This is a genomic window from Nocardia sp. NPDC005978, from assembly GCF_040614455.1.
In the GTDB taxonomy this organism is placed as follows: Bacteria; Actinomycetota; Actinomycetes; order Mycobacteriales; family Mycobacteriaceae; genus Nocardia.
Map to the genome: position 1 here is coordinate 1 of NZ_JBEXUS010000072.1, position 42,346 is coordinate 42,346.

Consider the following 42,346-nt stretch of genomic DNA (forward strand, 5'->3'; position numbering starts at 1 on the left):
AGTCCGACGGCGAACTGGCCGACCCCGCCGCCCTGCCCGCGCATCCCCGATGGTCCAACTACACGGCCGTTTTCGATGCCATCCCGCTCGGCCGCCGCCGCGCCCCCTCCCCCGCCGACTTCCCACTTCACGTCGTGCTCGCGCCCGAGTACGGCGCGCACGGCCGAGCGCACCGCGTCCAGGTTCTGCGGCTGCGACAGCCGCTGTGCCAGCGGCGCGTGCTGATGCGCGAAAACGATGGTGGCCCCTTCGAGCCGCGACACCGACGCACCCGACAGCAGCGCCTGCACCGCCGCCCCGAACTCCCGGACCTTGGCCCGGATGTCGGCCCACGCCGCCTCGATCTCCCGCAGCACTTCGTCGGGGTCCGCGCCACCACCGGCGGAACCGTCATGGCCGGAAGCGTCGGCGGATACGGAGGATTCGACGGCGGCGGACGCATCGACAGCGTGCGTGGGAGCCGCCGCACGACCGGACTCCGCAATCGGCTGCGGAGCGGGATCCGTCCCGGATTCGACTGCCGCACCATGCGTTTCAGGGACGAGCCCGAAAGCGGGCGCGGGCTCGCGCACCGGATCGAACGCGGGCTCGGCGGTGAGATCCGCCGCCCCGGAAGCGTCCGGACCCGCCCCGCCGTCCACCCCGTATTCGAGTGACGGTTCGGCCACGAGCGCTGCCGCGGAGCCCGATTCGGCGTCAACGCCCGGCGTCCCGTCGGTGCTCGACGGCGCGCCGGTGTCGATGGCCGACCCGGAACCGGGTGCGAGCTCGCCGTCGAGCGACGGCTCGGAGGCGGCCATCAGCTCATCGATCAGAGCGGACTCGGCGGCGGGGGCGGGTTCCACGTCGAGTTCGAGCGCGGGTTCGGAATCGAGGTCCGGCTCCGCGTCGAGCCCGGGCTCCCGCAGCTCCGGCGCGGCGTCGACGTCCCCGGCATCCGTGTTCAGCGAGGAAATGTCCTGCGCTACAACATCTTCGGGCACAGCGCTCGCCGCCACGGAGACATCTTCCGCGGCGAGCTCTTCCACCCGCCGCGCGGTGGGACTCGGCGCGATCGCGGTGACCCGCGCCGCACTCATCTCGGGCGGGCGCATGGCGATGGGCCTACCCTGCCCCTCCGAATTCGCCTGCGCGGCAGCGATTCCGGCCGCGACCGCCGCGCCACTCGCGATATGCCCGTGCTGCACCGGAGCAGGCGAAACGCCTTCGGGCGCACCGGCCTGCACGGCACCGCCCGCCGAACCCCCGTCCGCGCTCACCACATCCCCGCGCGACTGCGCCGGAATCGCGACATCCTCGCCGTACCGCGCGGGCGACGGCTGATCTCCCTGCGACGCGGGCGCGGAATCCCGCTGCGGCGCAGACGACTGCGCACCCTGTTGGGCGGCGGAATCGGGCCTCGTCGCCGACTCCTGCGGCATGTTCGACTGCCGATCCGTGGCATCCTGCGGCGCGGACGTGGGCTGCTGCCGCGCCGAAGCCTGCTGTGCGGCGGCGGAATCGGGCGTCGCCACCGAGTCCCGCGGCGCGTTCGGCTGCCGGGTCGCGACATCCTGCGGCTCGGGAGCCTGCTGTTGCGCTCCGGCGCCAAGTGGCGCGTTCGCTTGGCGTGGGGCGGCATCCTGTTGCGGGGGGGCCGAATGCTGTTGGGGGGCTTCGGGTTGTTTGTTGCCGCGGATCGCGGCCAGGGCCTCCGCGCCGCGGCGGCGTGGTTCGCCGGTCGGGGGCGGGGCTGCGTGGGGCTGGGGAGCGGGCTGCGGCTGGGCGGCGGGCTGCTGGTGCGGGGCGGGCTGCTGGGGAGCGCGGGAACCTTGGGCCGGCTGGGCGGGCGGAAGGGCGCCGCCCGCCATGCGGCGTTCCAGGTTTTCCAGGCGCTGCAGGGTGGCCGTCTCGGCGTCGGAGGCGGCGGGCAGGAGCATCCGGGCCGCCACCACCTCGAGCAGGAGGCGGGGGGCGGTCGCGCCGCGCATGTCGCCGAGGCCCTCGTGCAGGAGTTCGGCGAAGCGGGCCAGGCTCGCGGGGCCGATGGCGTCGGCCTGGGCCTGCATTCGCTCCAGGACGTCGCCGGGGCCGGTGACCAGGTTGCGGGCGATCGCGTCGGGGACCGCGCGCAGCAGGATCAGGTCGCGCAGGCGTTCGAGCAGGTCGGTGGCGAAGCGGCGGGGATCGTGGCCGGCCTCGACCACGCGGTCGATCGTGCCGAACAGGGTGGCCCCGTCGCCCGAGCCCAGGGCGGCCACGGCGTCGTCGATGAGGGCGACGTCGGTGACCCCGAGCAGGGACACCGCGCGCGGGTAGGTGACGCCGTCGGGGCCGGCGCCCGCGAGCAGCTGGTCCAGCACGCTGAGGCTGTCGCGGGGCGAACCGCCGCCCGCGCGAATGACCAAGGGGTACACCGCCTCTTCGACCTGCACGTTTTCCTGATCGCAGATCTTGCCGAGCAGGCCGCGCATGGTCGCGGGGGGCAGCAGCCGGAACGGGTAGTGGTGGGTGCGGGACCGGATGGTGGGCAGCACCTTCTCCGGTTCGGTGGTGGCGAAGACGAAGATGAGGTGCGCGGGCGGCTCTTCCACGATCTTGAGCAGCGCGTTGAAGCCCGCGGTGGTGACCATGTGCGCCTCGTCGACGATGAAGACGCGGTAGCGGGATTCGGCGGGCGCGTAGAAGGCGCGGTCGCGCAGCTCGCGGGTGTCGTCCACGCCGCCGTGGCTCGCGGCGTCGAGTTCGATGACGTCGAGGTTGCCCGAGCCCCCGGGGCCCAGCGATACACAGGAGTGGCAGACCCCGCACGGGGTGGAGGTCGGACCCTCCACACAGTTGAGCGAGCGCGCGAGAATGCGCGCGGACGAGGTTTTACCGCAGCCGCGCGGTCCGGAGAAGAGATAGGCATGACTGATCCGCCCGGTGTCCAGGGCGATACTCAGGGGATCGGTGACGTGCTCCTGCCCCACCACTTCAGCGAACGTTGCCGGTCGGTACTTCCGGTACAGAGCCACGGCCCGAGGGTACCGGCAGGCGGTGACACCGCTCCGCTGCGCTCCGGCGGTTCCGGACGAGCGCGTCGCACAACTATGTGATGTAGGTCACATCCAGTCCGGAGGCCCGTTCGATACCGACCGGACCGGACGCGGTCCCGGTGATGCGCTCGAGCAAATTCTTAGCGTGACCTCCCGGCCCGATAGCCGGACGTAACTTATGCGCAGGATCGCCATTTACGGACACGCGTTCGGTTTCAACTCCGCAGACCGGACATAACGATCGCATCAACCGATGCAGCAAGATCGCAATTGTTTGGCTACCGTGGACCTCGGCAACTTCGGTAGCCAAACCTTCATCAGGTTGGTGGCCCCGGCCGGTCCCTCATCCCGACCGGGGCACAACCAAATTCCCCGGAGGAACGCCCAGTGCCGTCGCACGACGACATCGCAGAAGCCTGGCTCTCCAGCACCGAGTTCGCCGGCGATCTCGCCGCGGTCGGATTGCTCAGTCGAGCCATCAACCCCGAGGACTACGACATCAAGCGGGCCTCGCTACCGGTGTCGGCCGCCGCCGATCCGGCCACCGCCGGGGCCATTCTCGAGCTGCTACAGCGCGGCCAGGTGCCGACGCTGGCGGCCATCGAAACCCTCATCGTGCAGAACGACATGCGCGCCGAGGCCGAGCGCATCGAACGCCTGGGCCGGCGCGCACAGCGCAGCGTCGACGACTTCGGCCGGGTGCTCGCCAAACTCACCGATGAGTACTGGACCGTGCACGGCACCGGCCCGACCCGCCGCGACATCCTGCTGTCCGAGCCGGTGTTCGCGCTCATTCGCGATCGGGTCGGCGATATCGCGCCGACGGCCGTCAAACATCTGTGGCTGATCGAGCGGGCGCAGCGCGCGGGCTGGATCGCCTACAGCGCCACGCCCCGATCCCTGTGTGCCGGAAGGCGTTTCCACGCCGCGAGGTACGGCAACCGGGTGTCGCTGCGGCCGGTGAACGCGCTGGGCACGCTGGTCGCGGCCTATCTGCGCGATCAGATCGCCGAGCAGGGCCGCCCGCCGCGCTGGTCGGTGCTGGCCTACGAACTGCGGGACGATCGCGGCCGCCGCGTGTTCAACGACACAGCCGACGCCCGCGCGCAGCAGCGGTGGCTCACCACCGCCGAGTGGATGGCCCTGGACGACGATCTGCCGGTGCCCGGACCGCGCGGATTGCGGCAGCTGGCCAAGAAGAGCAAGGATCGTCGCAGCTAGACCTGTTACAGACACGTATCCAAGTCCTCAATTTCGTAACAGCGCCGAAACGTGAGTTTTCGGTAACTTCCGTGCAACGCGAATTCGCGCGAAGGGAGTTACCGATGACACCGACCCTAGATCCGGCCGCCACGGCCTGGCTGCTCGCGGCCACGGCCATGGTGCTGCTCATGACGCCGGGGCTGGCGATCTTCTACGGCGGCATGGTGCGATCCAGCGGTGTGCTCAACATGCTGATGATGAGCTTCATCTCGATTCCGCTGGTGACGGTCGCCTGGCTGCTGGTGGGGTACAGCCTCGCCTTCGGTGACGACGCCGGCGGCGGGCTCATCGGCGATCTCGGACATTTCGGGCTGGCGGGAATCGATCCGACCTCGCTCTACATGATCGGCGAGAACACCGGCATTCCGCTGCTGCTCTACGTCACCTTCCAGCTGACGTTCGCGATTCTGACCGTGGCCCTGGTCAGCGGCGCCATCGCGGACCGCGCCAAGTTCTCGGCGTGGATGGTGTTCGTGCCGCTGTGGGCCATCGCGGTGTACGCCCCGATCGCGCACTGGGTGTGGACCCCGGACGGCTGGCTGGCCAAGTTCGGCGCCATGGATTTCGCGGGCGGCCTGGTCGTCGAGATCGCCTCCGGCGCTTCGGCACTGGCCCTGGCCCTGGTGCTCGGCCCGCGCGTCGGCTTCAAGGTCGACGCCATGCGCCCGCACAATCTGCCGTTCGTGCTGCTGGGCGCGGGTCTGCTGTGGTTCGGCTGGTTCGGCTTCAATGCCGGTTCGGCGTTGAACGCCAACGGCACCGCCGCCGCGGTCTTCCTGAACACCCTGGTCGCGGGCTGCCTCGGCATGCTGGGCTGGCTCGCGGTGGAGCAGCTGCGCGACGGCCGCCCGACCACCTTCGGCGCGGCCTCGGGTGTGGTGGCCGGTCTGGTCGCGATCACCCCGTCCTGCGGTTCGGTGACCACGGTCGGCGCGCTCGTGGTGGGTCTGGTCGCGGGCGTGGTGTGTTCGTTCGCGGTGGGCTGGAAGTTCAAGGGCAACTACGACGATTCGCTCGACGTGGTGGGCGTGCACTTCGTCGGCGGCGTGGTCGGCACCATGCTCATCGGCCTGCTGGCCAGCCGGACCATGACCGGCGAGGGCGGCAAGGAGGGCCTGTTCTACGGCGGCGGGCTGAGCCAGCTCGGCAAGCAGGCGGTCGGGGTTGTCGCGGTGGCGGCCTTCGCCTTCGGCGTCTCCTACGCGCTGGGCAAGCTCATCGACAAGACCATCGGCTTCCGCGTGAACCGCGAGGACGAGGTCAACGGGATCGACTTCGCGCTGCACGCGGAGACCGCGTACGCCGAGGGCGTGAACGGACATGGACACGGACAGCGACGTCCGGGTGAGGGGCCGTTCGGGCACTGAGTCGGTCCGAACGGTGCGAGGCCGGGGCGGTGAGTGAGTCACTCACCGCCCCGGCCTCTTTCGTTGCTACGGCGCCCCGCCCGGCGGAGCCGGTTCACATTGTTCGCAGCCGCTCAGTTCACCTTGCTCGCGGCCGCGGCGAACGTATTGCACTGTGCGGTGCGGTTCTTGTCGTAGCCGAGCTCGAACCAGCCGCCGCTGTTCTGCGAGCTGCCGTGATCGCGCATGTCGCCGGGGGCGTCGCCGCGGTGATAGATGTCGTTCTTGGCCACGTTGATCTGCGCGGAGGTCAGCGCCCCGCCGCCCTTGGAGGAGGCCAGGAACATGCCGTCGAAACAGTTGGCCTGCAACTCGGTTCGGCGCGAGAGCTCGAGCCCGCCGTCCGAGCGGGTGCCCGCGGTGCGCCGTTCCTGGTGCACCTTGCCCAGGATGCCGGACTGCGCCTGCACGTGATGGCCGTACTCGTGCGCGAAGACCGACAGGTAGACCACCCAGTTGTCGCCGTACATATCTGTCTGCAACTGGCTGATGGGCATGTAGATGGTCTTGTCGGCGGAGCAGTAGAACGCGGCGAAGCTGCTGCTGTTGCCGGTGCACAGCGTGGTGATGCCCGAAGTGCCTTCCGACACCATGACTTTGGGCGCTTCGAAGGCCAGGTTCACCTCGGTGAACAGCGGCCGCCAGGCGTCTTCCAGGCATTTGGCGGCGGTGTCGAAGAAGGTGCGCGCGGCGCTGAGCTGCGCGCTCCAGGGCGTGTAGTCGCAGTTCGCGGGGATGAGGGTGAGGCCGGTGTCGACCACGAGCGGATTGTCCGAGGTCTTGGCCACGCCGGGGGCGTCCGGCTGCGCCGGGTAGGTGGTGCCGACCCCGTCGCCGGAACCCAGTGTGTTCAAACCGTTCTTGACGGCCGTGCGCAACAGCAGGCTGGTCACCAGCACGATGAGAATGACGAGCAGGGTGCCCCAGCGCCGGCGGCGCGGGGGCGGGGGCGGCGGCTGCGTGCGCCCTGGCGCGGCGTGCGCGGGCGGCGGCGGCATGGGCGGGCGATAGGCGGGCTGACGCGGTTGCGCGCCCCCGGGCGCGCCGTATCCCGGTGCGTGGCCGTAGCCCTGCGGCCGGGGCTGCGGGTGGCCCTGGGGCGCGGGGTATCCCGGTCCCTGCGGCTGGGCGGGACCCGCCGGCCGGTAGCCGGGCTGTGGCGGAAAGCCTTGACGCTGTGGATAACCGGGGCGTTGCGGATAGCCGGGCGGTGGCTGCGTCGGGCGTCGGCCGGGTTGGGGTGGCCAGCCACCCGGGGGATTCGGTCCGTGCCCGGACGGTGGGCGAGTCATCCCCCACACCCCCTCGTTCCTCAATGACTACCGACAGCCGCTGAGGAAGAATAGCAAGCTGGCTAAAGTACCCATCCATGCAGATTTTTCGGGGGGGCGCCCTCGTCGCGCTGCTGCTCGCGGTAGCGGGCATTTTCGCGCCGGTCGCCCTCGCGCAGCCGGTCGGGGTGCGCATCACCGCGGACATCAATCTCGGCGACGATGGTCTGCTGCGGGTGAGCCAGACCGTGGAAGTGCCCGAGGGCGAGGAGTTCCGCCAGGTGCTGCCGCTGCGGGTGCAGCTCAGCGAGGGCGTCGAGCGCAGCTTCGAGGTCACCGATGTGCAGACCGTCGGGGATGGCACGGCCGGCGTCGCCGACAATCTCTTCACCATCGAGGTGCGCCCGGGCACGGCGACGGTGACGTACGTGGTGCACAACACCGTGTCCGAGACCCAGGGTGCGCAGGTGTTCCACTGGACAGGGGTGCTCAACACCGACGTGGCCTCGATCAGCGCCACGGTGATCAGCCCCGATTTCCGGATGGGAATCACCAAGTGCACGATCGGCCCGCCCGGAAAACCGGAGAACTGCGCGGACATTCGGGTCGAGCCGGACGGGGTGGCGCATCTGGAGAAGACCGGGCTGCGCAAGGGCGACATCGTCGATGTGACCTTGCAGGTGCCCGCGGGCACGGTGCGGGCCAACGCCGACATCGAGGACGACAACGCGCCCGGCCCGTTCTCGCTGACCGCGCCGGTGTGGGCGGCCTTCGGTGCGCTGCTGGCCGGACTGCTGGCCGCGGGCGGGTACGTGTTCTGGGCGCGCCGGGTGCAGCCCAGCGGCACCGAGGTGCTCGATCCGCTGGCGCGCGAGGGGAATCGGGTCACCTTCACCTCGCCGGACGGCATTCTGCCCGGCACCGCGGGGCTGCTGGCGGACGGTTACGTGGACGCCGCCGATATGGCCGCGACGCTGGTGGATCTGGCTGTGCGCAGCTATGTCTGGGTCGAGGTCGCCGGTGACTCGGACTGGCGGATCACCCGGATCAACGCCCCCGACGACCATCTGACCGGCTACGAGCGCGCGGTCTACGCCGCGCTCATCCCCGAGGGCAAGGATTCGGTGCTGCTGTCCCAGCGCCGGGGCCGGGTGCCCGCGAACGACGTGCGCGCCGCCCTGATCGACGACGCGACCGCGCAGGGCACCTTCATCGATCGCACGCGCCGCGGCTTCGAATTCTGGCTGGGCGCCGGCCTGATCGCGGTCGGTGCGATCACCACCCTGGCCCTCGCCCTGGGCCCCGGCCACGCCCTGATCGGGGTCGCCCTGGCGGCGGCGGGCGGCGCGGCGCTGCTGCTGCCCCGCTATCTCCCCTCCCGCACCGCCCGTGGCCGCGATGTCGCCGCTCGCGTGCAGGCGATGCTGCGCAGCCTCGATGCGGTTGTCCCCCGGCAACTCCCGCCCCCCGATCAGGAGATGGTCTTCTCCCGCGGCCTCCCCTTCATGGTGGCGGGCCGCCGCACCGACCAGTGGGTCAACAAGTTCCGCGACCTCAACCCCGCCGACGACGGCGAGCTGGGCGTCTACTGGTTCGGCGGCTTCGAGTCCGAGCAGGACCTCTACCAGTTCGCGGGTCACTTCCCGTACTTCATCACGGCCGTGGAGGGCCTGTTCGCCGACGCGAACGACCGCTGACCACGAACGCACCGGGGCCCCGAATGTTCGAAACATTCGGGGCCCCGGTGTATCCGGAGTCGAGGGTCAGCCCGCGTGTACCGCGAGGGCGCGGCGGGCGTAGGCGCGGACGTCGGCGTCGGTGTCGTCCAGGGCCGATTCCAGGGACGCGCGGGCGGAACTGGATTCGGGCCAGCTGCTCAGGGTCAGCACGGCCGCCTTGCGGATGTCGGGGTGGATGTCGGTCAGCGCCAGTCGCAGCGGATCGGCCGCCAGGTCGGGGCCGGCGGCGGGCAGGCCGCGGGCCGCGCCCTCGCGGACCTGCCAGGCCGAATCCTTCAGGGCGGCGGTCAGGACGGCGGCGTCGTCGGGGGTGCCGAGGCGGGCCAGGGCGGTCAGGGCCGCGGCGCGGACCAGGGGGTCGCGATCGTCCAGGAGGGCGCGGACCGAGTCGAGGCCGCCCAGGCCGATGGTGGCCAGGCCCTTGGCGGCGGCGATGCGGACCTCGCGGTTGCCGTCGCGGGTGGCGACCGACAGGGCGTTCCAATCGTCCAGGGAGACCAGGCCGTTCACCGCCTCGATGCGGACGCGGTGGTCGGGGTCGGCGGCCGCCGCGGCGAACAGTTCGGGGGAACCCGCGCGCAGGGCCCGCAGCAGGTCGATGACGACGGCGCGGACCGCCGGGTCGGGGGAATCGGCGTGCGACGCGAGACCGGCTGCCGCGGGCAAGATTTCGACGAGTTCACGCAGGCCGGAGATGGCCTCGGCCCGGACCGAGGCATCCGGATCGGCCAGCGCGGCGATGAGGCGGTCGCCCCAGCCGTCGGGGGTGCCCTCGGTCAGGACGGAGATCGCGGTCGCGCGCACCTGCGCGTCCGGATCGTCCAGGAAGGACTCGAGTTCGGCGACCGCGGGCGAATCCAGGGACAGCAGCAGCGCGATGCGCGGCGAGACGACGATCTTGGGCGCCGCACCCGCACCGGGCGCGGCATCGGTGTCCGGCGGGGCCGTCGCCAGGTTCGGCGGGCTGCCGACGAGTTCGGGCTGAGCCACGGGGATGACGGTGTCGTCGGCGGAGGTCAGCTCGTCCAGGCCGGGGACCGGGACGAAGTACGGCGCGATGGGGCGCTTGAGGAATTCCATTGCGCCGCTGTCGTTCTTGCGCAGGTTGAGGTGATACCGCCAGTCGACGTCATCACGCTCGGGCAGATCGGCGCGCTCGTGGTAGAGGCCCCAGCGGGATTCGGTGCGGGTCAGTGACGAGCGGGCGGCCATTTCGGCGCAGTCGCGGATGAAGGTGACCTCGGCGCAGCGCATGAGTTCGTGCGGGGTCTGCGCGCCCATGGCCGCGAGGTCATCGAGCATGCGGTCGAAGGTCTCGATGGCGAGGGAGAGTTTGGTGGCCGTCTTGGGCGGGGCGACATAGTCGTTCACGAAGCGGCGCAGCTTGTATTCGACCTGCTGCTGCGGCGGGCCGTCGGGATTGCGCAGCGGCCGGTAGACGAGTTCGTGCGCGGCGGCCAGCTGGTCGGCGGGCAGCTCGGCGGGGGCGGGCAGCTCCGCGAGGGTGCCCGCGGCGTGCGCGCCCGCCAGGTCGCCGTAGACGAACGCGCCGATCATGTAGTTGTGTGGGACGCAGGCCAGGTCACCGGCGGCGTAGAGCCCGGGGACGGTGGTGCGGGCGTTCTCGTCCACCCAGACCCCGGACGCCGAATGCCCACTGCACAAACCGATTTCGGAGATGTGCATCTCGATGTCGTGGGTGCGGTAGTCGTGCCCGCGATTGGCGTGGAAGGTGCCGCGGGTGGGGCGCTCGGTGGTGTGCAGGATGCCCTCGAGGGTGTCCAGGGTCTCGGTCGGCAGATGCGAGACCTTGAGGTAGATCGGCCCGCGCGCGGATTCGATCTCCTGCTTGACCTCGGACATCATCGCGCCGGACCAGTAGTCCGAGTCCACGAAGCGCTCGCCCAGCGCGTTGACCTGGTACCCGCCGAAGGGGTTGGCGACGTACGCGCAGGCGGGACCGTTGTAATCCTTGATGAGGGGGTTGATCTGGAAGCATTCGATGCCCGAGAGCTCCGCGCCCGCGTGGTACGCCATCGCGTATCCGTCTCCGGCGTTGGTCGGGTTCTCGTAGGTGCCGTAGAGGTATCCGGAGGCGGGCAGTCCCAGGCGGCCGCAGGGACCGGTCGCCAGAATGACCGCCTTGGCCCCCACCGCGACGAATTCCCCGGTGCGCGTGTTCAACGCGGCCGCGCCGACCGCGCGCCCGTTCTCGGTGAGCACTCGAACGGGCATGAGCCGGTTCTCGATCTGGATCCGCTCGCGCATCTTGCGCTGGCGCAGTACGCGATACAGCGCCTTCTTCACATCCTTGCCCTCGGGCATGGGGAGCACGTACGACCCGGAGCGGTGCACACGGCGCACCGCGTACTCCCCGTAGGCGTCCTTCTCGAATTTCACGCCGTAGCGTTCGAGCCGCTGGACCATGGCGAAGCCGCGGGTCGCGGTCTGATAGATGGTGCGCTGGTTGACGATTCCGTCGTTGGCGCGGGTGATCTCGGCGACGTAGTCCTCGGGTTCGGCCTTGCCCGGAATGACGGCGTTGTTGACCCCGTCCATGCCCATGGCCAGCGCACCGGAGTGCCGCACGTGCGCCTTCTCCAGCAGCAGCACGTTCGCGCCCTGTTCGGCGGCGGTGAGCGCGGCCATGGTGCCGGCGGTGCCGCCGCCGATGACCAGCACGTCGCAGTCGAGGCGGATCATCGCGGACAGTTCTGGAATCTCCATGAGCACACCATCATTCGGTCGAGGGTTTCGAGGTCGGGACGCGCCGGGGCGCGGTGCGAGCGGCGGGGCCGCTCGTACCGGGCGGCGTGGGGTGCGGGCCGGATTCGCGGCGGGCCCGTCCGCGTCAGAGGGCGGCGAGGTCGCCCGAGTGATCCAGCGCGGTGATGATGTCCGCGCGCAGGGCGGTGCGATCGGCGCCGAGTTCGCGCGGGTTCGGGACGTCGAGCAGGGCGCGCAGCGGCTCCCCCGCCCGGCCGAGCACCGCCACCCGGTCGCCCAGCAGCAGCGCCTCGTCCACGTCGTGGGTGACGAAGACGATGGTGGTCGGATGCGTCCGCCAGGTGTCGATCAGCAGGCGCTGCATGGTGGCGCGGGTCTGGGTGTCCAGCGCGCCGAAGGGTTCGTCCATGAGCACCGCGCGCGGTGCCCCGGCCAGCCCGCGGGCCAGTTGCACGCGCTGGCGCATGCCGCCGGACAGGCTCTTGGGCAGGTAGTCGGCGAAACCGGTGAGCCCGATCTCCTCGATCCAGCGCTCGGCCAGTGCGCGGCGGCCGGCCCGGGGCTCGCCCCGGAGTTTCAGCGCCAGTTCGACATTGGCGCGGACCGTGCGCCACGGCAGCAGCGCGTTGTCCTGGAAGACGACGGCCCGGTCGCGGTTGGTGCCGGTCACGGCGACGCCGTCGGCGAGCACCCGGCCCGAATCGGGGCGCAGCAGCCCGGCCAGGGCGCGCAGCACCGTGGACTTCCCGCAGCCGGACGGACCGGTGAGGATCAGGATCTCGCCGGGGTGGACGTCGAGGGTCAGATCGGTGATCACCGGCGCGCCGGTGTAGGACAGGTCGATCCCGTCCGCTCGCAAACTCATTCCCGTGCCGGTCATTTCGCCACCTCCTGCACGCGCGGCAGCCAGTGCGTCACGCGCCGGCCGATGAGTTCCACCGCGGCCGAGGTGCCGTACCCCAGCACGCCGATGGTGATGATCCCGACGAAGACGCCCGGGTAGTCGACGATCGTGTACGCCTGCCAGGTGCGGTAGCCGACGCCCAGCCGCCCGGAGATCATCTCGGCGGACACCACGCAGATCCAGGCGACGCCGATGCCCACGGACAGGCCGCTGAAGACGCCGGGCAGGCTGCCCGGCAGCACCACCCGCAGCAGCACGTCCCAGCGGCTGCCGCCGAGCGTGCGCACCGAGTCCTCCCACAGCGTGGGCAGGGCGCGCACCGCGTGCCGGGTGGACACCATGACCGGGAAGAACGCGGCGAAGAAGGTGATGAACACGATCCCGGCCTCGTCCTCGGGGAAGAGCAGGATCGCCACCGGCACCACCGCGATGGCCGGAATCGGCCGCGCCAGTTCGGTGATGGGTCCGACGGTGTCGGCGAACCAGCGCGAACGCCCCAGCGCCACACCGGTCAGCACGCCCAGCACCGCCGCCAGCCCGAACCCGGTGAGGATGCGGATCAGCGACTGGCCGAGGTCGAGATAGAACGTCTCGGTCCCCAGCTGATGCCGGAAGGCCCGCACGATCTCGGTGACGGTCGGCAGCGTGTCGAACCGCACCCACAGTCGAATGTCGTTGGCGGTCAAGAACTGCCAGGCCCCGACCGCGACGAGCACGGAGGTCAGCCGGACCACGCGGGAGCGCCAGGTCGTGAAGTCCCGGCGGGGCCGGGTGACCCGCACCGCCGGTTCGACGGTGGATTGCCCGAGCACCGGTGTGATCGTGCCGGTACTCATCGGCTGTCCCCACGGTGCGCTCGGCCGCGGCGGAGATCACGCTGCGGGGCGCTCATGATCGAACCTCGTTCACAGCCTGGTCGTAGGCGACCGTCGCGGCGGAGGGGTGGGCGGTCAGGTAGCGCTGGGCGGCGGCCACCGTGGTGAAGGGCAGGTAGCGCTCGCCGTCGCGGACCCACAGGGCCTTGTCGGCGAACCAGCGGGTGCCGAGCTCGGAGTCGGGGATGTAGGCCGCGCGGATCGTCTTGCCCTGGGCGCGAGCCTGTTTGATGGCGCGCAGCAGCGCGGTGGGGTCCGAGACCGGCTGGGTGACGTTCTGACCGGCGAACCAGATCTCGCCGGCCAGGGCCGGGTTCTCCGCGGGCTTGCCGCTGACCGGGTCGTTGCCCTTGACCGGCGCCGGGTTGGCACTGTTCGCCACTTCGGCGGCATAGTCGCGACCCGCGTCGGCGAAAGCCTTCTGCAGCGGCGCACGTTCGACGAAGGCGTCGATGTCCAGTTCCGCGAAGTCGCCGATCGACTTCAGGTACTGCACGTCATCCTTGAACGCCGCGAGCAGGCTCGGCTTCAGCGTGGTGTCGAAGGAGGTTCCGCCCGGCCCGTTGTAGAGGTACACGACCTCCTGTGCCAGTCCGGAGTTCTCGGCGACGAGGCGCGCCGCTTCCAGGGGCTCGGTGTGGATGAAGTCGGTCGCGTCCAGCTGTGCGCGCAGGAAGGCATCGAGTACCTCGGGATGGTTCTTGGCGTAGTCACGACGGGCCACCACACCGTGGAAGGTGGGCACGTTCAGTTCGGCGCCGTCGTACAGGAGTTTGGCCTTGTTCTGAAAGACGAGCAGCCCGGGCCAGGCCACGAACTGCGACAGCCCGGCCACCTGACCGGATTCGAGCGCGGACGCGCCCACCTGCGGCTGCTGATTGAGCACCTCGACGCCGGTCTTGGGGTCGATGCCCGCCCGGGTCAGCGCCTGCACCAGGGTGCCGTGGCCCGCGGATCCCACACTCGCCGAAACCTTCTGTCCCGCGAGGTCGTTGATGGTGCGCGCGGGGGAATCCGGAGCCACCACCACCATGTTCAGCGCGCCCTTGGGGTTGTAGCCGGTGATGGACACCAGCTCGGTGCGCGAACGCTCGTTGGCCTGCGTCCGGGAGCCGTTGATCAGCAACGGGTAGTCACCCATCGAGCCGATGTCGATCTTCTCGGCCACCATCTGCGCGGTGATCGGCGCACCGGTGTCGTAGTCCTGCCACTCCACCTGGTACTTCGGCCCGCCCTTGGCGGTGAGGTCGTTCAGGCGCTGCTCCAGGAAGCCCTTGGCCTTCAACAGGGTTCCGGCGGTGACGGTGTTGATGGTCTTGGACTGGTAGCCGACGACGAGCTTGACGGTGTCGCCGCTCGCGGTCTCCTCGAGCGAGCAGCCGGTGACGGTGAGCGACAGGGCCGCGGCGAGCGCGAGGGCGGCGAGGCGGGCGGGGCGGAACTTCACGGTGAATCCTTCAGCGGAGCAGGTAGGGCATGTTGACGGTGACGGCGCCGGTGGGACAGCGCGCGGCGCACGGGCCGCAGTACCAGCACTCGTCCACGTGCATGAAGGCCTTGCCGTTCTCGGGATTGATCGCCAGCGAATCGAGCGGGCAGATCTCCACGCAGAGCGTGCAGCCCTGAATGCACAGGGATTCGTCGATGGTCACCGGGACATCCGCCCGCTGGTTGACCAGGGCCATTCAGATCAGCCTCCAATCGGTGCGCTCCGGCGGCCGGATGAGGCTGCCGCGCATGGTGATCCGGTCGCCGCGCATCCGGATGTATTCGAGGTCGACCGGGCGGCCGTCCTCGAGTTTGGTGAGGCGCTCGAGCAGCAGCAGCGCGCCGCCCTCGGGCAGTTGCAGGGTCGCGGCCGAATGGGCGTCCGCGGTGATGGCCTCCAGGGCCAGGTCGGCCGAGCCGAGCGGCCCGCCGCTGATCTGCTCGATGAGCGCGAACACGTCGTTCGTCTCCAGATCACGGGTGAGGACCTGCTCGCCGATGTCGGGCGCCAGGTAGGTCAGGTCCAGGCTCAGCGGCAGATCGCCGAAGTACCGAAGGCGTTCTATATAGACGGCCTGCTGCCCGGGTTCGAGCCGCAGCCGCCGGGCGACGGCCGGCGGTGGTGTCACCAGGTGCGCGGCGCGCACCTCGTTGTGCACCTCGCCCTGTCCGCGCAGGGTTTCCTTCAGCCCGAGCAGGGCGTCGAGCCCGTGATCGTATTTGCGGCGCGCGACGTGCGTGCCGATCTTGGGCGCGCGCTCGATGAGTCCCTCGTCCTTGAGCAGGGCGAGCGCGTCCCGAACCGTATTGCGGGAGACCGTGAACTCGGCGGCCAGTTCCTGCTCGGTCGGCAGCGAGCTCTCGAAGGCGTCCGCGTGGATCTGCTGCCGGAGGATATCCGCCACCTGGCGAGCGCGATCGGCCCGGCGGATCGGGGTGCGCAAGGGGGTCGGTTCTGCGGGCACTGTGTTCTCCTTTCCGCCATTGACCTGCGGTTTCGAACTGTAATGGCGAGCCGGGTGCGCACCCGCGCACCAAGATCGGATAGCGCGGTGCGGTCGCGGCAATGCGCCGGTTCGCCCCCGGGCCGGCACCCGCACGGCCTGCCGATTCCCGGGCCGCCGCGGGTATTGCGCCACCCCGCCGAGCTGCGGCGCGGCTTGCAATCACGCTGATCGGAATGCGTGTGCTCGGGTACGGCGCGGAGTGAGCTGGGTTCGACGGTCGCGTCTCGAGATGTGGGAGGGCCGGCCGGCGCGGCAGTGTTGTCGATCACGCCGCGGGTGTATTCCGCCATCCGGGTCTCGAATCGGCAAACATCAACGGCCGCAAATTATTCGGCGCGAAGGGAGCTTGCTCGGAGGGTTTGCCGCGAGAAGCGTTCGGCACGCTCGGGTGGCCGGGCGGCCCGAACGCGTCTTCCTTTCAGCTCGAGCGGAGTGTTAACTTGATTTCATGTCCGCCACCCCTGCCCTCGTCGCACGAGTCACGTACGTGACCGTCGCGCTGGGTGTGCGGCTGCCGCGCCAGCGGGAACTGTGTTGTCCCCGCACCTGCGCAGCCGAGCTCTGATCTCTCCGATTCGTTCGAATTCGGGTCTGTTCGCTGCATCGCTGACTATCTCCATCTAGGCATCAGTCCCCCCGTAGTCACGGCACGGGACCGCAGCAAGGACTCAGAATCATGTCCAGCCCCACGCTCGAACGCACCCTTTCCACCACCAAGACCGCCGCGGCCACCGCGCGGCTGGCCCCGGCCCGCCCCGCGGTTCCGCCGGAGCTGCGCATCACCGACAACCCCGCGGCCGCCGTACTCCGGGCCGCCGCCCGCGGCCCCATCTTCCGCGACATCGCCGCGCAGGCAACGGGTCTGAGCATCGCGACCGTGAATCGCCAAGTCTCCGCGCTGCTTACGGCGGGTCTGTTGCGGGAACGCGCCGATCTCACCGCCTCCGGCGCGGTCGGCCGTCCCCGCGTGCCCTTCGAGGTCGACACCGATTCGTACGTGACCGTCGGCGTGCACATCGGCGCCAGCGTGACCCGCATCGTGGCCGCCGACCTGTCCGGCCGCATTCTCGGCGGACTCGAAATCGCCACGCCCCAAACGGGTCAGGACGCCGCGCTGACCATAGTGGCCCGCAGCGCCAAGGCCTTCCTGGATCGCCTGCCGCGCCGTCGCCCGCTGTGGACCGGGGTGGCGCTGGCCGGTCGCGTCGATCCGGCCGCCGGCGTCGTCGATCATCCGCGCCTGGGCTGGCAGGCCGCCCCGGTGGCCGCGGTCTTCAGCAGCGTGCTGGACCTGCCGGTCTCGGTCTCCGCGCACGTGGAGGCCATGGCCGCCTCGGAACTGCTGCTGGCCAACCGCGAACCGGGCGAGGGCCCGCGGCCCGGCAGCAGCCTGTACATCTACGCCCGGGAGACCGCGGGCATCGCGGTGACCCTGCACGATCGGGTGCACACCCCCGCCAACGGCCCCGGCTCCATCGCACACCTGCCCACCGGCTCGGACGCCGATTGCACCTGCGGCCGGCGCGGTTGCTTGGAGGCGACCATCGGTGAGCGCTTCTTCCTGGAGCGCGCGGTGCGCCGCGGCGTACTGCCCAAGCCGGAGGCCACCCGCCGCCCGGCGATCACCGACCTGTACCGGGCCGCGGACGCGGGCAACACCACGGCCCGCGATCTGCTGCTCGAGCGCGCCGACATCCTCGGCCGCACCGCGGCGCTGGTCCGCGACATGTTCAACCCGGATCGCGTGGTGCTGGGCGGTCAGGCCTTCACCGGCTACCGGCCCGGAATGGAGCGCGTGGCACAGGCTTTCGCCGAGAGCACCACGCTGCCCGCCGCGGATCTGCGCATCAGCCGCTTCGGCGGCCGGGTGCAGGAGTTCGCGGCCGCGGTGACCTCGCTCAGCGTGTTCTACGCCGATCCGGTCTCGGCCATGCGGCGCGCCACCCGCACCGCGCGCTGAATTCCTGACGTACGACGACGGTTCGGCCTCGCGGACGCGAGGCCGAACTTCGTTGTATCCCGTTGCTCCGCAACGGATTCAGCAGTGACCCGGTACCCCCGAGAACACCGCGGTGGGCTGCCGCCGACGGAAGTGCGGGTGCACTATCGCCGGCGGCGCTGCGGCGCATCACCGCCGACGGGCACAGGGGCGCGCTACAGCCCACGGGCACAGGAGCGGGCTACTGCCGACGGGCACAGGAGCGGGCTACTGCCGACGGGCACAGCGGCGCGCTGATCGCACAGCGTTGCGCCGTAGCCGATCTCGCGGTGGCGCACCGCCGCCGATGTCGACCCACGCCGATGTCACACCGGAGGCGGGCCCGGACGGTCCACGGTCCGGGCCCGGCCCCGGGCACGGCTGCGCGAGGCCCTGTCGCGCAGCCGTTCTCACCTCGCTCGCGCTGGAGTCCCCTTCCCCGAGAGCGAGGTGAGAGCTTCTAGGCCGCCCTGACGTGGTTCAGCCCCCACTCGCGCGCCAGCAGGCGGTGCGAGGTGAGCCGATCCTCGTGGCGGTGGGTGACGCTGGTGATGACGAGTTCGTCCGCGCCGGTGAACTCGCGCAACGCGTCCAGGCGCGCGGCGACCGTGGCGGGCGAGCCCACGAACTGGGTGGCGACGCGGTCGCCGACCAGCCGGAGCTGATGATCCGACAGCGGTGGCGCGGTCGCCGGATCGAGATATTCGGCCGCGCCCGCACCGCTGCGAATGCTGTAGACCCAGTGCGGATACGTGGAGGCCAGGTGCCGCGCGGTGTCGTCGTCCTCCGCGACCACGACATCGGCCGAAACCACCACGTACGGACGGGGATAGCGGTCCGATGGCCGGAAGGCCGCGCGATAGGCCTGCACGGTCTCCACGATGGTGCCGGGCGAGACGTGGTAGTTCGCGGCGAACGGCAGGCCCAATTCCCCGGCCAGTTGCGCGCTTTCACCGCCACTGCTGCCGAACAGCCACAGCTGCACATCCGCGCCCTCGCCGGGGACAGCGCGCAGGTGCACGCCGTCGCTGCCGGTGTAGTGACCGGTCAGCAGATCGCGGATCTGCTGCACCTGCTCGCTGTAGGGCAGCGGCTGCGCACCGGGTAGGTGCAGCGCCTCCAGACCCGCGGCGATCCGGCTGGTATCCAGCAGCTGCCCCGGAATGAAGGGCGGCGGGATCACCACGCCGTCGCGAACCTCGGTGCGCCGGTCCGGATTCGGCACCGGCGGTACGCCCGCGGAACGCAGCTGGTCACCGCGATGGCCCGACCGGCCCAGCCCCAGGTCCAGCCGGCCGGGGTGCAGCGCGTCGACGGTGCCGAACGCCTCCACCACCGCCGCGCTGGTGTGATGCCCCAGCAGCACGGCCGCCGTCCCGACCCGGATGGACTCGGTCGCCGCGGCGATCAGCGCGATGAGGGTGGTCGGTGCGGAGCTGGCCACCGCGACGAAATGGTGCTCGGCGATCCAATACCGGTGGTAGCCCCAGCGTTCGGCGTTGCGGGCCAGATCGATGGTGTTGCGCAGCGCCTGGCGGGCGTCGGATCCGGCACTGATCGGCGCGAGATCCAGGACGGACAGCGGAACGCTCATGCCGCGCCCCCCGTTCCGTTCGCGGCGGACCCGATCCATCGGCTCCCGGCGCCCGGGCGCGACCCGCTCCCCCGGCGGCCGGCGCTCATGCGGGAATCCCCTTTCCCGGATCGCGCTCTCCCGCTTCGACATCCAGCGGCAGACGGTTCTGCGCCGGAGCGATCGGGCAGGTGGCGTAGTCGGTGAAGGCGCAGGGCAGATTGACCGTGCGGTTGAAGTCCAGCGTCAGGGTGCCGTCCGGCGCGGGGCGGGGAACGTCGAGACGGCGACCCCCGCCGTAGGTGGTGACGCCGCTGGTGCCGTCGGTGAAGAGCAGGTGCAGGCCGATGGTCTGGTTGCCGAACACGACGAGCCGGTGTTCGAGGCCGCCGAGCTCGAAGGTGACGGTGCCGGTGGCGACGTGGTGGTGTTCGAGACCGTCCACGACCGCGCCGGTGGTGACCACGCGCGCCACCTCGTACGGTTCGAAGCGGCCGAGCACCGTCCAGCGCGGATCGACCGGGTAGACCGGGATCTCGGTGAAGGTGGCCAGCGCCGGGGCGGCGGGGTCGTGCACCCGCAGCGCGTACTGCTTGGTGCGGCGAATGACCTCGATGACCCGGTCACCGGCTCGCACCTCCAGACCCGGCTTCCCCTCGCCCGGCGTCAACTCCAGCTCCCCGGCCAATTCGGCTCCGTCGAAACGCAATTCGTCGGCGACGGAAGCTCGCACGTAGACGTGGTCGCCCTCGGCGCGCCAGCGGCCGGGCAGGCCCTCGACGCTCTCCTCGGTCGCGCCGAGCCAGTGCAGCCCGGTCAGGCTGAGCCAGCCCAGCGGCTGCCGGGCCCACGCCGCGCGCTCCGCACGCCAGGTGAGGAACTGCTGTTCGAATTCGGTGACGGTTGCGGTCATGACGCGCGTACTCCTTCGGTGCCGAGATGGGGGTGGCGCAGACCGAGGTGGTCGCGCAGGGTGCTGCCGGTGTACTCGGTGCGGAAGCTGCCGAGTTCCTGGAGTTCGGGAACGACCTTGTCGACGAATTCGTCGAGGCCGGTGGGGGTCAGATGCGGAACGAGAACGAAACCGTCGGCGGCGTCGCGCTGCACGTGGTCGTCGATGGACAGCGCGACCTCGCGCGGGGTGCCGACGAACTGCTGGCGCGCGGTGGTCGCGATGATGAGTTCGCGAATGCTGAGGTTCTCGGCCTCGGCCTTGGCGCGCCACGCCTGCGCGACGGCCAGCGGGTCGCGGGCGTGCCGGACCCGGCCGCGAGTGATGTTCACGTTGTCGACCGGATCGATGTCGGGCAGCGGTCCGTCCGGGTCGTACGCCGACAGGTCCCGGCCCCACACCTGTTCCAGGAACGCGATCGCCGTCTGCGGGGTGACCTGGCCGCGTCGGATCACGCGGGCGTTCTCGGCCGCCTCCGCGGCGGTGTCGCCGAGCACGAATCCGGCGGCGGGCAGGATCTTCAGGTCCTCCCGGCGGCGGCCGTACTTGGCCAGCCGGTCCTTGACGTCCCGGTAGAAGCGCTGCCCGTCCTCGAGTTCCCCGTGCGCGCTGAAGATGACATCGGCCTTGGCGGCGGCGAATTCGCGGCCCTCGTCCGAATCGCCGGCCTGGATCTGCACCGGGTAGCCCTGTGGACTGCGCGGCAGCGCGAACTCACCCTCGATGTCGAATTGCTCGCTGCCGAACCGGACCGTGACCGGGGGCGGGGCGAAGATCCCGCGCTCGCGATCCACCGTCGGCGCGGGGGCGGGCGGGCTGTCCCACAGCGCCCGGGTGGCCTCGACGACCTCGGCGGCGCGGGTGTAGCGCTTGGCGTGCTCCAGGTAGCCGCCGCGCCGGAAGTTCTCGCCGGTGAACGCGTCGGAGGAGGTGACCGCGTTCCAGGCCGCGCGCCCGCCCGAGAGATGGTCGAGCGAGGCGAATTGCCGTGCCAGCTCGAAGGGTTCGTTGTAGGTGGTGTTGATGGTGCCCGCGAGCCCGAGGTGGGTGGTGACCGCCGCGAGGGCGTTGAGCACGGTGAAGGTGTCGGGGCGGCCGACCACGTCCAGGTCGTGGATCCGGTCCAGGTGCTCGCGCAGCCGCAGACCCTCGGCGAGGAAGAAGAAGTCGAACTTACCCCGCTCGGCGGTGCGCGCCAGGTGCACGAAGTTCTCGAAGTCGATCTGACTGCCCGAGCGCGGATCGGTCCACACGGTGTTGTGGTTGACGCCCGGGAAGTGCGCGGCGAGGTGAATCTGCTTGCGTATCAGCTGTTCCGGCATGGCTCTCCTCAGGCGGTGGCGTAGCGGTTGGCGGGGCGCGGCAGGCCGAGCCTGCCGCGCAGGCCGGGGACGAGCGCGTCCGGCGTCGCGTTGCCGGGGGTGGGCGGGGTGATCAGCGGCAGGTGCTCGAGCACGGCGGGGAGCGCCAGCGGCCGGAGCACCACACCGTCAGCGGCACAGTCGATCTCGACCTGGCGCAGCAGTTCGTTCAGTTCGGCGGCGGTGCCGATGTGGAACACGGTGGCGGGCGCGGGCGTGGCGAACCAGTCCTCGAGTTCGGCGACCTCGCCGGCCGCCGCGTCGGCGGTGCCCGCGAGATGAATGTCTATGTCCAGCAGCACGCGCAGCTGCTGTGGGTCCCGGCCCGCGGCGGCCGCCGCGGTGCGGAGTTCGGTGCGCACGGCCGCGGCGGTGGCGAGATCGGCCGCGGCGATCCGCACGATGTCCGCGCGATGCACCGCCACCCGGGCGGCGGGGGTATCGGCGGCCCGCACGGCGACCAGGGGCTGTCCCTGCGGCGGGCGCGGGGTGATGGAGGGGCCCTTCACGGAGAAGTTGTCCCCCGCGAAGTCGATGTAGTGCAGCTTGTCGCGGTCGATGAAGCGGCCGGTCGGAGCGTCGCGGATCTCGGCGTCGTCCTCCCAGCTGTCCCAGAGCCTGCGCACCACCTCGATCGCCTCGTCGGCCTCGTGCCAGCGGTCCCGCGCGTCCTGTTCGGGCTTGCGGCCGAACAGTTTCGCCTCGCCGTCCCCGGCGACCGTCACCTCCCAGCCCGCCCGGCCCAGGCTCGCGAAGTCGAGGCTCGCAACGGCTTTGGAGAGGTGAAACGGCTCGGTATGGGTGACCGGAGCCTGCGGCAGCAGCCCGATGCGCTCGGTGACCGCCGCGACCCGGGCGGCGATGGCGACGGCGTCGAGCCCGCCGAGCACCCCGGCGTCCGGCTGACCGGTCGCGCCCGGTTCGATCCGGCCGCTGCCGGTCCGCACCGCGTACGAGTCGGAGATGAAGGCGAGGTCGATGCCCGCGCTGTCGGCCGCGCGCAGCGCGTCCACCCAGTAGCCGGGGGTGAACAGTTCTTCCGCGCGGGAGTCCGCGCGCCGCCAGGAGGCCGGGTGCGTGCCGGTTCCGGAGAGTTCCAGGCCGAGCAGCAGCGGGGTGAATCGCGGCATCATGCCGTCCTTTCGATGGTGGCGGTCGAGACGCCGGAATCCCCCGGCGGGCGAGCGGATGCGGCGGCGGTGAGCCCGCGGGCGCGGGCGGGCGCGCGGGGCACCGCGGCGAGCAGTTCGCGGGTGTACTCGTGCTGTGGCGCCGCGAACAGCTCCGCGGTGGCGGCTGTTTCGACGATCCGGCCCGAGCGCATGACGGCGACCCGGTGCGCGAGGCGGCGCACCACCGCCAGATCGTGCGAGATGAACAGGTAGGACAGCTCCAGCTCGGTGCGCAGCTGCTCGAGGAGCTCGAGGATCTGGGCCTGCACCGAGACGTCCAGGGCGGAGACCGGTTCGTCGAGCACCAGCAGTTCCGGGCGCAGCGCCAGGGCGCGGGCGATGGCGACGCGCTGACGCTGGCCGCCGGAGAGTTCGGCGGGCTTGCGAGCGGCGTAGTCCGCGGGCAGGGCCACCTGATCGAGCAGTTCGGTCACGGCGGCGCCCCGCCCGGCGCGGTCGCCGACGCCGAAGGCCTGCAACGGTTCCGCGATGATGCGGCCGACACTGAGCTTGGGATTCAGTGAGACGTAGGGGTTCTGGTAGACGACCTGGATGCGCCTGCGCAGGTCGCGCAGGGGTGCGCCGCGCAGGTCGGCGATGTCCCGGCCGTCGAAGGTGACCGACCCGGCGTCGGGGGTGTCCAGGCGGGCGATCAGGCGCGCGGTGGTCGACTTCCCGGAGCCGGATTCGCCGACCACGGCGAGGGTTTCGCCGCGCGCGACGGTGAGCGAGACGTCGTCCACGGCGGTGAGCGCGACCCCGCGTGCGATCGTGAAAGACCTGCGCAACCCGGTCGCCACCAGCAGCGGGGGCCCCTCTCCGACTGGCGGTTCGCCGGTAGGGGCCGTCCCGGACCGCACCGATCGTGGAGCGGGAGCGCCGTATTCGGTGGCGAGCGGCGGTTCGGCGGCGGCCACCGGCCCGGTGGTCACCCGCGGTGCCTCGGCCGTCGGTTGCGGCTCCTCGGCCGACGACTCCGGAGTGCGCGACTCCGGAGTCACGGACTCGGCCCCCGGCTCGGCAAAACGGGCCGGACCGACACCGGCCGGATCCAGGCCCGGCGCGGCGGCGATCAGCCGGCGCGTGTACTCGTGCCGCGGGTCGGCGAGGACCGTTGCGGTGTCGCCGACCTCGACGATCCGGCCCCGGCGCATGACCGCGATCCGGTCGGCGCGTTCGGCCGCCACGCCCAGATCGTGGGTGATGAGCAGGACCGAGGTGCCCGACTCCCGCGTGCGCTCGGCCAGGTGATCCAGGATCCGGCGCTGCACGGTCACGTCCAGGGCGCTGGTCGGCTCATCGGCGATGACCAGTTCCGGGGTGCACGCCAGCGCGATGCCGATCAGCACCCGCTGGCGCTGGCCGCCGGACAGATCCTGCGGATACTGGCGAGCGCGCACCTCGGGCCGGTCCAGGCCCGCCTGCTCCAGAATGCGAACGGCCTCCAGCCCCGCCGTGCGCCGCCCCGCACGGCCGTGGATGCGCAGCACCTCCGCGATCTGGTCGCCGATGCGCAGCACCGGGTTCAGCGAGGTGCCCGGATCCTGCGGCACCAGCCCGATACGCGCCCCGCGAATCTTCTGCAGCGCCCGCTGCCCGGCCCGATCGAGGCGCTCACCCGCGAAATCTATTTCGCCGCCGGTGATCTCACCGCCGCCGAGCAGGCCGATCACCGCGTGCGCGAGCGTGGACTTGCCCGAGCCGGACTCCCCCACCAGCGCCAGGGTCTCCCCGCGCTCGACGCGCAGTGCGACGTCCCGCACGGCGGCGGTGGTTCCGGTGCTGCCGCGGTACTCCACGCGCAGTCCCTCGATCCGCAGCAGTGGCGCGCTCATCGGCTGTTGTCCCGGCTGATCGCGCGGGCAATCCGCTGGGTGGACAGGACCAGGGCGATGATCACCAGCCCCGGCAGGGTGGTGAGCCACCAGGCCGTGGCCAGGAAGTTCCGGCCCTCGGCGATGAGCGAACCCCACTCCGGGGTGGGCGGAACCGCGCCGTAGCCCAGGAAACTCAGCGCGGCGATGGCCAGTACCGCCACCCCGAACTCGATGGCGGCCAGCGCGGCCACCGGCCCGTAGGCGTTGCGCAGCACGTGCCGGAAGAGCACGGTGTGCCAGCGCACCCCCGAGGCGAACGCGGCCTCCACGTACGGGGCGCGGCGCACCCGCAGCACCTCGGCGCGCATGACCCTGGCGAATCGCGCGACCAGCGCGATGCCGACCGCGATGGCCACGTTGCGGGTGCCCGCGCCCAGCACGGTGACCGCGGCCAGCGAGAGCAGCAGTTCCGGAATCGACAGCAGCACATCGATGATGCGCGAGAGCACCGTGTCCACGATCCCGCCCGCTGCGCCCGCCACCAGGCCGATGAGCCCGCCGACGACGAGTCCGAGCAGGACCGCGAAGACCGTGGCGGTCAGCGACAGCGCCGCCGCGTGCACGACGCGGGTGTACAGATCCCGGCCGAGATTGTCCGTCCCGAACCAGTGTTCGGCGCCGGGCGCCTGGAACTTCTGCGCGGGCACGCCGGTCAGCGGGTCGCCGCCGGCGAACAGACCGGGCACGAGCGCCCAGCCCAGGACCAGCAGGACGACCGCGGCCGCGAGCACCAGCCCCAGGTTGCCGCGCAACGCGCCGAACCACGAGCCGGGCGACAGGCGCGCCCCCGCCCGTGCTCGGCCCGCACCGGCGGCAGTTCCGGCGTCGCCGTCCACCGGGTCGATGCCGGGTACCCGGTCAGAGACGGAACCGGTCCCGGGCGCCGGAGCGGCCGCGGGTGCGGCGAGCCCGGCGGCGGTCGAATCTCGGTCGGATGCAGCGCTCTTCGCGGGACCGGCGGCCTTGAACAGCGCGAGGGCGTCAGTCATCGACGATCGCCCAGTCCGTGTACCAGTACCTCATGCCGGTGTCGACCAGTGCGTGCGACAGCAACAGGACGCGGCGGCGCGAGCGGAAACCCGCGTCCGCGCCACCCGGTGCGCCCCGCAAGCGCGAACGCAGCCGGGTCACCGCCGCGCGCAGCGGGCGGGCCGCCGGCAGCGCGGGAATCACGAAGGTGCTGAATCCGGGATCAGGCATGGGCGCGCTCCTTGCTCGAACGGTGCTGGACCACACGGGGATCCAGCAGCGGGAGAATGAGGTCGATGAGCAGGTTCACGCTCACGAAGACCAGGGCGGCGAAGGTGACGATGCCCTGCACCACCGGAATGTCCTGCATGAGAACGGCTTCCTGGGTGAGCCGCCCGATGCCGGTGCGCGCGAAGACCGTTTCCACCACCACCGAACCGGCCAGCACCGTGCCCACCCACAGGCCCGAGACCGTCAGCGCGGGCCCGGCGGCTGGACGCAGGACGTGACGCAGCTGCACCCACCAGCGCGAGGCCCCCTTCGCGAAGGCCACCTCCACGAAGGGCTGCCGCCAGGTGGTGACGAGGCTGGAGTACAGCACCTGGGCGATGACCGCGCCCACCGGAATGGCCAGGGTCAGCGCGGGCAGCACCGTCCCGCTGAAACCGGTCCCGCCGAACGCGGGCACCAGCCGCAGCTGGAACGAGAAGACCTGCAGCAGGATCAATCCCACCCAGAAGGTGGGCATGGACGCGCCCAGCGGGGGCAGGGCGGTCAGCAGCCCGCGCAGCCAGGGCCGGCGCGTGTAGGAGGCGGCCAGCGCCACGGCCGTGCCACCGAGCACCGCGAACAGCAGGGCGGTGCTCGCCAGCGCCAGCGTGGCGGGCAGCGCCTCACCGAGCGCTCCGGTCACCGACTGCCCGCTGCCGATGGAATGGCCGAGGTCGCCGCGCACGGCGTGTGAGATCGCGGTCCAGTACTGCTCCCAGACCGGCTGGTCCAGACCGTATCTGGTGCGGAGTTCGGCCAGCGCCGCCGCGTCGACCGGGGTGCCCGGGGTGGAGTTGGCGACCAGTTCCACCGGGTCCGAGGGCAGCAGGTACAGCACCACGAAGGACAGGCTGAAAGCCGCCCACAGTACCCCCGCCGCCTGCAGGATTCGCCCGATCACGTAGCGGCGCACGGCGTTACCGCCGGATCCAGGTGTCGTGGAACTGCAGCCGGGCCGAGGCCTCGAACTTCACGTCCGCGACGTTCTTGCCGACGCCGATGGCCTGGGACAGCTCCACCGTGGGAATCCACAGGCCCTCGTCGAGCACCGCGCCCTGCGCCGCGCTCAGCAGGCGGGTGCGCTCGGCCGGATCGGTGGCCGAGAGCTGTCCGCTCAGCAGCGCGTCCAGCTTCTCGTTCGGACCGCGGCCGTTGAGATTGCGCTGGTCCACCCCGAACGTCGTGCGCAGGATGTCACCGTCGGCGCGCGTGGTGTTGTAGTAGTTGAAATCGAAGTTCTTGGCGTTCTGCCGGGCGGTCGACTCCGCCACCGAGACCTGCTCCAGTTTCAGCTCGAAACCGATACCGCGCAGCTGCTGCTGGGTCAGTTCCAGAATCGCCTGGTTGCCCGCGAACGCCGGGGCGTACATCACCGAGGCGGCCAGGCGCTGACCGTCCTTGACCCGGATGCCGTCGGCCCCGGGCGCCCAGCCCGCCCGGTCGAGGATCTTCTTCGCGGCGTCCTGGTCGAACTTCAGCCGATCCGACAGATCGGTGTAACCCGGTGTGCGCGAAGCGAGCACGCTGCTCGCGGTCTTGAACTGCTTGCCCAGGACGGTGTCCACCAGTTCCTGGCGGTTGATGCCGGTCAGCAGGGCCGTGCGCACGGCCGGATCGGTGAGCGGTCCGCGCGTCACATTGGGCTGCAAACCGAACGGCAGCCCCGGGTTCGAGGTGAACTGCACCCGGGCGCCCGCGGCCTCGAGTTGCGGAACATCCTGCGGCAGCGCGTCACTGATGGCGTCGAGCTGGCCGGAGGCCAGGCTGCCGGTGCGCACGCCCGATTCCGGGACCACGGTGAAGACGATCTTGTCGAGGTACGCCTCGCCCTGGGTGGCGAAAACCGAGGAGCCCCAGTTGTATCCGATCCGCTTGGCCAGGGTCGCCGAGGCGCCCTGCTTCCACTCCGCGTAGGTGAACGGTCCGCTGCCGACATTGCCGCCGAGGCAGCGGTCGTCGGCCGACTTGGCGAGGGTCGCATCACCCTGGATGCCCAGCTGCGACGTCGAAGTCGCCTGCAGGAACTGGGTATTGGGCGCGTTGAAGTCCACCTGCACGGTGCGCGCGTCGATGACCTTGCTGCCGGCGTAGCCGGAGAGGTAGCTCGCCGCCAGCGGCGCCTTCGCACCGCCCAGCGCGACGATGGAATCGAAGTTCTTGGCGACCGAATCCGCGGTCAGCGGGGTGCCGTCGCTGAAGGTCACGCCCTCGCGCAGCTGGAACCGGAACGATTTGGCGTCCTGGCTGACGAACCAGCTCGAGGCCAGCCACGGCGTGATCTTGCCCGTCTCGGGATCCTGATCGGTCAGCGAATCCACGATCTGCCGGGTCACGTAGATCGTCTGATTCGTTCCCGACTGCGCCGGATCCGAGCAGGACGGGGCCGTCGACAGACCGTAGCGCAGGGTGCCGCCGGGCTGTGGCGGTCCCGACGGCTCCCCGCTGCCGCCATCGGCCCCACCGCACGCGGCGAGGGACAGGGCGGCGGCTACGGTGCCGACGAGGGCGAGGGGGCGTTTCATCGAGGGTCTCCGGAGGGGTAGCGATCGGCGCCGAGCGGACGGCTCGGAATGTGGCGGCGCAATTCGGGCGCCACCTCCGCCTGGAACAGTTCGAGGCTTTCGCGGTGCTGTTTGTCGGTGCGACCGTCGCCATCGGCGCTGAGGTGAACCACCTCGTGCCCGAGCGCCTCGTGATAGCGGTGCAGTTTGTCCAGCACCTGCGCGGGACTGCCGACCAGGGCCGAGGATCGCTCGACGAAATCCTCGACGGTGTCGAAAACTATGGGGATATCGAACTTTCGCGCCGCGGCCTGCCGGGCGGCGAACAGCGGGCGGTAGGCGTCCACGGCCTCCTGCGAATCCCGGGCCACCAGGAAACCGGCGGTACCCGCGCCCACCAGGGCCTGCGCCGGGTCGTGCCCGTAGGCCGCCCAGCGCTCGCGGTAGTGCGCGACCAGCTCGGCGTACGGCTGCACGGGATTGGTGACATTGGCCGAGAACAGCGGATCACCGTGCTGGGCCGCGTAATCCGCGGACTCGTGACTGGTGGCGCTGCCGTGCCAGATGCGCAGGCGCGGCTGCAACGGCCGCGGCAGCGCCTTGGCCGCGGTCAGCGACGGCCGGAACTTCCCGGACCAGGTGACGCTGTCGCTGTCCCACAGTCGCCGGAACAGGTCGTAGCCTTCGCGATTGCGCTCCCACTGGTCATCGACGGTGACGTGGAACAGCTGGGCCTGCGCGGCCCCGTTGCCCTTGCCGATGATCAGCTCCAGGCGGCCGTCCGAGAGATTGTCCAGGGTGGAGTAGTCCTCGAAGGCGCGCACCGGATCCAGCAGGCTCAGCGTGGTGACGCCGGTGAACAGCGCGATGCGGGAGGTGACGGCGGCGATATGGCTCAGCACCACCGGGGGCGCGGCCGAGATGAAGGGGTCCTCGTGCCGTTCCCCCACCGCGAAGCCGTCGTACCCGAGATCCTCGGCCAGGCGCGCACTGTCGACGACCCGGCGCAGGCGCGCACGCGCGGTCTCGGTGACGCCGGTGACGGGATCCGGGGTGTGCGTGATCAGCGTCAGCAGCAGGAACTTCATCGAATGGTCCTCCATCGGTCCTGACGGAAGCACCCGCACCCGGGAGCCCGGGGGGTTGCTGCGACTTCTGCGAGCCAGGTCTCTCGGTCGCTCTGGATGGTGCCGATGACGTTACGAAGCTTCGCCGCCGCTGTCGCCGGTCCGGATCAACGTGAATTCAACCCGGCCGGCGACGTCCGGGATCAGGGCTGGAAACTGTGGAACAGCAGCACCGAAAGGCCCAGGCCCACCGCCAGATTCACCAGCGTCGCGGCGCCGAAGACCACGATGGGGCGCGGACCCGCCTCACGAATCCCCTTGGCGGAGAAGCCGAGACCGATGGAGACGAAGGCGAAGATCAGGAACCAGGTGCGCAGATCGTTCACCGTGGCGATGACCGGCTTGGGCTTGTCGGCGTACTGCACGTACAGGGTGCCGATCACCGAGGCGGCGATGAAGCCCAGCACGAATTTCGGGAAACGGGCCCAGAATTCGCCGATCGAGGGCCGCTCGGCGGTGCCGGTGCGATCGACCCGCAGCGCGAAGTACGCGGTCAGGGCGATGGCGACCAGGCCGATCAGGGCGTTCTGGGTGGTCTTGACGATCGTCGCGATCTGCAGTGATTCCTCACCCGCCAGCGCGCCCGCCGCCGCGACCGCCGCCGTGGTGTCGATGTTGCCGCCGATCCAGGCGCCCGCCACCGCGTCCGAGAGACCGAACACATCGGCCAGCCAGGGCAGCAGGAAGATGGACGGCAGCGCGAAGATGACGACCATCGAGGCCGCGTACGCCAGCTGCTCGCGCTTGGCCTGCACCGCGCCCGCCGCCGCGATGGCCGCGCTCACGCCGCAGATGGAGACAGCGGAGGCCAGCAGTGCGCGCAGCCGATCGTCGATGCCGAGCACGCCGCCGAACCACCAGGTGAAGCCGAAGACGGCGGTGATGAGCAGCAGCGCCTGCAGGATCGCCGGACCGGCGGCGGTGGCCAGGATCTTCAGGTTGATCGACGCGCCGAGCAGGACGACGCCGGTCTTGATGAAGAACTCGGTCCGGAAGCCGGCCGACAGGCGTTCGCGCAGGCCGAGCTTCCACAGCAGGGCGTTGCCCAGCAGGCCGAGAATGATGGCGTAGATGGGGAACTCGACGCTCTTGGCGATCTTCGCGAAGGGGGTGTCCACCGCCCACTTGGGGACGTTGACCTCCAGGTAGCGGGTGATCGCGCCGAGCAGCACGACCACCGCGATGCCCGCGACGGCCAGGCCGACGCGGTTGCCGCGCGAGAGCTCGTCCGCTCGTGGAGCAGCGGCGGGTTCGGTCGTCGCGGCGGTCTTCGGATCCGCTTCCGGTTGCGCCGGTGCGGTATTCGCGGTGGTCTCGCTCATCACGGCACCAGCCCGTCCGGCAGGATGCCGGTCAGCACCAGGGTCAGCAGCGTCAGCCCGGCGATGACGGCCAGCCAGTCCTCGCTGAGCCACGACCATCGGCCGGCCGGCGCCGCGACCGGCTCCCCGGCGGTTTCGTCCTGTGCCATAACCGGTTTCTCACTTTCGCCGAACTACCTTCTCGGTCCGGGCGAAAGTGCCTCCCGCCCGGCCTTTTCAGTGCAGCACCGGCGGTTTTCCGGGAACAGGTTTCAGCTCAGGCGGATCGCAACGAGCGGAATCCGCTCTGGTGGAACACCAGCGGCTCGGTGGCCGGATGCGTACTGAGTCGATGCACGCGCAGCAGCACGACGGCGTGGTCGCCCGCCGGAACCTGTTCGTGCACCGAGGTTTCCAGCCAGATGGTGGCCCCGCCGACGAACGCGGCGTTGCCGTGCCCGGTGTGCAGATCCACGCTCCGGAACCGGTCGCCCGAGCGCGAACTCAGCTCCTTGGCGACCTGGTCCTGCCCGGTGCCGAGCAGACTCAGCCCGAGCCGGCTCGCCTTCTCCAGCCGCGGCCAGGTCTCCGAGGTGTACTGCACGCAGATGGCCACCAGCGGCGGGTCCAGCGAGACCGGCACGAAGGTGCTCACCACCAGACCGTGCGGCGCACCCCCGATTCGCGCGCACACCGCGACGATCCCGCTGGGAAAGTGCGCGAACGTCTTCCGCAACTCCACCCCCTCCACCGAGGTGAGTGCGGCGACGTCGCCGGAGGAGAGTGCGGCCGCTTCGCCGCGAATCGAGGTCAGCTCAGCCATCTCCCCACTCCACCATCCGGCCCTACCCGGCAACAGGTTTCAGCTCACGCGGATTCGAGCCGTGGAAAACGCGGAACCCGCCCGGTCACGAGGACCGAGCGGGTTCCGGTGGTCCGGCACACCGGACGTTGCAGGACCGGCAGTGCGGCGGACTACTTGGCCGCCACGAAGGGCTGGTTGATGGTGATGAAGTAGTTGGCCGCGGCGATGATCGCGACCGGGGCCGTGATCAGGATCTGCCCCGCGAGGGTGCCCAGGAAGCCGACCGTGGTGATACCGGTCAGGCAGCCCACGACCGCGCCGCCGAGCGCGCCGAACATCGCGGTCAGCGCGGCGGTCGCGAGACCGACGATCGAACCGCCGACGAGGCAGCCGATGGCCGCGCCGCCGAGACCACCGGTCAGGGTCGCGATGGCGCCACCCATGGAGATGGTGTCGACCATGCGCTTCCAGGCGGCCTGCTCACGGTCGTACTCGGACTTGAACGGTGCGACGTTCTCGAACGGGAGGTTGACCGGCTTGTAGACGGCCTTGTCGACATTGAGCTCGGGGGTCAGCGTCGCGACGTTGTCCGAGATGTTCGCCGCGATCGGGAACTCGAAATCGTCGACACGGAAGTTCAACTCGGTGCCGGCGACGGTGGCGCCGTTCGCGGCCTTGATCTTGAAGACGCCGTCCTCGACGACCATCGAACCCGCGTCGGTCCGGATGATGGTGCTGGTATCGGTGGTGGTGGCGGCGTAGTTGATGACGCCCTGATCGGCGGGGGCCTCGGGGGCCGCACCCGCGGTACCGGCGGCGATGCCCATGGCGGCGATCAGCAACGCCGCGGTGGCGGCGAATTTCTTCGAAAGCATGTTGTCGTTTTCCTCATCAGGCAGATCCGCAGGGGGAACGGAGGAATACAAACCGCAGGCAACGAACGGAATATGACTCGAGGGTGCCGCGACGATGAACACTCGTCGCGACACCCTCGAGAAGATGCTGCCGAATTACTTGGCCGGCGGGGTGAAGGGCTGGTTGATCGTCGTGAAGTACTGCACCGCTGCGAGAATCGCTACCGGTGCGGTGACCAGAATCTGACCCGCCAGCACACCGAGGAAGCCCAGCGCGGCGATACCGGCGACGCAACCGACGGCGGCCGCGCCGAGCGGACCGAAGATGGCGGTGATCGGCGCGGTCGCCAGACCCGCGGTACCGGCGACAGCGCCGCCGAGGATGCAACCCACCGCCGCGCCGCCGATGCCACCGACGACGGTGCCGACCGCGGCGCCCATGCTGATGGTGCTGGTCAGGCGGGTCCAGGCAGCGACCTCACGCTCGTACTCGGTCTTCCACGGCGCCACGTTCTCGTAGGGCAGGGCCACCGGCTTGTAGACCGCGCTCGCCAGATCGAACTTCGGGGTCAGGGTCGCGGTATTGCCCGAGATGTCCGCGGCGATCGGGAACACGAAATCGTCGACACGGAAGTTCAATTCGGTGCCGGCGACCACGGTGCCATTGGCGGCCTTCACCTTGAAGATTCCGTCTTCGACGACCAGCGAGCCCGCATCGGTGCTGATGATCGACTGGGTCTCGGTGGTGGTCTGGGTGTAATTGATTACGCCCTCGTCAGCCTTGACCGGGGACGCACCGGCGGTCCCGGAGGCCAGGCCGAGCGCCGTAACTACCAGCGCCGCAACTCCGGCGAACTTCCTCATCTTCATTGGTACTGCTTCCTCGCCACTGCCGAAAACGAACTTGATAGCGGCAAGCATCAAGCAAACGACGCAGAACGAGGAGGTTAAAAACCAGCTTGATTCGATCGAGATATGGGCTTGACTACTTCGCCTTGGCGGCCGCCTTGGCCTGCTTCTTGAATTCGCGGACCTGGCCCAGGGATTCGGCGTCGGTGACGTCGGCTACCGAGCGACGGGAGTTCTGTTCGCCGTATGCGCCGGCGGCTTCGCGCCAGCCGCGGGCCTGCAAACCGTCCTGTTTACCCAACAGGGCCAAGAAGATTCGCGCCTTCTGATCGCCGAAACCCGGGAGGGCTTTGAGGCGTTTCAGGACCTCTTTCCCGTCCGGATCGCCGTCGGTCCACAGACCTGCGGTTTTGCCGTCATAGTTCTCGACGATGAACCGGGCCAGCTCCTGCACCCGGCGGGCCATGGAACGGCCGTAACGATGAATTGCCGGGGGCGTCGCGCCCAGCTCCTCGAATTCGGCCGGATCGGCGTCCGCGATTTTGCGGATGTCGAACCCGCCCATTCGGTCGGCGATCTTCTGCGGGCCCCGGAACGCGTGTTCCATGGGGAACTGCTGGTCCAACGTCATGCCGACCAAAAGGGCGAAATCATCGGATGAAAGCAGGGCGTCGGCTTCCGGTTCCTGAGCGATACACAGCGCGCGGCTCACCATCGGCCAATCATCCCATCCGGCGCGGGGCGCGGTGACACGGGTCACGGAAACGGGTCCGCCGGTGGCCGCCGCGGCCGGTTGACCCGCTCACCGGGATCTGGGAGTTTGTCGAACCATGAAGTACCTGCTGCTCATCTACGGCAACACCGAGAAATGGGAATCGATCCCGCCCGCGGACTGGCCGCGGGTCGTGGCCGAGCAGGAAGCGTGGAACGCGCGCTATCGCGCGACCGGAGAATTGCTGGGCGCCTACGGCCTCGGCGACTCGGACACGGCGGAATTGGTGCTGCGCCGGGACGGGGCGCCGGTGGTGACCGACGGTCCCTACCTCGAGACCAAGGAGTACCTGGCCAGCCTCTACCTGCTGAACGTCACGAGCGCCGAGCGGGCGCGCGAGATCGCCGCGGACATACCCATGGCCGACCGATCCCCGGTGGAGGTGTGGCCGGTGCTGCACGAGTCGCCGGGACAGTGACCGGCAGCCCGATCGCGGCCGTCCTGCGCGAGCTCGCGCCGGGCGTGCTGGCCACGCTGGTCCGGCGCTACGGCGACTTCGCCGCCTGCGAGGACGCCACCCAGGAGGCCATGCTCGCCGCGACGACCCAGTGGCCGCGCGAGGGCATGCCCGACAACCCGCGCGGCTGGCTGGTGACCGTCGCGCAGCGGAGGCTCATCGACGAGATCCGCAGCGAATCGGCCCGGCGCCGGCGCGAGGAGCAGGACGCGGCCGCCACCCCGGAGAGCGAGGAGACGCCCGCGCGGGACGACTCGCTGGCGCTGCTGTTCCTGTGCTGCCATCCCGCGCTCACTCCCCCGAGCCAGATCGCGCTCACCCTGCGCGCGGTCGGCGGCCTGAGCACCGCGCAACTCGCCGCCGCCTTCCTGGTGCCGGAAGCGACCATGGCACAGCGGATCACCCGCGCCAAACAGACCGTCGACAGTGCCGGTCGCGCCTTCGTCATGCCGCCGCCGGCCGAGCGCGCCGCCCGGCTGTCCGCGGTGCTGCACGTGCTGTACCTGATATTCAACGAGGGCTACACGGCCACCGCCGGAACGGATCTCACCGCGCCCGATCTCAGCGACGAGGGAATTCGGCTCGCGCGCATGCTCTTCGATCTGCTGCCCGAGGACACCGAGGTGGCGGGACTGCTGGCCCTGATGCTGCTCACCGACGCGCGCCGGGCCGCGCGCGTGGACTCGGCCGGGGATCTGGTGCCGCTCGACGAGCAGGATCGCGGGCGCTGGGATCACGCCCGCGTCACCGAGGGCGTCGAGCTGATCACCGCGACCCTCGCGCGCGGGGACGTCGGCCCGTACCAACTCCAGGCCGCCATCGCCGCCGTCCACGACGAGGCCGCCACCGTCGAGACCACCGATTGGCCACAGATACTGGCGCTCTACGACCTGCTCGGGCGGATCGCGCCCAATCCCATGACCGCGCTCAATCGCGCGGTCGCCGTGGCGATGGTGCGGGGACCCGCGGCCGGACTCGCCGTCCTCGCCGAACTCGAATCCGACAAACGGCTGGCCCGGCACCACCGGCTGCTGGCCACCCGCGCGCATCTGCGCGAACTCGAGGGCGACCGCGCGGGTGCCGCGCGGGACTACCGCGCCGCCGCGGCTCGCGCCGACAGTGCCCCTGAGCAGCGCTATCTCGCGAAGAAAATTTCCGCGCTGACGATGTAGAGATTCCGGCGACGTCTCCGACCACCTCGCGAAAGCACCACAGGCCAACCGAGGGAGCACCGCCATGATCACCACCACCGAACCCGTCGTCGCCGCCGATATGACCGTGTCGCTGGACGGCTTCGTCTGCGGACTCGAAGCGCGCAAGCCGCCGTACCTGGATGACGGCTTCTTCCGCGTCACCGGCTGGGTCGTCAAACATTTCGTCTGGCAGGAGCAGCACGGACTGTCGAGCGACGCGGCGGCGACGGCTGTCACCGATCCCGAAGCCGAGTTGATCGCCGAACGCATCGAACGCACCGGGGCATACGTGCTGGGCCGGCGGATGTTCGATTCGGCGGGCGACGAATGGGACGTCGAGTCGCCGTACCACGTGCCTACCTTCGTGGTCACCCACCGGCCGCGGGAATCACGAATCCTGGCCGACGGCACCATCTTCCACTTCGAGGCCGACGGCGTGGCCGCGGCCGTCGAAAGGGCGCGCGCGGTGTGCCGCGCGGCGGGCGAGGGCAAGGCCGTGCACATTTCCGGTGGCGCGTCCATCGTGCAGCAGGCGCTGGCCGCGGGCCTCGTCGACGAGCTGCACATCCACGTCGTGCCGGTCCTGCTCGGCCGAGGTACCCGTCTGTTCGACAACCTCCCCGCCGGAATCGTGGAACTCGAGCGCTACCGGGTCGTGGACTCCGCCGACGCCACCCACCTCAGCTTCCGGATCCCCCGCACCACCCCGGACCGTCCCGGCGGCACCGCCGCCACGACCGCCGACGACACGACCGCCGACGATCCGGCCGGCACCACCGCGCGTACATCCACCGTGACCTCGCGGGACGGCAGCACCATCGCCGTCGATGTCATCGGCAGCGGCGCACCGGTGATCCTCATCGGCGGCGCGTTCAACGACCGGTCCACCGTGGCCGCACTGGCCGCGGCACTGGCGCCGGACTTCACCGCCGTCACCTACGACCGGCGCGCCCGCGGCGGCAGCGACGACCGCGCCGCGGACTACGCGACGCAGTCCGAAATCGAGGACCTGGCCGCCGTGATCGCCCATATGGGCGGGCGCGCAAGCGTTTTCGGTCATTCCTCGGGCGGCATCCTCGCACTGGAGGGGCTGATGCACGGCCTCCCGATCGATCGGGTCGCGGTCTACGAGACCCCGTACCTCACCGACGGGACCCGGCCCGCCCCGGCGGCGGGCACCCGCGAGCGGCTCGCGGAGCTGGTGCGCGCGGGCGAGAACGACGCGGCGGTGACGCTGTTCCTGGAACAGAACGTCGGCGTGCCCGCCGAGATGGTGGCGGGCATGCGCGCCGCGGACGACTGGGCGTTCCTCGTGGCCAACGCGGGCGGGCTGCCGTACGACGCCCTGGTCTGCGGCGACGACCTCGCCCCGCCGGCCGCCCGGCTGGCCGGGATCGCCGCGCCGGTGCTCGCGGTGTACGGCGATCGGACCTGGCCGTGGCTCGCGGCGGGCACCCGGGCGGTCGGCGCGACCGTACCCGGGGCCGAGACGCTCGGCATCGCGGGCGCGGACCACGGCATCCTGGCCGACCCGGAACGACTCGCACCGGTCCTGCGCACGTTCTTCGCCCGCTAGGAGCCGGTTCGCGTGACCGCCCGGACTCGGCGGCGTACGGGGGCAGCAGGGCGATGTGCCGCACCGCGGGCGGCATCGTTCGATCGTCCTTTCTGCCCGCGTTGCGGTGACGCGCGTCACGACTAGGCTCGGCGACATGCCCGACACCATGGCTGTAGACACAGCGGGAACCGCGCCGCACGATGGCGCCGGGTCCGGACTGCGACCGGACCGTTTCGATCGAGAGGGCCAGGATCAACTGGTCGACGTACACGACTTACAGGCCGCGCTACCCGGCATCCGGCGACTGCGGAACTGGGCGCACGACGCCCTCGCGACGCGGGCCGGAGAAAGCGCGGTCGACATCGGATCCGGCACCGGGTCCGAGGTCATCCGATTCGCCGAAGCGGTCGGGGCCACCGGCACCGCGGTCGGCGTGGAACCGGACCCGCGACTGCTGACCGCCGCCGAACGCCGGGCCGCCCAGACCGGATCGACCGCCGCCTTCGTCTCCGGCGACGCCTACGGACTGCCGTTCGGCTCGGACAGCTTCGACGTGGCGCTGTGCGAACGCGTGTTCCAGCACCTGACCTCCCCGGCGCGCGCGGTCGGCGAAATCGCCCGCGTGCTGAAACCGGGGGGCCGCGTCGTGGTCATGGACAGCGACTGGGGCACCGCCATCGTGCACCCGGGCGACCGGCAGGTGGTCGGCAAGGTCATCGAGACCATGATCGCCGGCACCACCAACCCCTTCGCCGGGCGCAGGCTCGCCGGGCAGCTCAGCGCCGCCGGTCTGGTGGTCGACGACATCGGCTCCCACGCGCTGATCCAGGACGGCGGCATCGGCGCGGGCGCGCTGGTGGCCCGCATCGCCGACCTGTCCGTGGCGCGCGGTTCCATCACCCAGGAACAGCGCGATCAGCTGATCGCCGATCTGGAGGCGGGCGCGCAGAGCGGCGACATCCACCTGTCGGTGACGATCTTCGCCGTACTGGCCCACAAGGCTTGACCGCCGAAAACAAAGGCGCGCACCGTGTTCGGTGCGCGCCTTCGATTCGACAGTGACCGCCGGGGGGCCTATTCGGCGTCGGCGAGCAGCTTCTCGGTGGCGGCCAGCAGGACGCAGGTCGCGACGCCGTCCATGGCCTTCTCCAGATCGCCGAGCGAGGGGAAGCTGGGAGCGAGGCGAATGTTCTTGTCCTCCAGGTCCTTACCGTAGGGGAAGGACGAACCGGCGGGGGTCAGCGCGATGCCTGCCTGCCGGGCCAGCCCCACCACGCGGCTGGCCGTGCCCTCGAGCACGTCCAGGCTGATGAAGTAGCCGCCCCTGGGCTCGGTCCAGGACGCCACCTTCGAGGCGCCCAGGCGATCCTCCAGAATGCGCAGCACCAGTTGGAATTTCGGCTCCAGGATGGCGCGGTGCTTCTGCATGTGGGCGCGCACGCCCTCGGCATCGCCGAAGAAGCGCAGGTGCCGCAGCTGGTTGACCTTGTCCGGGCCGATGCTCTTCTTGCCCGCGTGCTTCAGGAACCAGTCCAGGTTCGTGGTGGAAGCGCCGAAGAAGCTCACGCCCGCGCCCGCGAAGGTGATCTTCGAGGTGGACGCGAAAACGTAGGGCCGGTTGGCGTTTCCGGCCGTGGCGGCCAGGCCGATCACATCGATCACCGGGTCGGCGATGTCGGTGAGCGGATGCACCGCGTAGGCGTTGTCCCAGAAGAGCCGGAAGTCGGGCGCGGCGGTCGGCATGGAGACCAGCTCGTGCGCCACGGCCTCGGAGAAGGTGACGCCGGTGGGGTTGGAGTAGTTCGGCACCGCCCACAGGCCCTTGATGCTCGCGTCGGTGGCCACCAGTTCGGCGATGGCGCGCACGTCCGGCCCGTCGTGACCCATGGGAATCGGGATCATCTCGATGCCGAGCGATTCGGTGATGGCGAAGTGCCGGTCGTAACCCGGTGCGGGACACAGGAACTTGAGCACCGGCTCATCGGCCCAGCGCCGCTCGGAGTCGGCGTTGCCGTGCAGCATCGAGTACACGATCACGTCGTGCATGTACTCCAGGCTGGCGTTGTTGCCCGCGATGAGATTGGCGACCGGGATGCCCAGCAGCTCGCCGAAGATGGCGCGCAGCTCCGGCAGGCCGTGCAGGCCACCGTAATTGCGCACATCGGTGCCCGAACCATCGCGGTAGTCGTCGTTGCCCGGCAGCGAGAGCAGGTCCAGCGACAGGTCCAGCTGCTCGGGCGCGGGCTTACCGCGCGTAATGTCCAGCGTCAGCTTTTCGGTCTGGAGCGTCGCGTAGTTCGCGGTCTGCGTCTCGTGTTCGGTTACGAGTTCCGCATGGCTCATCAAACCAATTTGCGTCTGCCGGGGCATTGTGCAGCCTTTCCAGGGGCTAGGGGTGTTTTGTCCTGTCTGCGCCAAAGCGCCGACCCGGATCACGTTACTTGGTAGCCACCGCCGACGGGGAGGTATCTCCACCGTCGCAACCGGGCGAAGACCCCGGAAATTAAAGGGGACCCAGCGCACCCGGCAGAGCCCGTTGACCCTTGCTGCCTTCCGGCCCTGGGGGAGTTCACAGGATGCGCGCCGCGCTGGATCCGTCGGCCAGTGTAGCGGCTCACCGAGACTCGCGCCGCATCGGGTCGTTACGATCCTTCCGACAGGCGGGGGGACCCGCTCAGCACCGGAGGGGAAAACCTGTAGTGACTAGCTCCAATCCAGGATCGGGCGACCCGCAGGACCCGGCCCGGCACCAGGAAACCGCCCAGTGGTGGGACACCCCGCCCACCGCCGCCGACGCGGGCGCACCGGTCACCGGCGTGGACCCGACCATGCTGAACTACTCGGGCGGCGCGGCGTACGCCCCTGCGCCGCAGCCCTTTACGCCGCAGCCGTTCACCGGCCAGCAGTCCGCGCCCCAGCCTTTCCCGGGACAGCAGTCCGCGCCCCAGCCCTTCGCCGGGCAGCAGTTCGCACCCGGGCCCCAGCCGTTCTCCAGCGGGTACGCCCAGCAGCCGCCCCCGCAACCGCCGATGGGCGGCTACGGCGGCTACTCGCCCCCGCCGTCGGGCGGCGGCTCCAAGACGGGCTGGATCATCGGCGGCGTGATCGGCCTGGTCGCGATCGTCGGCATCGGCGTGGTGGCCATCGGGCTGTCCGGCAAGAAGGACAATCCGCTGAGCCCGCTCGACGACAAGAAGTCGGCCATGGACGGCAACTACTCCATGGACAAGGTCACCAACGCCTGCAACCTCATCGACCCGTCCTCGATAACCCGCTGGGCCTCGACCTCCACCGGCGCCCCCGAGCACACCGAGACCAAGCCCACCGATTACTCCGGCGGCCGGCTCACCTGCACGGCCGGCTACGAAAGCCAGTCCGCCACCAGCAAGTACCACACCAATGAGGCGGACATCACCCTCGACGTCTCCTTCAACGGCGCCTACGGCAAGCCCGACTACGAGTCCTGGAAGTCCTACGACACCGGCACCACCGGCAGCGGCCGTACCTCCGGCGACGTCACCGGCATCGGCTCGGAGGGCTACTGGCACGCCGAGACCCGCGACTACTCCTCCTTCACCGTGCTCGATTACACGGTCGCCGTGCAGGACAGCAACGTCTCGGTCAAGGTCAAGATCAGCGTCGACCGCGGCGAGGGCGAAACCGTCAGCAAGGACGACGTCGCGCGCGTGGCCAAGGATCAGGTCCAGCAGGCCCTGAACGGCCTGAAGAAGAAGTAGCCCGCACCCCGGTCGCCCGTCCGAGAAAGCGTCCCCGACCACCGAATTTCTTGTTACCGCCCCGGACCCGGTATATTCCTCCACGGAGGATTCGCCTAGTGGCCTATGGCGCTCGCCTGGAACGCGGGTTGGGTTAACGCCCTCAGGGGTTCAAATCCCCTATCCTCCGCTCACGAAAGCCTCGGCTGGACATCGTCCGCCGAGGCTTTCGTCATATCCGGGCACGGTCGAGCGCTCCGGCGGCGAGCCCCGCGGACTTCGCGGCCGGACTCGGCGCCGCGCGCTTCGGATCAGTCGTCCGCGCGAGCGTGACGGCCGGTCGGGGGCGGGACCGGCAGGGCGGCGAGGTCGGGATCGGGGACGCCGTGCCGCCACGGCGGGGTGGTGGTTTCGACGAACCTGGGGAGTTCTTCGGTGGGGTAGTCGAGTTCGCGGCGGGCCTGCGCGAGGAAGAGGTCCATGGTGCCGTAGGCGGTGAGGATCTCCGTGAGGAGGCGCAGGGCACTGGGGTGGGTTGTCTGCGTCACGTTCGTCATGGTCCTCCACTCGAGGGGCGAACCGCGGGCGCGCCACGCACCGGGACGGCCGCGGACTCGGGGACACCGGCCGGCGGATGGGGTTGGGTTGGGTACCCGCCGGCCGGTGTCGTGCTGCCGTGTACAGCGATCGGCCCCGTTTGCAGGCCGGGGCCCGAGTCGTCAGGGCGGGACGACCCCGGGTACCCGAACACGGGCGGCTGCCAGCCTGTAACTGCGCGCGGCCGGGAGTCCGTGCGCAGGATCCCGTGTTCGGAATACCCGAGGCCAAGTTATGCAGTTCCGCCAGGTCGCCGCGACACGACGCGCACGATGGCATGGAATGTCAGCGCATTCAGCACGACAGGTCACAGGTGACTAGAAAATAGCCCTTTCACCTGGCAACCCGTCCGGCAAATCACCGGGGAACATCCGACTCCGCCGGATCGCCACCCGCGCGCAGCGCGGTCACGACCTCACCCAGGGCGTCGTCCAGCAGGGCCGCGTAGTCGTCGAGGTCGGTCAGGACGGCCGGGTCGGCGTGCACCGAGACGGTGACCGTGTCACCGAGGCCGTGGATACCGTGCGTGAGGTGCATGACCGAGCCCAGGCCCGGAAAGCCCGCGGTGAACAGGACGCGGCCACCGGCGAAAGCGAGATCGGCCGGGCCCCGGTGCACGCTGGAGATCACGGTGTGCCCCGAGACCGATTGCGGCAGCACGTCTATCGGGTACGACTCGATGTCACGGCGCAGGATCGGGGCCGGAACGACCGCGGTCGCCCGGCCGCGCGCCGCCTGCAGGGGATGATCGGAAGAGCGTCGGGGAG

34 protein-coding genes, 1 tRNA gene, 1 other RNA gene, 2 pseudogenes and 1 riboswitch are annotated in these 42,346 nt (G+C 70.3%); of the genes and pseudogenes, 10 read left to right on the plus strand and 28 right to left on the minus strand.

Annotation, left to right across the window (positions count from 1 at the left end; all coding sequences use genetic code 11):
- Positions 1 to 1,364 precede the first annotated feature (1,364 nt).
- Positions 1,365 to 2,996: pseudogene (locus ABZ319_RS27240) on the minus strand (DNA polymerase III subunit gamma and tau); the annotation flags it as partial.
- 408 nt (positions 2,997 to 3,404) lie between these two features.
- Between ABZ319_RS27240 and ABZ319_RS27245 the strand changes: the two are divergent.
- Together ABZ319_RS27245 and ABZ319_RS27250 are read left to right on the plus strand one after the other, a co-directional pair.
- Positions 3,405 to 4,238: a hypothetical protein gene (locus ABZ319_RS27245; protein WP_354989339.1), complete on the plus strand. Its 834-nt coding sequence runs from the start codon at positions 3,405 to 3,407 to the stop codon at positions 4,236 to 4,238.
- A 104-nt stretch (positions 4,239 to 4,342) separates the two neighbouring features.
- Positions 4,343 to 5,647: an ammonium transporter gene (locus tag ABZ319_RS27250; RefSeq protein ID WP_354989340.1), complete on the plus strand. Its 1,305-nt coding sequence runs from the start codon at positions 4,343 to 4,345 to the stop codon at positions 5,645 to 5,647.
- Between the two features lie 113 nt (positions 5,648 to 5,760).
- On the opposite strand, the gene ABZ319_RS27255 is transcribed toward ABZ319_RS27250, so the two are convergent.
- Complete coding sequence (locus ABZ319_RS27255) at positions 5,761 to 6,684, minus strand: neutral zinc metallopeptidase (RefSeq protein WP_354989341.1); 924 nt, start codon at positions 6,682 to 6,684, stop codon at positions 5,761 to 5,763.
- Between the two features lie 371 nt (positions 6,685 to 7,055).
- On the opposite strand from ABZ319_RS27255, the gene ABZ319_RS27260 reads away from it, so the two are divergent.
- Positions 7,056 to 8,654 (plus strand): DUF2207 domain-containing protein, encoded by a 1,599-nt coding sequence (locus ABZ319_RS27260; protein ID WP_354989342.1) that lies wholly within the window; start codon positions 7,056 to 7,058, stop codon positions 8,652 to 8,654.
- Positions 8,655 to 8,720: 66 nt separating this feature from the next.
- On the opposite strand, the gene ABZ319_RS27265 is transcribed toward ABZ319_RS27260, so the two are convergent.
- The 6 genes from ABZ319_RS27265 to ABZ319_RS27290 all read right to left on the minus strand — a co-directional run bounded on the left by ABZ319_RS27265 (position 8,721) and on the right by ABZ319_RS27290 (position 15,655).
- The gene (locus tag ABZ319_RS27265; protein WP_354989343.1) at positions 8,721 to 11,423 is read right to left on the minus strand and encodes a fumarate reductase/succinate dehydrogenase flavoprotein subunit; all 2,703 of its coding nucleotides are present in this window, start codon (positions 11,421 to 11,423) and stop codon (positions 8,721 to 8,723) included.
- Positions 11,424 to 11,547: 124 nt separating this feature from the next.
- Positions 11,548 to 12,303 carry an ABC transporter ATP-binding protein gene (locus tag ABZ319_RS27270; protein WP_354989344.1) on the minus strand — a complete coding sequence of 252 codons (756 nt, stop codon included), beginning with the start codon at positions 12,301 to 12,303 and terminating at the stop codon, positions 11,548 to 11,550.
- Positions 12,300 to 13,163 (minus strand): ABC transporter permease, encoded by an 864-nt coding sequence (locus tag ABZ319_RS27275; RefSeq protein ID WP_354989345.1) that lies wholly within the window; start codon positions 13,161 to 13,163, stop codon positions 12,300 to 12,302. Before ABZ319_RS27275 ends, ABZ319_RS27270 begins: the two co-directional genes overlap by 4 nt.
- Before the next feature lie 52 nt (positions 13,164 to 13,215).
- Entirely contained in the window at positions 13,216 to 14,649 is a 1,434-nt protein-coding gene (locus ABZ319_RS27280; RefSeq protein WP_354989346.1) for an ABC transporter substrate-binding protein, read from the minus strand.
- 10 nt (positions 14,650 to 14,659) lie between these two features.
- Positions 14,660 to 14,887 (minus strand): ferredoxin family protein, encoded by a 228-nt coding sequence (locus tag ABZ319_RS27285; RefSeq protein WP_067574315.1) that lies wholly within the window; start codon positions 14,885 to 14,887, stop codon positions 14,660 to 14,662.
- Positions 14,888 to 15,655, minus strand: coding sequence for a GntR family transcriptional regulator (locus tag ABZ319_RS27290; protein WP_354989347.1), 768 nt, complete (start codon positions 15,653 to 15,655; stop codon positions 14,888 to 14,890).
- A 718-nt stretch (positions 15,656 to 16,373) separates the two neighbouring features.
- Between ABZ319_RS27290 and ABZ319_RS27295 the strand changes: the two genes are divergently transcribed.
- A complete protein-coding gene (locus ABZ319_RS27295) occupies positions 16,374 to 17,657 on the plus strand; it encodes an ROK family protein (RefSeq protein WP_354989348.1) in 1,284 nt (427 codons plus the stop codon).
- A 478-nt stretch (positions 17,658 to 18,135) separates the two neighbouring features.
- Here the strand turns inward: ABZ319_RS27295 and ABZ319_RS27300 are convergent, their stop codons facing one another.
- From ABZ319_RS27300 to ABZ319_RS27375, 16 genes are all read right to left on the minus strand, one after another.
- Positions 18,136 to 19,269 carry an LLM class flavin-dependent oxidoreductase gene (locus ABZ319_RS27300; protein ID WP_354989349.1) on the minus strand — a complete coding sequence of 378 codons (1,134 nt, stop codon included), beginning with the start codon at positions 19,267 to 19,269 and terminating at the stop codon, positions 18,136 to 18,138.
- A gap of 85 nt (positions 19,270 to 19,354) precedes the next feature.
- Positions 19,355 to 20,161 carry a DUF1684 domain-containing protein gene (locus ABZ319_RS27305; RefSeq protein ID WP_354989350.1) on the minus strand — a complete coding sequence of 269 codons (807 nt, stop codon included), beginning with the start codon at positions 20,159 to 20,161 and terminating at the stop codon, positions 19,355 to 19,357.
- Positions 20,158 to 21,522, minus strand: a complete 1,365-nt coding sequence (locus ABZ319_RS27310; RefSeq protein WP_354989351.1) for an NtaA/DmoA family FMN-dependent monooxygenase — start codon at positions 21,520 to 21,522, stop codon at positions 20,158 to 20,160. The genes ABZ319_RS27305 and ABZ319_RS27310 overlap by 4 nt, the downstream gene beginning before the upstream one ends.
- A gap of 8 nt (positions 21,523 to 21,530) precedes the next feature.
- Entirely contained in the window at positions 21,531 to 22,691 is a 1,161-nt protein-coding gene (locus ABZ319_RS27315; protein WP_354989352.1) for an LLM class flavin-dependent oxidoreductase, read from the minus strand.
- Entirely contained in the window at positions 22,691 to 24,568 is a 1,878-nt protein-coding gene (locus ABZ319_RS27320; RefSeq protein ID WP_354989353.1) for an ABC transporter ATP-binding protein, read from the minus strand. Before ABZ319_RS27320 ends, ABZ319_RS27315 begins: the two co-directional genes overlap by 1 nt.
- Positions 24,565 to 25,599, minus strand: a complete 1,035-nt coding sequence (locus ABZ319_RS27325) for an ABC transporter permease (protein WP_354989354.1) — start codon at positions 25,597 to 25,599, stop codon at positions 24,565 to 24,567. The genes ABZ319_RS27320 and ABZ319_RS27325 overlap by 4 nt, the downstream gene beginning before the upstream one ends.
- Positions 25,592 to 25,810 (minus strand): hypothetical protein, encoded by a 219-nt coding sequence (locus tag ABZ319_RS27330; protein WP_354989355.1) that lies wholly within the window; start codon positions 25,808 to 25,810, stop codon positions 25,592 to 25,594. The genes ABZ319_RS27325 and ABZ319_RS27330 overlap by 8 nt, the downstream gene beginning before the upstream one ends.
- Complete coding sequence (locus ABZ319_RS27335; RefSeq protein WP_354989356.1) at positions 25,803 to 26,762, minus strand: ABC transporter permease; 960 nt, start codon at positions 26,760 to 26,762, stop codon at positions 25,803 to 25,805. Before ABZ319_RS27335 ends, ABZ319_RS27330 begins: the two co-directional genes overlap by 8 nt.
- 4 nt (positions 26,763 to 26,766) lie before the next feature.
- Positions 26,767 to 28,371 (minus strand): ABC transporter substrate-binding protein, encoded by a 1,605-nt coding sequence (locus ABZ319_RS27340; RefSeq protein WP_354989357.1) that lies wholly within the window; start codon positions 28,369 to 28,371, stop codon positions 26,767 to 26,769.
- Positions 28,368 to 29,438, minus strand: coding sequence for an LLM class flavin-dependent oxidoreductase (locus ABZ319_RS27345; protein WP_354989358.1), 1,071 nt, complete (start codon positions 29,436 to 29,438; stop codon positions 28,368 to 28,370). Before ABZ319_RS27345 ends, ABZ319_RS27340 begins: the two co-directional genes overlap by 4 nt.
- A gap of 8 nt (positions 29,439 to 29,446) precedes the next feature.
- Positions 29,447 to 29,541: riboswitch (SAM riboswitch) on the minus strand.
- 79 nt (positions 29,542 to 29,620) lie between these two features.
- Positions 29,621 to 30,799, minus strand: coding sequence for a putative sulfate exporter family transporter (locus ABZ319_RS27350; protein ID WP_354989359.1), 1,179 nt, complete (start codon positions 30,797 to 30,799; stop codon positions 29,621 to 29,623).
- Positions 30,799 to 30,948 (minus strand): hypothetical protein, encoded by a 150-nt coding sequence (locus ABZ319_RS27355; RefSeq protein ID WP_354989360.1) that lies wholly within the window; start codon positions 30,946 to 30,948, stop codon positions 30,799 to 30,801. The genes ABZ319_RS27350 and ABZ319_RS27355 overlap by 1 nt, the downstream gene beginning before the upstream one ends.
- 107 nt (positions 30,949 to 31,055) lie before the next feature.
- Complete coding sequence (locus ABZ319_RS27360) at positions 31,056 to 31,601, minus strand: flavin reductase family protein (protein ID WP_354989361.1); 546 nt, start codon at positions 31,599 to 31,601, stop codon at positions 31,056 to 31,058.
- Positions 31,602 to 31,753: 152 nt separating this feature from the next.
- Positions 31,754 to 32,458 carry a hypothetical protein gene (locus ABZ319_RS27365; RefSeq protein WP_354989362.1) on the minus strand — a complete coding sequence of 235 codons (705 nt, stop codon included), beginning with the start codon at positions 32,456 to 32,458 and terminating at the stop codon, positions 31,754 to 31,756.
- Positions 32,459 to 32,593: 135 nt separating this feature from the next.
- Positions 32,594 to 33,307, minus strand: coding sequence for a hypothetical protein (locus ABZ319_RS27370; RefSeq protein ID WP_354989363.1), 714 nt, complete (start codon positions 33,305 to 33,307; stop codon positions 32,594 to 32,596).
- 115 nt (positions 33,308 to 33,422) lie between these two features.
- Positions 33,423 to 34,001 carry an HhH-GPD-type base excision DNA repair protein gene (locus ABZ319_RS27375; protein WP_354989364.1) on the minus strand — a complete coding sequence of 193 codons (579 nt, stop codon included), beginning with the start codon at positions 33,999 to 34,001 and terminating at the stop codon, positions 33,423 to 33,425.
- 115 nt (positions 34,002 to 34,116) lie between these two features.
- Here ABZ319_RS27375 and ABZ319_RS27380 point away from each other — a divergent pair, with 115 nt between their 5' ends.
- The 4 genes from ABZ319_RS27380 to ABZ319_RS27395 all read left to right on the plus strand — a co-directional run bounded on the left by ABZ319_RS27380 (position 34,117) and on the right by ABZ319_RS27395 (position 38,272).
- Positions 34,117 to 34,476, plus strand: a complete 360-nt coding sequence (locus ABZ319_RS27380) for a YciI family protein (RefSeq protein ID WP_354989365.1) — start codon at positions 34,117 to 34,119, stop codon at positions 34,474 to 34,476.
- The gene (locus ABZ319_RS27385) at positions 34,473 to 35,687 is read left to right on the plus strand and encodes a DUF6596 domain-containing protein (RefSeq protein ID WP_354989366.1); all 1,215 of its coding nucleotides are present in this window, start codon (positions 34,473 to 34,475) and stop codon (positions 35,685 to 35,687) included. Before ABZ319_RS27380 ends, ABZ319_RS27385 begins: the two co-directional genes overlap by 4 nt.
- 64 nt (positions 35,688 to 35,751) lie before the next feature.
- Positions 35,752 to 37,284 (plus strand): alpha/beta fold hydrolase, encoded by a 1,533-nt coding sequence (locus ABZ319_RS27390; protein ID WP_354989367.1) that lies wholly within the window; start codon positions 35,752 to 35,754, stop codon positions 37,282 to 37,284.
- Positions 37,285 to 37,420: 136 nt separating this feature from the next.
- Positions 37,421 to 38,272, plus strand: coding sequence for a methyltransferase domain-containing protein (locus ABZ319_RS27395; RefSeq protein ID WP_354989368.1), 852 nt, complete (start codon positions 37,421 to 37,423; stop codon positions 38,270 to 38,272).
- Between the two features lie 68 nt (positions 38,273 to 38,340).
- Here the strand turns inward: ABZ319_RS27395 and ABZ319_RS27400 are convergent, their stop codons facing one another.
- Both ABZ319_RS27400 and ffs read right to left on the minus strand, forming a co-directional pair.
- Entirely contained in the window at positions 38,341 to 39,636 is a 1,296-nt protein-coding gene (locus ABZ319_RS27400) for an aminotransferase class I/II-fold pyridoxal phosphate-dependent enzyme (RefSeq protein WP_354989369.1), read from the minus strand.
- Positions 39,637 to 39,770: 134 nt separating this feature from the next.
- Positions 39,771 to 39,865, minus strand: an RNA gene (gene ffs, locus ABZ319_RS27405) — signal recognition particle sRNA small type.
- A 100-nt stretch (positions 39,866 to 39,965) separates the two neighbouring features.
- Here ffs and ABZ319_RS27410 point away from each other — a divergent pair.
- Together ABZ319_RS27410 and ABZ319_RS27415 are read left to right on the plus strand one after the other, a co-directional pair.
- On the plus strand, positions 39,966 to 41,003 hold the full coding sequence (locus ABZ319_RS27410; protein ID WP_354989370.1) for a hypothetical protein: 1,038 nt from the start codon (positions 39,966 to 39,968) through the stop codon (positions 41,001 to 41,003).
- Between the two features lie 84 nt (positions 41,004 to 41,087).
- Positions 41,088 to 41,172 (plus strand) — tRNA-Ser (locus ABZ319_RS27415).
- Between the two features lie 121 nt (positions 41,173 to 41,293).
- On the opposite strand, the gene ABZ319_RS27420 is transcribed toward ABZ319_RS27415, so the two are convergent.
- Complete coding sequence (locus ABZ319_RS27420) at positions 41,294 to 41,530, minus strand: hypothetical protein (RefSeq protein ID WP_354989371.1); 237 nt, start codon at positions 41,528 to 41,530, stop codon at positions 41,294 to 41,296.
- 406 nt (positions 41,531 to 41,936) lie between these two features.
- A pseudogene (locus ABZ319_RS27425) lies at positions 41,937 to 42,346 on the minus strand (hypothetical protein); the annotation flags it as partial.

Coding starts and splice junctions, on each gene's coding strand:
- ABZ319_RS27300 (WP_354989349.1), bottom strand. CDS start 19,269: ATGAGCGTTCCGCTGTCCGTCCTGGATCTCGCGCCGATCAGTGCCGGA.
- ABZ319_RS27390 (WP_354989367.1), top strand. CDS start 35,752: ATGATCACCACCACCGAACCCGTCGTCGCCGCCGATATGACCGTGTCG.
- ABZ319_RS27320 (WP_354989353.1), bottom strand. CDS start 24,568: ATGAGCGCGCCACTGCTGCGGATCGAGGGACTGCGCGTGGAGTACCGC.
- ABZ319_RS27325 (WP_354989354.1), bottom strand. CDS start 25,599: ATGACTGACGCCCTCGCGCTGTTCAAGGCCGCCGGTCCCGCGAAGAGC.
- ABZ319_RS27305 (WP_354989350.1), bottom strand. CDS start 20,161: ATGACCGCAACCGTCACCGAATTCGAACAGCAGTTCCTCACCTGGCGT.
- ABZ319_RS27350 (WP_354989359.1), bottom strand. CDS start 30,799: ATGAGCGAGACCACCGCGAATACCGCACCGGCGCAACCGGAAGCGGAT.
- ABZ319_RS27285 (WP_067574315.1), bottom strand. CDS start 14,887: ATGGCCCTGGTCAACCAGCGGGCGGATGTCCCGGTGACCATCGACGAA.
- ABZ319_RS27315 (WP_354989352.1), bottom strand. CDS start 22,691: ATGCCGCGATTCACCCCGCTGCTGCTCGGCCTGGAACTCTCCGGAACC.
- ABZ319_RS27310 (WP_354989351.1), bottom strand. CDS start 21,522: ATGCCGGAACAGCTGATACGCAAGCAGATTCACCTCGCCGCGCACTTC.
- ABZ319_RS27265 (WP_354989343.1), bottom strand. CDS start 11,423: ATGGAGATTCCAGAACTGTCCGCGATGATCCGCCTCGACTGCGACGTG.
- ABZ319_RS27255 (WP_354989341.1), bottom strand. CDS start 6,684: ATGCCGCCGCCGCCCGCGCACGCCGCGCCAGGGCGCACGCAGCCGCCG.
- ABZ319_RS27355 (WP_354989360.1), bottom strand. CDS start 30,948: ATGGCACAGGACGAAACCGCCGGGGAGCCGGTCGCGGCGCCGGCCGGC.
- ABZ319_RS27365 (WP_354989362.1), bottom strand. CDS start 32,458: ATGCTTTCGAAGAAATTCGCCGCCACCGCGGCGTTGCTGATCGCCGCC.
- ABZ319_RS27330 (WP_354989355.1), bottom strand. CDS start 25,810: ATGCCTGATCCCGGATTCAGCACCTTCGTGATTCCCGCGCTGCCGGCG.
- ABZ319_RS27275 (WP_354989345.1), bottom strand. CDS start 13,163: ATGAGTACCGGCACGATCACACCGGTGCTCGGGCAATCCACCGTCGAA.
- ABZ319_RS27395 (WP_354989368.1), top strand. CDS start 37,421: ATGCCCGACACCATGGCTGTAGACACAGCGGGAACCGCGCCGCACGAT.
- ABZ319_RS27260 (WP_354989342.1), top strand. CDS start 7,056: ATGCAGATTTTTCGGGGGGGCGCCCTCGTCGCGCTGCTGCTCGCGGTA.
- ABZ319_RS27340 (WP_354989357.1), bottom strand. CDS start 28,371: ATGAAACGCCCCCTCGCCCTCGTCGGCACCGTAGCCGCCGCCCTGTCC.
- ABZ319_RS27295 (WP_354989348.1), top strand. CDS start 16,374: ATGTCCAGCCCCACGCTCGAACGCACCCTTTCCACCACCAAGACCGCC.
- ABZ319_RS27360 (WP_354989361.1), bottom strand. CDS start 31,601: ATGGCTGAGCTGACCTCGATTCGCGGCGAAGCGGCCGCACTCTCCTCC.
- ABZ319_RS27400 (WP_354989369.1), bottom strand. CDS start 39,636: ATGCCCCGGCAGACGCAAATTGGTTTGATGAGCCATGCGGAACTCGTA.
- ABZ319_RS27270 (WP_354989344.1), bottom strand. CDS start 12,303: ATGACCGGCACGGGAATGAGTTTGCGAGCGGACGGGATCGACCTGTCC.
- ABZ319_RS27250 (WP_354989340.1), top strand. CDS start 4,343: ATGACACCGACCCTAGATCCGGCCGCCACGGCCTGGCTGCTCGCGGCC.
- ABZ319_RS27370 (WP_354989363.1), bottom strand. CDS start 33,307: ATGAAGATGAGGAAGTTCGCCGGAGTTGCGGCGCTGGTAGTTACGGCG.
- ABZ319_RS27345 (WP_354989358.1), bottom strand. CDS start 29,438: ATGAAGTTCCTGCTGCTGACGCTGATCACGCACACCCCGGATCCCGTC.
- ABZ319_RS27375 (WP_354989364.1), bottom strand. CDS start 34,001: ATGGTGAGCCGCGCGCTGTGTATCGCTCAGGAACCGGAAGCCGACGCC.
- ABZ319_RS27380 (WP_354989365.1), top strand. CDS start 34,117: ATGAAGTACCTGCTGCTCATCTACGGCAACACCGAGAAATGGGAATCG.